This window comes from Candidatus Acidiferrales bacterium (genome assembly GCA_036514995.1).
In the GTDB taxonomy this organism is placed as follows: domain Bacteria; phylum Acidobacteriota; class Terriglobia; order Acidiferrales; family DATBWB01; genus DATBWB01.
Genome location: DATBWB010000066.1, coordinates 1 through 48,339, shown reverse-complemented (window position 1 = coordinate 48,339; position 48,339 = coordinate 1). Strand labels below are relative to the sequence as shown.

The following is a 48,339-nucleotide window of genomic DNA, read 5'->3' as shown; positions in this document are numbered from 1 at the left end:
ATGAAGCCCTGGTTCTTCTCGAGAATCGTTGTCCCGGCTTTGCACTCATCACTCAGAATGTGGATGGGCTGCACGATCTTGCCGGGAGCCGCCATGTCATCAAGCTCCACGGCGATATCTGGACGCTGCGTTGCCAGCGCTGTGGCGCGGTCAAATCGGACCGCCGGGTGCCTTTGCCGGAAATTCCTCCTCGGTGTTCCTGCGGCGAGCTCTTGCGACCTGGCGTCGTTTGGTTCGGGGAGGCCTTGCCGCCTGCAGCTTGGCAGGCTGCTGTGCAAGCGGCTGAATCTTGCGCGGTCTTCTTGGTGGTTGGCACTTCGGCCGCGGTTTACCCCGCAGCCGGGCTTCCCATGGTGGCCAAAAACCGGGGCGCGAAGCTCATCGAGATTAATTTTGAGCCAACCGCCCTGACCCCTCTCGCTGACTACAGTTTCGTCGGAAAAGCGGACGAGATATTGCCGCAACTGGTGAGTTGATTCGATGCGTATCGGCTACTTCGACTGTTCTTCGGGCGTGGCTGGCGACATGATCTTGGGTGCGCTGGTGGATGCCGGGGTTCTCCTGGCCGATCTGGAAAAATCGCTGCTGGCCTTGCCCGTTCGAGGTTGGCGGCTGTCTGCTGAACCTGTCCATCGTGGCGATCTCCGGGCAACCCTCGTTCGCGTCCAGGCGGAGGCCAGCCCGCCCCCGCGTTCGCTCGCTGCTATCGTGGAACTCATCAGCAAAGCAAGCCTTCCCGCTGCGGTCCAACGACAGGCCGAGTGCATTTTTCGCCGGCTCGGCGAAGCTGAAGCCAAAGTCCACGGTCTCCCAATCGAGAAAGTCCACTTTCACGAAGTCGGTGCCCTCGACGCCATCGTGGACGTGGTTGGCGCATGCATCGGGTTTTCGCTGCTCGGCATCGAGAAGTTTGCCGCGTCTCAGCTCAACTTGGGAGGTGGCCGGGCGGAAACCGCTCACGGAACTTTGCCCATTCCTGCGCCGGCGACGCTTGAGCTGCTTCGGGAAGCGCCCGTTTATTCAAGCGGCGAAGTCGGTGAGTTGGTCACCCCGACGGGCGCTGCCATTCTTTCGACGCTCTGCTCCCATTTCGGCGCCTTGCCGCCGATGAAGCTCTGGCGTGTCGGCCACGGCGCCGGCTCCCGAGAAATCATGGGGCAGCCAAACGTTCTCCGCCTGCTTCTTGGGGAGGCAACGACGCTCTCCATCGAACCACCCGTGCGCGTCATCGAGGCCACCGTGGATGACATGAGTCCCCAGATCTATGCCTATTTTGCTGAGCAGGCGATGAGCGCCGGCGCGCTCGACGTTTTCTCTGTCCCCGCACAGATGAAAAAAAATCGTCCCGGCCAACTCATTCAGGTTGTCGCCCGGCCTGAGGATGCCTCCCGGCTCTGCGAGTTGGTCTTCGCGCAGACGACAACCATCGGCGTGCGCATCTACGAAGCGCAACGCCAGACCTTGGAGCGCGAATGGGTTTCCGTGGAAACCCGCTGGGGTCCGGTGCGCATGAAATTGGCCCGACGGAATGGCCAATTGCTGAACGCCGCGCCCGAATATGAAGATTGCGAAAAGATTGCGCGCGAACGCGGCGTGCCCTTAAAGGAGATCCTCGCCGAAGCTAGCTTTGTGTTTCGCAGCCAGAAGAAGGAGTGACGGGCTTTGAGCCCGTCATGCATATCGGGCTGAAGCTCGATAGTCCTAAAGACCGGTCCTGAGTCATGGAAAAGTTCTACCTCACCACGCCCATCTACTACGTCAATGCACGGCCGCACCTCGGTCACACCTACACGACCGTCGTGGCCGATACGATTGCGCGCTACAAGCGCATGCGCGGCTACGACGTCGTGTTTCTCACCGGTACCGACGAGCACGGGCAGAAAGTGGAGCGGTCGGCCAGAGCGGCGGGCCTCGACCCGCAACGCTTTGCCGATCAGATTTCAGCCGAATACCGTCGCCTGTGGGAAGAGCTCGATCTGAAGCATGACCGCTTCATCCGCACCACCGAGCTGCGGCACGAGCGCGCTGTCCATCGGTTGCTGCATCTCGCGAAGGACAACGGATACATTTACAAAGGCAGCTACCAGGGCCAGTACTGTGTCTTTGACGAACTCTACGTGGACGACCCCACGCCCGACGCGCCCTGTCCGGAGTGCGGCCGGCCCACCGAACACATCCGCGAGGAGAACTACTTCTTCAAGCTCTCAGCGTTTCAAGATCGTCTGCTCGATCACTACGAGAAACATCCCGAGTTCGTCCAGCCCGAAACGCGGCGGAACGAGGTGATTGCCTTTGTCCGCGGCGGCCTCCGCGACCTCTCTGTCAGCCGCACCACGCTCAAGTGGGGGATCCCCTGGCCGGGCGACGAGAAGCACGTCTTTTACGTTTGGTACGACGCGCTCACCAGCTATATGAGCGGCATCGGTTATGGCGACGACGAGCTGCAGTGGGAGAAATACTGGCCCGCCGACCTGCACCTGATTGGCAAGGAGATCTTGCGTTTCCACGCCGTCTATTGGCCGGCATTCCTGATGGCTGCGGGCGAGCCCCTGCCGAAAACGATCTTCGCGCACGGTTGGTGGCTTTTCGAGCAGCAGAAGATGTCGAAGTCGCGCGGCAATATCCAATTGCCGCAGCCCATCGCCCGCGTGTTGGGCGTGGACGCGCTGCGGTACTTCCTCCTGCGCGAAATGGTCTTCGGCCAGGACGGCAACTTCAGCCGCGAGGCGCTCATCAATCGCTACAATAGCGACCTCGCCAATGGACTGGGCAATCTTGCTAGCCGTACCCTCACGATGATAGACCGATACTTCGCCGGAGAAGTGCCAGCGCCCACTGGCACGAAGACCCCTCGCGATGAGACGGTCGAGGCGAGAGCAGTCCGCGACATTGGAACTTGCTTGATTCAGTACGACCAGTTGGCCTTCTCACCGGCCCTGGTGACGGTCTGGGGATTGATCGCGGAGGTTGACAAATACCTCGTTCTTCAGCAGCCCTGGGCCTTGGCGGAAGACCCCTCCCAACGCGACCGGCTCGCCACCGTGCTTTACACCGCCGCGGAAGCGCTGCGGATTGTCACTCTGCTGGCACATCCGGTTATGCCCCACGCAACAGCGAAGATCTGGCAACAGCTTGGGCTTCAGGCAAGTCCGGCCGATGAGCAACTGACTTCTGGGGTAACGATGGAAAACTGGGGGAAGCTGCGCCCGGGGACGCGCATCGGCAAGCCTGAACCGATCTTCCCCCGGGTGAAGAAGGACGATGCTTTGGATCAAATTGAGCAGCTCGAACAGGAGTTGCTGAGACCACCGAGTGTCCGTGGCCCGGCCGCGCCGGGCAAGGAGGCGAAAAGCAACGTGATTACGATTGAAGATTTTGCCAAGGTGGAGATGCGTGTCGGCGAGGTGAAATCTGTCGAGCGCGTCGCTGGTGCCGACAAGCTTTTGAAGCTGTTGGTGGACATCGGCGAAGAAGTGCGTCAGGTGGTGGCTGGCATCGCCGAAGTGTACAAGCCCGAAGACCTACTGGGCCGCAAGGTGGTCGTGGTGACAAACCTCCAGCCACGCAAGCTCCGCGGCGTCGAGTCCAACGGCATGGTCCTGGCCGCCACGGTGGGCGAGCAGGGGAAGCCGGTCCTGGTCGGCTTTTTGGAGGACGTGCCCAACGGCGCTCGCTTGAAGTAGGGGACACTGGCATGCATCTTGTGGACTCCCATGCCCATTTGGACTTCCCGGAATTCGACGCCGATCGCGAGGCCGTGATCGCCCGGGCACGAGACGCCGGCGTGGAACTCCTGCTCAGCATTGGAAGCGGTGCTGGACCGGATCGCCTCGATGCTGCCATCCCCTTTGCCCAACGTTATCCTTGGATTTACGCTTCCGTGGGCGTCCATCCTCATGACGCGGCCCGTATCTCTGCCGCGCACGACGATGCCTTGCGCAAGCTTGGCTCGGATTCGCGTGTGATCGCATGGGGCGAAATCGGTCTCGATTATCACTATCCGCAGCCGCCGCCGGAGGTTCAGCAGCGAGTTTTCCGCCGGCAACTCGACTTGGCTGCCGAAGCAAAGCTCCCCGTCATAATCCACTGCCGCCAGGCCTGGGGGGATTGCCTTCGTATCCTGGCCGAGCAGTGGGCCCCGACTAACCTCGGCGGCATTCTTCACTGCTTCAGCGGCACTCTGGACGATGCTCGCCGGGCTATCGGGTTTGGTTTTCTGGTATCATTTGCAGGCAACGTCACGTATCCGAAGGCTGCGGTGCTGCGTTCCGTTGCCGCGCAGTTGCCGCCCGATTGCTTGCTCGCGGAAACCGATTGCCCGTACTTGGCCCCCCAGCGCTTCCGGGGAAAGCGAAATGAGCCGGCTCACGTGGCTGAGGTGGTGCGAGCGCTGGCGGCGCTGCATCAAGCACCCGAGGACGCATTGGCCGCGGCCCTCCTTGAGAATTTCCGGAATCTCTTCCGCCTGCCTGTGGCGGCCTCCGGGGCGACGGGTAAGCTGGTAGAATCGTGACTGCTCAAGAAATTTTTGAACTGGTGCGCGACGACCTTCGCATGGTCGAGGGCGAATTCGCTGCCCAGAGCGATGCCGCCGTCGAACCGGTGGCTTCCATTGGTCGCTACCTGCTGGATGGCGGCGGAAAGCGGCTTCGTCCCGCCCTTCTGTTGCTGGCGGCCAAGTGCAGCGGCTATGAGGGACAATCCGCCATCAAGCTTGGCACCGTCGTCGAACTCATTCACACTGCCACCCTCATTCATGACGACGTCATCGATGGTGCTGATACCCGCCGCGGCCGCGCTTCTACCAACTCCCGGTGGGGAAATCATTTGAGCGTCCTTGCTGGCGACTGGCTCTACATGCAATCCTTCCAAATTGCCCTTGCCGAACGCAACTTTAAGATCCTGGACATCCTCATCGGCCTCACCCAAACCATGGTGGAAGGCGAGTTGCTTCAGCTCGCCCGCCTCGGCAAAATGGATTTGACCGAGGAGGACGCCCTCGACCTTGTCTACCGCAAAACCGCCTGTTTGTTTGGCGGCTGCGCCAAACTCGGAGCGGTCCTTGCCCGCCAGGAGAGTCTTGAGTTTCCCCTCTCCGAGTATGGGCGTCAGGCCGGGATGGCGTTTCAACTGGTGGACGATGTCTTGGACTTTACTTCTTCCGCTGCCAAGCTCGGTAAGCCCGTAGCCAGCGACCTCAAGGAAGGGAAGGTGACGCTGCCTCTCATCTACGCCCTGGAAACCGTCCATGGTAGCGGCCGCAAGAAGGTGGAAAGCGTCCTTCAGGACAAAGGCTTTCTCCGCGTGCACCCGGAGGAAATCGTGGCCCTCGTTCGTGAAACGGGCGCGCTCGAACGCACCCTTGCCCGCGCTCATCTCTACGCTGACAATGCTCGGCGGTGCCTGGACGTGGCCCCGGATTCTATCTATCGCCAGGCGCTCGCTGCCGTGCCTCAGTTCATTTTGGAGCGCGAGTACTGATTCGCCTGCCGCTCGCAAGCCGATGCCCCGCGAAATCGAAATCAAGCTGCTCGTCCGTGACTTGGATGGGATACGCCTCAGCCTCCTTCGCGCTGGGTTTCGACCCTCCCATCGATCCTTTGAAGACAACCTTGTATTCGATACGCCGGATCGGAAACTTCGCCGAAAAGCACAGCTCTTGCGCCTGCGGGAATACCGCCGAAGGGCCGTTCTGACCTTCAAGAGCCGGTTGGCCGGGAGCCGTCGCTACAAGGTGCGCGCCGAGGAGGAATTACTGCTCTCCAGCCGCGAAACGATGCGGATTATCCTCGAGCGCTTGGGCTACCGCATCGCCTTCCGATATCAGAAATACCGAACCCCTTTTCGTTCCACCCGCGAACCGGATCTATGCCTCTATCTGGACGAAACTCCGATCGGAGTCTTCCTCGAGTTGGAGGGTCGCCCGGCGGCCATTGGGCGTGTAGCCCGTCGCCTGGGCTTTCGGCCCGCGGATTATGTCACCCTGACCTACGCTGACCTCTACGCTCAGGTCTGCCGGCGGGAAGGGAAGCGTCCCTCCCACATGCTTTTCGAGCCCGGCCCCTGACGCCATTTGCGAACCCCCCGCAAAAAACCGAACTCCTTTCTTGACAAAGCTGCGGCGCACAGCGTATCAGGGCAGCGGGGAAGCGAAGATGAATTTCCACCGATGGACCTGACCTGGAGGCAGCCATGATTCACGCCACCGAACTGTTGCGTGCCAAGGTTTACGATGCCCAGGGCAACTTTGTTGGCCGGGTGAACGAGCTTTTTGTCAACCCGAGCGAGCAGTCCGACCGCATCGCTCGTTTCGGCATTGACCGCGGCAAGTATCAGCGCTTGCTTGCCCGGTACGAGCAGGTCGCCTTCGCCGCTCCGGGAACCCTCCGCCTCAACGTTCCTGAATTGGCCTTGGAAACCTTTTCCCCGAATGAAGGCTGGCTCGCCGTTCGCAAGGATCTTCTCGATCAGCAGATCATTGACATCAACGGGCGGAAAGTGGTTCGCGTGAACGATGTCGTCTTGAGTGAGCAGAAGACGAATGGCAGCATCGAACTCCGCCTTACTCAGGTGGACGTTGGCCTCACCGGCGCGCTTGGCCGGCTGCTCCAGGGAATGCTTGCCCCATCAACCATCCGAAAGATCCAGGAGCGAATGCCCGTTCGCGTCATTCCCTGGGACTATGTCAACCTGATTGAGACTGATCCAAAACGTCGCGTAAAGCTCAAGATTTCCCACGCCCGGCTTGCCCAACTCCACCCGGCTGACATTGCTGACATCATCGAGGAGTTGGCGCCCGCTGACCGGGGAGCGGTGGTCGAGGCTCTCGATGAGGAGACCGCTGCCGAAGCCCTCTCTGAGGTTGAGCCCCGGGTTCAAGCCCGCATTTTGGAGACGCTCGACCGCCAAAAAGCAGGCGATATCCTCGAAGAAATGGAGGCCGACGAAGCCGCTGACATGTTGGCCGGGCTGCCGGCCGAAACCTCTAACATCCTGCTGAAAGAGCTTTCCCAAGAAGACGCTCAGGAAGTGCGCGAGCTTTTGCAGTTTGAGGAATCTTCTGCCGGCGGCTTGATGACAACCAGCTTTGTGGCTGTGCCGGAGGAGCTGACTGTTGCCGATGCCGTCGCGCGCATTCGGGAAAGCCAGGTGGAAACCGACGCCCTGGACACGCTCTTCCTCATCGATTCCACTCACCGTCTTTTTGGCGCTGTGCCGGTCGCTCGCATGCTCTTGGCGGCCCCGGAGACCGTGATGAGTTCTCTCCGGCAGGAGCAGCTCATCTTTGCCGAACCGCAAATGGATCGAAAAGAGGTCATCACGCTGTTCAATAAGTACAACCTGCACATGCTCCCCATCGTGGACGAGGCAGCCCGGCTCGTGGGTGTGGTGACGGTGGACGATGTGCTCAGCATGCTGATTCGAACGGGATGAAGTGGCCGTTTCCAAGCGCGCGTTGGAATGGCTGGGGGCGGGCGTGGACCACCCGTCGCCGCCAGCTTGCCGTTCTCTTTGCTGTCATCGGACCGGGCATGATTACCGCGAACGTGGACAACGACGCCGGCGGTATCTACACCTACTCCCTCGCTGGCGCGCAGTTCGGCTACAAGCTGCTTTGGCTGATGATTCCTATGACGCTCGCCCTCATCGTCGTCCAGGAGATGGCCGCTCGCATGGGAGCGGTGACCGGCAAAGGGCTTTCCGATCTCATCCGCGAAGAGTTTGGCTTCCGCGCTACCTTCCTCATGATGCTGGCCATGTTGGCCGCCAATTTGGGCAATATCTTGGCTGAATTCGCCGGCATCGCCTCCAGCCTCGAGATTTTCGGCGTCAGCAAATACTTTTCTGTACCGCTGTCAGCTATTCTGGTTTGGGTGCTGGTGGTGAAAGGCACTTACAAGTCGGTGGAGAAGGTTTTTCTCATTGCTTGCACGGTCTATTTTTCCTACATCGTTTCCGGTTTTCTTGCTCGTCCTGACTGGGGAACTGCGATCAAGGCTACCCTCGTTCCCCAGATTGAGTGGAATACCTCCTATCTCGTGATGACGATCGGCGTGGTCGGTACCACCATCGCACCCTGGATGCAGTTCTACCTCCAGTCTGCCGTGGTGGAGAAAACCATCCCCTTGAGAAGGTATCGCGCCCTCAAACTCGATGTCATCTTTGGCTGCGTCATCACGGATCTGGTGGCGTTCTTTATTGTGGTCTGTTGCGCAGCCACGCTGTTTGCTACTGGCCACCACCAGATCGCCGACGCGGCTGAAGCGGCCGTTGCCCTCAAACCCCTGGCAGGAAGATACGCTACCGTTCTTTTCGCTTTCGGTCTCTTCAATGCCTCCATCTTCGCTGCCTCCATCCTTCCTCTTTCCACCGCCTTCTTTGTCTGCGAAGGCCTGGGATTTGAGGCCGGCGTGGACAAGCGCTTCAATGAAGCTCCGGTGTTCTACTGGCTTTACACCGCGCTCATTGTCGTGGGTGCTGGCCTCATCTTGCTCCCGGGTGCCCCGTTGGTTCGTATTCTGGTGCTTTCGCAGGTCGCCAACGGTATCGTCCTGCCCTATTTGCTCATCTTCATGCTGCTCCTCGTTAACCGCAGCGATTTGATGGGAATCCACACAAACTCTCGCTCGTTTAACGTCGTTGCTTGGCTCACCTGCGTCTTGCTGATTGCCATGACGCTTGCTCTGGTCTATTTCACGTTGCGCCCGGGCGCCCCGTAAGCGGTTGCGGCCCGCTTTCCTTGTTATTCTTATAGGGATGTGCTAATTTTCATCGAGGTCGGAATGTACGCTCGTGAACTCCGCAACGGCACTCTTCAAACCGGGTAGCGCAGCAGCGCATCTCCTCAGCCGAATCAATCTCAATGCCCTGCCGAAGCACATCGCCATCATCATGGACGGCAATGGCCGCTGGGCGCGGCGGCGCGGTCTGCCGCGCGTCGCTGGCCACCGTGCCGGCATCCGCGCTACCCGTGAGGTGGTCGAGACTTGCAGCCGCTTGAACGTTTCCGTTCTCACTCTTTTTGCCTTTTCTATGGAAAACTGGAAACGCCCCAGGGCGGAAGTAAATTTCCTCATGCAGCTCTTGCGGACCTATATCCGCAAAGAGTTGCCCATGCTGGTGCAAAACAACGTCCGGCTCCAGTCCATTGGCCGCGCCCACCAGCTTCCTGGCCCGGTGCGCCAGGATCTTGAAAAAGCGATTCGGACCACCGAGCAAAACAGCGGCCTTTGTCTCAACGTTGCTCTCAATTATGGTGCCCGGGCCGAGCTCGTCGACGCCTTCCATTCCATTGTTCGTGCCATCAAGTGCAATGGCCTCGAAGAAAAATCCATTGATGAAGAGCTGATTTCGCGCCACCTTTACACCGCCGGAATGCCCGATCCTGACCTGCTCATCCGCACCAGCGGCGAACTGCGCGTCAGCAATTTCCTGCTTTGGCAAATTGCCTATTCCGAGATCTGGGTTACGCCAACCCTTTGGCCTGACTTCACCAAGCGAGAGTTGCTGGAAGCCATCCTTGACTACCAACGCCGCGATCGTCGTTACGGCGGCCTCTCTGACTCTGATTCGGCCGTCGGTCGTATTGCCTTGCATTCCGGCCTCTCCCGCGGTCGCCATTGAGCGAAAACGCCCTATAGCCATTCTGCCGGCTTCTATCGCCCCTCCCTTCGTGTTACCTTTCCTTCATGACTGGCCTCCGTATTGCCTCGGCTGCCGTCCTCATCCCGCTTGTTCTCGTCTTCGTGTTCCTGGTCCCCACGTGGCTTTTCGGGCTGGCCGTCGCGTTCGTCACTCTGCTGGCGTTGCGCGAATACTTCCAACTCGCTCGTCTCTCCGGTATGAGCACCCTGGACGGGCCCGGCTACTTCTTCGCATTGGTCTTGATCGCGTCGCAAGCCCTTCTGCCTTTTGGTACCGCCCTCTTCATTTCGGGCGCCGGAATGGCCCGGCAATCTCATGTTCGGCTGGAGACTGGCTTCTCTCCCGTCCTGGTCCTGTTAGCGTTTGTGGTCGGCGCCTCCGCGTGGGCGTTTGCCTTGCAAGTTCCGCTCGCGCAATTTCTCCCGGGCCTGGCGACCACTGGCCTTGGGCTTCTCTGGATTGGGCTGCCGCTATCCCTGCTAGTTTCTCTTCGAGCCGTCTCCCCGTATTTTGGGCCGCGGCTGCTCTTTTTTCTCTTGGCGGTGATTTGGGTGGGGGACTCCGCCGCCTATTTCGTGGGTCGAGCGGTGGGCCGCCATAAGCTCAGCCCGCGGATCAGCCCGGGCAAAACGGTCGAGGGAGCGGTCGCCAGTCTCCTCGGCTCGCTCCTCGTTGCCGCACTTCTTGCCCTTTGGCAGCATGCCATTCCCCTAGGCCTCTTGCTCGCTGCCGCCCTTCTGACAAACCTGGCAGCACAATTGTCCGATCTGATCGAATCTGCTTTCAAGCGAGGGGCTGGCGCCAAAGATTCCGGGCAGTTGATTCCGGGTCATGGCGGCGTTCTCGACCGCATAGACAGCCTTCTGCTGGCAATTCCGGTTCTGTGGTACTATTCGATGTTGGTCGTCAGTAAATATTTTTGATTATCCCGGTCCTCGATGAAGCGGCTCGCCATTCTCGGCTCTACCGGCTCGATTGGTCGGCAATGTCTTGAAGTGGTAGAGAGCATGCCCGGCCGGTTCGAGGTGGTAGGCCTTTCTGCTGGTGAGAACGTCGCTCTGATGAGCGAGCAGATTCGCCGGCACCGCCCGCGGTGCGTTGCTGTCGCCAGCGACCGGGCGGCCAATGCTCTTCGCGAGGGGCTCTTGGGAAATGGCAGCGGCACCTTGCCTGAGATTCTTTGCGGCGGAGAGGGCATCACTGCGGTTGCAACCTTGCCTGAAGTAGATTTGGTCGTTTCCTCAACCGTGGGCGTGGCCGCCTTGCCTGCCACCTACGAGGCGGTTCTTCGGGGCAAGAAGTTGGCCCTGGCTAACAAAGAAGTTCTGGTGGCTGCCGGCAAGCTCGTTACCAAAGCGGCTGTCCGGGCAGGAGCAGAAATTCTGCCGATCGATAGCGAACACAATGCTATTCACCAGTGCTTGCGGGCCGGCCAATCCTCCGAAGTCCGGCGGCTTGTCCTGACTGCTTCGGGTGGCCCCTTTCGGAAGGCTTCCCTCAGCCAGCTACAACACGCCACCCCGGAGCAAGCGCTCAATCATCCCAACTGGCGCATGGGACAGCGCATCACAATAGATTCTGCCACACTGATGAACAAGGGCCTGGAAATCATTGAAGCCCATTGGCTTTTCGGTTTCTCGCCGGATCAGATCGAGGTGGTCATTCACCCCCAGTCTAAGATTCATTCCATGGTGGAATTCGTGGATGGCTCGGTTGTGGCGCAGCTCGGCCCGGCGGACATGCGCTTGCCCATTCAATACGCCTTGACCTATCCCGAGCGCGTTCCGACCGCCGCCCTGCCCATCGATTGGGTGAAGGTGCGAAAGCTGGAATTCAGCCGCCCAAGCAACCGCAAGTTCCGCTGTTTGGGGCTGGCCCGAAAGGCCCTGGCGGCTGGGGGCATTCTCCCGGCTGCCATGAATGCAGCCGATGAAGTCGCCGTGCGCGCGTTTTTGGAGCGTCGGATTTCCTTTTTGGCGATTGCCGAGGTCATCGAGCGAGTGCTGGCCCGCATTCCTAACAGCGAGCCGGGCTCCGTGGATGACGTTCTTGTGGCGGATCGGGAGGCGCGTCGCCTGGCGAGCGAGGAAGTGGCTCGTTGCCAGGCCTAGGTGGTGCGATGGGAAATGTTTTGTCTTACGTAGCTGGGGTCTTCCTCGTTCTCGGGTTAATGATCCTGGTTCATGAGCTTGGCCACTTCCTCGCTGCTCGCATTTTCGGCGTTCGGGTGGATGTCTTCTCCTTTGGAATTGGCCCCCGGCTCTTTGGTTATCGCCGAGGGCCAACTGACTATCGCGTGAGTCTCCTGCCGCTCGGCGGCTACGTCAGGCTGGCCGGCTCGGACCCTTCCGAGGAACGCAGCGGCGCGCCGGAAGAGTACCTCTCGCGGCCGAGGTGGCGGCGAGCGATCATCGCCAGCGCTGGCCCTGTCATGAATGTCATGGCGGCGATTGTTCTCATGACCGGGGTATTTCACGCTGGTTTTCCCCGTCCGGCTTTTCTCGATCAGCCGGCCCGCATCGGGGCCGTAGACAAGGACTCCCCCGCAGCCAAGGCAGCTATCCAGCCGGGAGATTTGATCGTGCGCCTGGAGAATTGGCAGAACCCCCGATGGGAGAAGATAAACTTTGAGGTATTGAGCAGTGCCTGGCGACCACTCTCCATAACCATCCGACGTGGGGAGCAAGAACTGCAAACCAGTATCCAACCCGTCGCCCAGGGCAGGGAACAGATCGGCTACGCGGGCTGGCTGCCTTCGGAACCAGCAATCATTGGCAGCGTGGAACCGGGCAAGCCTGCTGACCGCGCCGGTCTCCGCCCGGGTGACGAGATCATCGCCCTCGATGGCGATCGAGTCTGGTCGCGTGATCTCTTGTCCCGGTTGCAACAGATCGGCGACCGGGAAACCACGCTGACCGTCCTTCGCGCGGGTCAGAATCTCGATTCTCGCGTTCGTCCTGCCTTCATGGAGCGAGGCGGCCAGAAGGTTTGGGCGATCGGTGTCAGCCTGCCCCAGCCGATAACCTTGAGGTCTCTCCCGCTGCACTTGGCGTTTGTTGAATCGTTGGACTGGAACTATCGCAACTGCGGGATGATCTTCGACGTCGTCATTAGGCTTTTTGAGCGGCGTTTGTCGCTCCGCGCACTGGGTGGCCCGATTGACATCACCCGCCAGTCGGGTGAAGCTGCCCAGCGTGGTTTGCTCGATCTCGTCTATTTCATGGCGCTCATCAGCTTGAATCTCGCCGTCCTGAATATCCTGCCGATCCCCATCCTCGACGGCGGCCACATCCTCGTGCTTGCCGTCGAGGGAACGATCCGCCGAGATTTGAGCCTTCGCTTGAAGGAGCGAATCGTGCAACTGGGTTTGGTCTTTCTCATCCTCATATTCGGCATCGTCATGTATAATGACATCCTCAAGCTCACACGCTAGGTTTGAAGGACTTTCATGAGGCATCCAGTACTCGCGCCCCGTCGCAAAACTCGTTCTGTCAAAGTGGGGAATTACGTTGTCGGCGGGGACGCCCCGGTGGTCGTTCAATCCATGACCAAGACGGACACCCGCGACGTCGAGGCTACTCTTCGTCAGATCGAACAGCTCGAACAGGTTGGCTGTGAGATCATCCGTCTGGCGGTGCCTGACGCCGAGGCCGCCGCTGCCCTCGCCGAGATTCGCAAGCGTACCAAGGCTACTTTGGTTGCCGACATCCATTTTCAATACCGTCTTGCCCTGGCCGCGCTCGACGCCGGCATTGACAAGCTTCGGTTGAATCCGGGCAACATCGGCGATGCCGAGAAAGTTCGCCAGGTGGTTCGCAAGGCTCAAACCTGCGGTGTGCCCATCCGCATCGGGGTGAACGCCGGTTCACTCGAGCGTCATCTCCTCGAAAAATACGGCTATCCCACGCCGGAAGCAATGGTGGAGAGCGCCCTCGAGCACGTTCGCATTCTCGAGGAGCTCGGCTTCCACGACACCATCATTTCCCTGAAAGCCTCCAGCGTGAATATGACCGTGGCTGCTTACCGGCTCTTGGCCGCGCAGGTGGATTACCCCTTCCACCTGGGCATCACCGAAGCCGGAACGGCCTTTTCCGGAACCATCAAGTCAGCCATCGGCCTGGGCATCCTCCTGGCCGAGGGCATTGGCGACACTATTCGCGTTTCGCTGGCTGCCGATTCCACGGAAGAAGTCCGCGTCGCCTATGACTTGCTCAAGGCCCTTGAAATCCGCGCCCGCGGCCCCATGATCATCGCTTGCCCCACCTGTGGCCGGCTGGAAGTTGACCTGTTTAAGATCGTCGGAGAGATCGAGCGCAGCGTGGCACACGTCAAAGAGCCCATCCAGGTTGCGGTGATGGGCTGCGCCGTGAACGGCCCGGGTGAAGCGCGCACCGCCCACCTGGGCGTTGCCTGCGGTCGTGGAAATGGCGTGATTTATCGCGACGGGAAAGCCATCCGGCGTGTGAGCGAAGAGGAAATCGTTCCCGAGTTGCTGAAGGAAATCGAGCGGTACGTCGCCGACTACGCCGCTGCCCTGGCCCCCGTAGCCGGGGACGACTAGAAGAGTAATCAAAGAGCCTCGCGGCAGACCCCATCCCGAGGCTTCGGGGTTCGTCGCTTAGTGGTGGTTTGGAGTACCTTCCCGCAGATTACCGCCGATGATCTCGCCGAAAAAAGCTCTCTGCCCGCTCGATATCCTTGAGGATTTGCGCCTTTAAGGCCTCAGGGGAAGGAAATTTTCTCTCATCGCGCAGCCGGGCATGGAAGCGGACCTCGATGTGGTCCACTCCAATCGTTTGCCTTTTTCCCAGCAGATGGGTTTCGATCTGCAATCCATCCCCGCCAAAGGTGGGCCGATAGCCGACATTGGTCAAAGAAGGTCTCGGCGAGCGCCGGCCAGCGAGTAACGTCTCCGTCACGTACACACCCCGCGCCGGCAGCAACTCCTGATCCGCAGTCAGGTTCAATGTGGGCACCGTAAGTTTGCGCCCGACTCCGTGACCGGGATTGACCGTGCCCGTTAGCGCAAAGGGCCGGCCGAGCAGCCGCGCCGCCGGCGCCACCTCGCCCGCCTGAATCAATCCTCGAATGCGCGTCGAGGAGACAATTTCGCCTCGCACTTCGACCGGGGACACCACTTCCAGTCGAAATCCAAAACGAGCTGACATCTCTTCTAACGTGGCGACACCCCCCGCTTGGCCATGGCCGAACCGGAAATTGGCTCCGACGTAGATCTCGCGGCTCGAAAGCGATCCGCACAGCACCCGGCGAACAAAATCCTCCGGGGAAAGCAAGGAAAGTTCCCGCGTAAAAGCCAGAACAATCAAAACACGAATTCCAGCTTCGGCCAGCAAAGCTTGCTTTTGGAAAGCAGTCAGAATCAGCCGCGGCGACTGTTCCGCCCGCAGGATGCGGCTGGGATGAGGATCAAAGGTAATCGCCACCGGCGTGCCCCGCAACCGCCGCGCCCGAGCAACCACCTCCCGGATAATCTTTTGGTGGCCGAGATGTACACCATCAAAATTGCCGATGGTGACCACCGGCGCCGGCCAGTTGCTGTCCCATTGCTCCAGGCTGTGGAGGACACGCAGGCCCGCCATCACGCTTCCGTCTCCAACTCGAGGGTATCAAACGCCATCCGTACGTGGCCCGGCAGCCGGGCGTTGGTGGCTTGGTGCGGCAGGTCATGGCAGATATGAGTGAAATACGCCCGCTTTGGCTGGATCTTGCTGACCAACCCCAGCGAGTTTTCCACGGTCGAGTGCGTTGGATGCGGCACGTCCCGCAGCGCATCCAAAATCAAAATATCCAGATCCTCCAAGAGGGAGAACGATTCTGCCGGAATCTCGCTGAAATCGGTCAGGTACGCCATCCTCCCGGCGCGAAACCCCAGCACCGCCATGTTTCCGTGCCACAGTGGCACCGGCTTGAATTCTACGCCGAAAAGGTTCAGCGGACCGCTGATTTCCCGCATCTGCACGCTCGGTAGCGTGCTCGCCGTCGGCTCGGGCGAGAGAACGTACGAGAAGACCCGGCGAAGAATGTCGAGCGTAGCTCGGTCGGCGTAGAGAGGAATTTCTTCGCCTTGCTTGATGTTGAATGGACGCACGTCATCCATCCCCAGAATATGGTCGGCATGGCCATGGGTGTAGAGCACGGCGTCCAGCCGATCCAGGCCGGCTCGCAACGCCTGAAACCGAAAGTCAGGGGAGGTGTCAATGACAACCGCGCGGCCGTCATAGCGCACCAGCAGAGAAGGCCGGGTGCGTTGATCCCGCGGATCCGCTGACTGGCAAACTCCACAGTGGCAACCGATCGTCGGTACGCCCATGGAGGTGCCGGAGCCCAGGATGGTGAGACGTAGGCGAGGCATGGCTAGTGCCGTTTCAACGATCTGAGCCCGAACTCAAGACGGTTCCGCATGCAACCTTGTTTCCCCCTCCAGCCGGCAGAATGTTTTGGAACGGCGCTAGCTTTGGGTCTTGCCTCGTTCTCTCACTGCCTGCGCGGTCGCCTGCGCCACATTCAGGTAGGCCAACTTCAATTCCGCTTTCACCTCCCCCAGCATCGTCGCCTCATCCTGGGTCAGGTTGCCGCTGGTCTTTTCCGCCAGCACTTCCAACAGGTCAATCACGTGCCGGGCTCCTTCAAGATCCACAATCGCGTGGCCGGTTTCCGGATCGGCAAAGGCCCCCAGGAGCGCCAGGGCTGAACGGTAGAAGGAACCGACCAGCGCAGAAAAATCTGCCGCTGAACTCGTCCCGGGCGGCGATTCGAACTCCAAGGATGCTTTTGGAGCAGTCCCCTTGGGAACCTCTTGCCGGGGCGGAGTTGACGCCGGCCTGGCCTCGGGTTTCGCTTCGCCAGTTGTTGACTCTGCTCCCCTGGCCGCTTCTTCTTCCAAGATGTCCTTGCGTCGTTCACCCTCCGAGGTGAAGTGGCGGCGGTCAACAACCTTGAACCTTTCCTCTTTCGGTTTGGGTTGGTCGGCCATCGCTAACCTACCTTTCCTGTCGCAGGCATCGCAGCCGAATTGCCGGTTGCCGCCCATTCCTGGTATATGGCAAGGTCCAGGTCGGCAAAGATGGAGTCTGTCGCCTCGATCTCAGCCAGCCGCTCGCTCGCTGCGCCCGAGAGCTGCTTGCACTCCCGGTATCCGGCAAGCATGTTGAAAATCTCCAGGAACCAATCGCGGTGTGTCCGGAAGCGCTTCTCGGCGTAGTCCCGGGCGCTGCCGGTCGAAATCAAGAATTGCCAGTCGGACGATTCCAGCAGCAAGAGCTCTCGGCAAAGCTGTTGCAGGAGGCGACGCTCCGTCGGATCAACTTTGCCCACCCCGGAACTGATCAATTCCAGCAGCGCTGCCTCGGCCGGATAGATATCTCGCCACGTCCATTCCGTGTCCGCGTTCCACCACATCTCATGCCCCCCGCCTCTGCCCCAGGAACCCTCTGGCAAGTCAATCCGCGCGTCAGGTGGATAGAGGTCGAAATAGCCCCCCAGCGAGATCGTCTCGATCTCGGATTGCAGCGCCAGTTCCTCCAGAACGTGTTCTAAGAACTCCGGTCCCTCAAACCACCAATGGCCGAACAGCTCGGCATCAAAGGCGGCCACCAAAATTCCCGGCCGGCCCGTGCGCGCCCACTCCGCTCGGAGGATATTTTGCGTTAGCGAGACAAAATGGCGGGCGTGATCCCTGGTTCTCTCCACCGCTCGTGTCCGCGAGTAGGGTTGTTTTCCGCCGAGGTCGATCTTGGGATGAGTCACCTGCCAGTAACGCAGCCCCGTTGGCCAGCGTTTCTTGTGGAAGTCCAAATAGTTGGCGTCCCCGGGATAGCCGTGTTCGCCGCTCCATACCTGGACCCCCGTCTGCGGATCACGCACAAACACTGCTACCTGGGCGGCAGCCCGCCGCGGCGGGCCGACAAAGTAGGGCCGGTAAGGGCTTCTTTCCGGCGGGCGATCAAAACGAGGCGGTTGCGCCAGCTTCTCGTAGGGGGAGAACTGGACCGTCCGATCCAGCAAGTGTGTATCGCAGACAAAATACTGGAGGCCGTTGGCGGCCAGGATCTCCTCCACACCGGCCCGCGCTCGTTTCAATAGGGGCGGCGCTTCCCCATGAGGCGGTTCCCACCTCCCCGCCGGCCGATAGCCGCATTCCGGCAGCCAAATACCGCGCGGCTTCCGCCCAAACATTTTTTGATGCGTCGCGACCGCCAACCGTACCTGGGCGTTGATGGATGCGTCGGTGCCGAGAAGCGGCACATAGCCATGCGTGGCGGCGCAGGTCATCAGCTCAAGCTGCCCGCCTTCGGCAAGACGGCTGAAAGCGGCCACCAGGTTCGAACCGAAGCCTTCGACGAACCGCCGCTCCACGTCCCGGTAGTGAAGCTCCCACTGACGTGCCTGCTCCAGGCATTCCCCTTCGCCGAGAGCGAGAAATTCGTTCTGATCGCGCCGCGCCGCAGCCGCTTTCACCTCCAGGTATTGCGGAAAGCTTTCGAGGAAGGTCGGGTGGAGAAGTTGTTCCAGCAGGACCGGCGTGAGGTTGATCGAAAAGCGCGCCTTGAGGCCCCGGCGATCGGCGGCCTCGATCATCCCCAGAAGGGGCACGTAGGTTTCCGCCGCTGCCTCGTGCAGCCAGTCCAGCCCGTGCGGCCATACTCCGTGGTGGATCAAATAGGGCAGGTGGGAGTGCAAAACAATACTGATGTAGCCCTTCGCCATCGCTGATTTTTGAGTCGCATCCACCAAACTTTTTTCAGTCTACCATCCCGCCGTAAATCAAACAAGCGAACCTCAACCCCGGGGAGAATTGGCGTATAATAAACGTTTTTGAAACCCTGCTCCTTGTTCCATGTTTGGCTGGACATGGCTTTGAGCCTGAGAGACGGCGCATGCCCGAGGTCGCAACCGAAATCGTTCCTCGCAACTTGGTTCTCGATCTTCACCGCAAGATGCTGACCGTGCACTATATCGAAGAGCGGCTGAAGATTTTCGCCAAGCACGGAAAGTGCTCCTTCCAGGCTTCGACCCGCGGCCACGAAAAGCTGCAGATTGGCATGACCCTCCTGCTCCGCCCTGGATATGATTGGTTCTTTACCTACTATCGCGAGAAAGCCATTGCGCTGGGCTTGGGAATGTCCATCGGCGATATCTTCCTCGCGATGTTGAGCCGCGAAGGCGATCCAAGCTCGAACGGCCGGAATATGCCGGAACATTTTTCTTCGCAAGCATTGCGTCTGGTTGCCCAGACGGCTTGCACCGGCACCCAATATCTGCCCGCGGTCGGCATGGCCAAGGCCGTCAAAAGAGACGGCTCCGACGCCGTTGTTTACGTCTCCTCCGGGGAAGGTGCCACCAGCGAAGGTGAGTTCTTTGAAGCTTTGAACTGGGCTGCCCGGGAAAAGTTGCCTGTGCTCTTTGTGGTGCAGAACAACGGCTATGCCATCAGCGTTCCCCAGGCCCGGCAGACGATTGCTGAGATTCATCGCATCGCCCGCGGTTTCGGCATGCCCACCTTTGACCTCGACGGCACCTGGTTTGAGCCCATGTACCAGACCCTGCCGCCGGTCATCGACCGCATTCGCGCCGGCCACGGCCCCGCTCTTTTGGAAGGCCAGGTGGTGCGTCTCGACCCGCATTCTTCCTCCGACGACCAGAAGAAATATCGCACCGAGCAAGAACTCTTGGGACTTCGCGAGCGCGACCCGATCTTCCAGACGGAAGCCTATCTCGTCAAGCGCAGGATTTTGACGCCGGAACAGATCGCCGAGATTCGGGAGCAAGTCGAAGCGGAAGTCAATCGCGCTGCCGGCGAGGCCGATGCCGCCCCGGCGCCGGACTCTTCGACTGTCTTGGCCCATATTTACTCAACTGACCCGCCTTTCTTCGATGAGCATCCCCCGGCCTATCTCTCCGACCGGCTCGTCACCATGGTGGACGCTTTGAACCATGGGTTGCAGGAAGAACTGGCCCGAGACCCGAAGATCGTCATGTGGGGCGAAGACATCGCCGACCCCAAGGGCGGCGTCTTTGGCGTCACCCGCGGATTGAGCACCGCTTTCCCCAACCATGTGGAAAACTCGCCCCTCGCCGAAGCCAGCATCGTCGGCGTGGCTCAGGGAATGGCCATGGGTGGCTATAAGCCGATTGTCGAAATCCAGTTCAGCGATTATTCTTGGCCTGCCTTCATGCAAATGCGCAATGAGATCGCCACCGTGCGCTGGCGCAGCCAGGGGGCCTGGTCCACTCCGATGGTCGTGCGCATGACCGTCGGCGGTTACATCAAGGGTGGTCCCTTTCACTCCACCACTGTCGAGGCCGCCTACTCTCATATTCCCGGCTGGTACGTTGTCTATCCCTCCTGTGCCGAGGACGCCAAGGGCCTCCTCAAGACCGCCGCTCGCTGCCAGGACCCCGTCATTTTTCTGGAACACAAGGGCCTCTATCGCCGCATTCAGGCCAAGACCCCAGAGCCGGACGCGAGCTACACCATTCCCTTTGGCAAAGGCAAGATCCGCCGTGAGGGTTCTGACCTCACCATCGTCACCTGGGGAAGTACCGTCTATCTTGCCCTCGATTTGGCTCGCCAGTTGGAAGCCGAGGGAAAATCCCTCGAGGTCATAGACCTGCGCACCCTTGTCCCCATGGATGATGACCTGGTCTTCTCCAGCATTCGCAAGACCAATCGCGTCCTGGTTGCCCACGAAGATTCTCTAACCATGGGGTTCGGCGCCGAGGTCGCCGCGCGCATTGCCGAGCACGCCTTCGCCGATCTGGATGCTCCGGTCATGCGGGTGGGCGCCAAAGATTCCTTCGTCCCCGCAGCCCCGAATCTCGAGGCGGCTGTGCTCCCTTCGCTCGATGATTTAAGATCGGCTGTTGAGAAACTTCTGGCTTACTGAAACGCCCCTCTCGCGCCGGAGGGTTCCTGAATCCCCGGGGAGGGCCCGCACTGCGATGGAACAACGAACTTTCGAAGACCTGGTCGCTCTTATGGCCCGGCTCCGTTCCCCCGACGGGTGCCCCTGGGACCGCGAGCAAACCTACGATTCTCTCAAGAGCTACGTCATCGAAGAGGCCTATGAGGTGGTGGACGCTGTCGAGGGCCGCGATTTTGACAAGCTGCCCCGGGAGCTCGGTGATCTCCTCCTTCAAGTCGTCTTCTACGCTCAGATGGCCAGCGAAGAAGGCAAGTTCGATGTCCACGATGTCATCCGCCATCTCTCGGACAAACTCATCCGCCGCCACCCCCACGTCTTCGGAGACCTTCGTGTGGCTGGCTCCGACGAAGTCCTGAAAAACTGGGAAAGGCTCAAAGCTGAAGAGCGAGCCTCGGCTCACGCCGAGGCCGCCCCGGAAGGAGCGCCGTCTTTGCTCCGGGACATTCCCAAGGCCCTTCCCGCATTGCTCGAAGCCTACCAGATGACTCGCCGGGCCAGCCGCGTCGGCTTCGATTGGAAGACCATTGACGAGTTGCTCGGCAAGCTCCGGGAGGAGGTCAAGGAATTGCGCGATGCCTTGGCCAAAAAGGAGCGCGCTAAGATCGAAGAGGAATCCGGCGACCTGCTTTTCGTCGCCGTCAACCTTGCCCGATTCCTGGAGCTCGATCCGGAAGTGGCCCTGCGACGCGCAAATCGCAAGTTCCGGGAACGCTTTGAAGCTGTCGAAAAGCGCCTCGCCGAACAAGGCAAGGTCCCCGACCCTGCTCACCGTGACGAGATGGAGCACTATTGGAACAAGGCCAAGGAGAAGGCGTCGGATTGAAAGGCATCGAGATGTCTTTCCTCACAATCTCGTTTGTCATCGTGAGCCCCGACTTTGTCGGGGCCAGGAATCTCAGTCGCCATGGATTGCTGGCACCTTTCCCGACCCCTTATGCGGATTAACAGCCTCACCCTCCGTGAACTGCGCGTGCCTTTGCTCTCCTTTTTTGAGACCAGCTTTGGACGCACCACCCAACGCCGCATCTTCCTGGTAGAAGCCGATGTCAATGGCGTGCCTGGCTGGGCCGAGGTCACCGCCGGCGAGAATCCATTCTATAACCCGGAAACCATAGATACCTCCTGGCTGGTCATCGAACAATTCGCCTGGCCCGCCGTCAAGGGTAGGGAATTCTCCGCGGCTGCCGAAGTCGCCGCCTCCCTCGCGCACATTCGGGGACACCGCATGGCCCGCGCCGCCATCGAAAACGCTTGCTGGGACGCCGAGGCGAAAGGGAAGGGAATTCCCCTCTGGAAACTGATCGGTGGCACCCGCAGCGCTATCCCCTGCGGCGTCTCCATCGGCATTCAGGACACCATCGAGATCCTCCTTGCCAAGATCGAAGAAGAACTCTCCGCTGGTTATCAGCGCATGAAAATCAAGATCAAACCGGGCTGGGACGTCCAAACCGTTGCCCTGGTCCGTGAGCGCTTCCCCCACATCAAGCTGATGGTGGACGCTAACGCCGCCTACCAACTCTCCGACGCCGAACACATCAAGCGCTTGGATGATTACTTCCTGATGATGATCGAGCAGCCTCTCGCCTGGGACGACATTTACGACCACGCCCGGCTTCAGAAGCAGCTCCAGACCCCCATCTGCCTCGACGAATCCATTGAAAACGTCGGCCACGCTCGGGCGGCTATCGAGTTGGGCGCCTGTCAAATCATCAACATCAAACTGGGCCGCGTCGGCGGCTTCACTTCGGCGCGGGCCATCCACGATCTCTGTCAGGAGCGCGGCATTCCCGTCTGGTGTGGCGGCATGCTCGAATCGGGCATCGGCCGGGCCCATAACATCGCTCTGGCTACCCTGCCCAATTTTCGGCTCCCCGGCGACACCAGCGCCAGCAGACGCTATTGGGCCGAGGACGTGATCGATCCTGAGGTCGAGGTCACCCCGCAAGGCGTCATTCTCGTGCCCATCGGGCCGGGCATCGGCTTCCAGCCCCGGCTGGATCGCATCGAGAAACTTACGGTTCGGAAGGAAGTCCTGCGTTGACCACACCCGCCCGCCTCAGAATCCCCGCCTCCCGGACCAAACTCATTCTGCTTCTGGCGTTGATGGTGCTCATTTGGTCCGCCAACTTCATCATCGCCAAGGTCGCCCTTCGTCATTTCCCTCCATTTACCTTGGCCGTCTTCCGCACCACTTTGGCAACCGCCTTCGTCCTTCTCTTCTTCTTGCCGGTGGCCCGCCGCCAACCTCGCTTCCGCCGTTCGGATTGGCGCAAGTTCATTGAACTCGGGATCTATGGCGTCGTTTTCAACCAAACCTTCTTCGTCTTGGGCTTGAGCCATACCAGCGTCGCCCACTCTTCACTCATCATTTCGCTCTCGCCCGTCTTGGTCTTGATCATCGCCCGCCTCCGTGGCCTCGAGGAGTTCACTGGTGCCAAAGTGGTTGGCGTAGCCATGTCCTTTATTGGGGTGGCTATCCTCAGCTCGGAGCACGGCGTCTCTCTCCACAGCCCAACCCTCATGGGTGATCTACTCACTCTGAGCGGCTCGGCCGCCTTCGCCTATTACACCGTTGCCGGGAAAGAAGTCGCCGACCGATATAGCTCGTTGGCCATGAACACCTATTGCTACCTTGTTGCTGCCACCCTCATCCTGCCCTTTACCCTCTGGCAGGGGCTCCAACTCGACTGGGGTGCGGTCGGCACCACAGGCTGGCTCAGTCTTATCTATATGGCGCTCTTTTCTTCGGCCGTAGCCTATCTCATCTATTACTGGGCCTTGCGGCGGATCTCGGCGACCCGCGCCGCTACCCTTAGCTACCTCCAGCCCGTCTTGGCTACCTTGCTGGGGGTGCTTTTCCTTGCCGAGCACCTCGCCCCCCGGCTGCTCGTCGGAGGGGCGATCGTATTGGTGGGTGTGTACCTCGCCGAGCGCTGAAAATCATTAGCTATGCAAAAGATACTATATTATCTATAAGAAATGAAGCCTGCACAACCGCCCGCGTTGACCCTCTGCCGGGCATGTGCTAGCTTCCGCATCTTGCTAAGGTGAGCAAGGTCCCGAATAAACAGTCAGAACGAGGGTCATTCCTTCAATCAACAGATGCTATGACCGGCGATCCTTCCAAGCGGCGCATTGCGGTTATCCCCGGAGACGGCATCGGCGTGGACGTCACGCGAGAAGCGGTCAAGGTTCTCGAAGCGGTGTCGCGTGTTGGCGGCAAGAAACTCGAGCTGGTTCATTTTGATTGGGGAGCGGAGCGTTATCTTCGCGACGGCGTCAGCCTCCCCACCGGCGCCCTTGAGACACTGCGCCGGGAATGTGATGCCATCCTTGTCGGCGCCCTCGGCGACCCGCGCATCCCTTCCATGAAGCACGCCGCTGATATCCTCCTCGGAATGCGTTTCCAGCTCGATCTCTACGTCAATTTTCGCCCGGTCAAACTCCTCGACAAACGCCTGACGCCCTTGGCTGGCCGCGACGAGAGCGACATTGACTTCGTTGTTTTCCGTGAAAACACCGAGGGGCTCTACGTGGGTATGGGCGGAAATTTCAAGAAGGGCACCGCCGATGAGGTGGCCATCCAGGAAGATGTCAATACCCGCAAGGGGGTCGAGCGCATCCTGCGCTACGCTTTTGAATACGCCCGGCGAAAGGGCAACCGGCGACTCTGCATGTCCGATAAGGCCAATGTCCTCACTTACGGGCATGATCTCTGGCAACGGATCTTTGCCCTGCTGCAAAAGGAATATCCCGACGTTCCTTCAAACCACCTCTATGTCGACGCGCTGACCATGCAGATCGTGCGCAATCCCGCTCAGTTTGATGTCATCGTCACTTGCAACATGTTCGGTGACATCATCACTGACCTCGGTGCCGCCATCGCCGGCGGCCTGGGCCTGGCCCCCTCCGGAAACATCAACCCCGAAGGCATTTCGATGTTTGAGCCTGTCCACGGCTCTGCGCCCAAATACGCTGGCTCGAATACCGCTGATCCGCTGGGTTCCATCCTTACTGCCGCTTTGATGCTCGACCACATCGGTTGGGCAGCGGAAGCGCGCGCCATAGAGAGCGCCGTTCAGGACTCAATCCGGCAAAACCAAACCACGCGCGATCTGGGCGGGAGTCTCGGTACCAGTGAGGTGGGCGACTGGATTTCGAACGCCATATCTCGTATGACCATCCGCGCCTAAGAAACGGCTCTGGACCGCTGAGGCACCAGCAGCCGGATCAGCAGCAACCCCGCCACGAAGCCACCTATGTGCGCCCACCATGCCGTTCCACCCGCCACCGGCACTGCCAGTGATGCCCAACCGCTCAGAAGTTGAATCACAAACCAGTAGCCGATCATGATCACCGCCGGCATTCGCACCGTCCATAGGAAGAAGAACGGCACCAAGGTGAGCACCCGCGACCCAGGGAAGAGAACAAAGTAGGCCCCCAAAATTCCTGCGATCGCTCCACTTGCTCCAACCGTGGGGACAGTGGATCGCAAGTTCAGGATCACATGCACCAGCGCCGCGGCAATCCCGCTCATCAAGTAAAACATTAAGTATCGCACCGATCCCAGCCGGTCCTCTACGTTGTCACCAAATATCCAGAGAAACCACATGTTGCCGATCAGGTGCATCCACCCGCCGTGCAAGAACATGCTCGTGAAAAGAGGAAGAATCGCCTCCGCAGCCGAAACCGTTGGATCGAATGGCGCCGCCACCATCCGCCACGGCACCACCCCAAACTCGAACGCCAGTCGCTGCAAACCCCGCGTCGGCAGACTCATCTCGTACAGAAAGACCACCACGTTCGCCACAATCATCAATACCGTGACCACCGGGAAGCGGTACCGTGGCGCGCTGTCACTCAACGGAATCATTCGAGCTTCCTCATCCTAGTCCCTGCCCCCGCGCCCTCAGCCCCGCTGCCTCAATAGCCAGTCCGGCCATTTTACGCCCCTCCATCGCCCTGCTCGCATCAGTTCTTCCACCGCCTCTTTGGATGCGATGCCGCCCCGAGCGCCTCGAGCGGTGCAATTGAGAGCCGCCGCCGCTGAGGCAAACTCGACTGCCCTTTCTGCCGACCAGCCTTGCACCAGGGCATAGGCGAATCCCCCGTGAAATACGTCACCGGCGCCGGTCGTGTCGGCGCACTCGACTTCAAAAGCCGGGCAGTACCAGAAGCGCCGACCGTCGTAACCCACAGCGCCGTCCGCCCCGAGAGTGCATGCGGTAAAGCGTTGCTCATAGGTTTCCTGTATTTTGCGCAACGCCCCCAGCGGATCAGCAATCCCGGTCAGCCTGGAGGGGAAACTGGAAGAGCTGACCAGATAGTCGACGCGCTCCAGAAGCGCCTCCACTTTCGGATAAAGGTTGTCAACATCCGCCGTCACGGGGATTCCTTGTTCGCGCGCCCATCCCGCTGCCCGGGCCGCCGCCTCCGTGTCGTGGCCGTCCACGTGTACCAGCCGCCCGGAGCAAATTACTTCCCGCGAAAGCTCGTCGGGAGGAATCTCCAACCTCGGATCTCGCCGCCAGAGTATGGTTCGCTCACCCGATCTGCCGTCCACGACGATGTAGGCGCTTTGCGATGGGCAGCCCGGAACCACCCTGAGCTCGGAGATCTCAACGCCCGCTTCGAGCAGGCTCGTCCTCTGCAGCCGGCCTAACTCGTCGTCGCCGATGCGACCCACGTAGCGCGTCCTCAACCCCCACCGTTGGCAGGCAACCAAGGCGGTGGCCACTTGGCCCCCGGGAAAAACTTCGGCGCGTTCAAATTCGATCTTCGAGCTGAATGCGGGATAATGCGGCACCTCGATGATCACGTCCATGGCATTGAGCCCGATGCCGACAATGTCCCACGCGGTGGCTGCTCTCATCCCGCTGCACTCTAACGAAAAAGAACCCTTCTTGCCATACGAAAGGAGGAGCGGGGGGCGTCTGATAATTTTTCTCGCGCCCCTCGGACTGGTTAACATAATCTTGCTTAGGTTGCATTTGCTTCCTGAAAGTTCATGTGATAAGTAGAAACGTTGTGCTGGCGGCTGTCGCCCATGTCGACGCGCCGACTTCCTTCATGTCGCTCCAAGAAGCAGAGGTGATTGTGCTCCGAACCTACCCCCTCGGCGAGGCGGACCGCATTGCCGTGCTCTTCTCGCGTGGCTTCGGCAAGCTCCGCGGCGTGGCGCGCGGCGCCCGCCGCCCCAAGAGTCGCTTTGGTTCGACGCTCGAACCGCTCTCTCGTTCCCGTGTCTGGTTCTACGAGCGCGAGACGCGAGAGCTGGTGCGGCTGAGCCAGGCCGAGCTCATTGAATCCTTCGTCGAGCTACAAAACGACTACTCCCTGAACCTCGCCCTTTCCTACCTTGCCGAGGTCTCTGACGCTCTGCTCCCCGACCGCGAGGTGTCCGACCCTGAATACCGCTTGCTGTTGATGGTCCTTGCTGCCATGAAACAGACGCGCCAGCCTTGGTTGCCGCTCACCTACTTCCGCCTCTGGATGACACGCCTGGCCGGTTGGCTTCCCAACTTCGACCTGTGCGGCCGCTGTCGAGCCTCGCTTCGCTCTTCGCCAGCCTTTGCCCACCCCGTTCGGGGAAAGATCGCCTGCATCAGGTGCCGCGTGCCCGGAATGCGTTCCCTGCGGGCCCTCTCCCTTGATCGGGCGCGCGAGATGCTGGGCCATCCGCTGGCCAAGCTCGACTGGCGCGGTTGGACGCGTACCACTAGCTCCGACCTCGACGCTTTCCTCGACGATGTCATTGAACACCACATCGAGCGCAAGCTTCGCACCCGCGCCCTGATAAGTGCCTTGGAGAATTCTTGAGACCCACCCCCTCAAAGTCCGCCAGGCCTCGCACGAACCGTGCCCGCGTCTTGCCCCCCAAAAACTTTCAAGATCTCATTCTTGCTCTTTCTCGCTATTGGGCCGAGCGCAACTGCGTACTCCAGCAACCCTACGATGTCGAGGTGGGCGCGGGCACCATGCATCCGGAGACCTTCCTTCGCGTCCTTGGCCCCTGGCCGTATCGCGTTGCCTACGTCCAGCCCTCTCGTCGTCCGACCGACGGGCGCTACGGCGAGAATCCCCATCGCCTCTACAAGCACATGCAACTTCAAGTAATACTTAAACCTCCCCCGTCCGAGATTCAGGATGTCTATTTGGAAAGTCTCGCCTCCCTCGGCATCGATTTCCGCCAGCATGATCTCCGCTTCGAGGAAGACAACTGGGAATCGCCCACGCTCGGCGCCTGGGGAATCGGATGGCAGGTGATGCTGGACGGTTTGGAGATCACGCAATTCACCTACTTCCAGCAGTGCGGGGGAATGGATCTCAATCCCGTTTCGGTCGAATTGACTTACGGCCTCGAGCGCATTGCCGCTTTTTTCCAGGGTGTAGATAGCGTGTACGATTTGCGCTGGAGCGATCAAGTGTCCTACGGGGAGGTGCGCCAGGCCGAAGAGCTCCACTTTTCTCTCTACAGCTTCGAAGCGGCCGATACCGACGCCGCGCGGAAGATGTTTGAGCTGGCCGAGGGCGAGGCCAAACGGTTGCTCGAGGGGTTCCCGGCGGAGCCCGGCGCCCGGCAACGCTTCCCGCTGCTGGCCGCTTACGACCTTTGCCTCAAGTGCTCGCATCTCTTCAATCTGCTCGATGCCCGGCGTGCCATTTCCACTACCGAGCGCGCCGCGCTGATCGGCCGCGTTCGAGATATCGCCTGCCGGGTGGCCCGTTTTTACCTCGTGCAGCAAGCTGCTCAACAACCCGTCCAGCAACCGGTGCTGCCAAAAGAGCAGCAAAAGGTCGGCGCGCCGACAACCGCCCGCCCTTCTCCCGAGGTGGCCGGATGAAGCGACCAGCCCCTGCTTCCCGCCGCTATGGCGACTTTCTCCTCGAAATTGGTTGTGAGGAGATCCCCGCGCGCATGCTTCCCCGCGCCGTGGCGAGCTTCAGGGAACTCTTGCAAGAAGCCCTCTCTGCCCACGGTTTGCTCGATTCCGCGCCGGTCGAGCTCTTTGCCACGCCTCGCCGGCTCGCCGCCCGTTGCCGCCATCTCGCCCTTCGTGAGCCCGACCGCCGGGAAGAGCTCATCGGCCCGCCCCGCCATCTCGCCTTCGATGCCCGCGGCAAGCCAACCCGCGCGGCAGAAAGTTTCTCCGCCAAACATGGCTTCCCGGTCGCAAACCTGCAAGTGGTCGAGACCCCCAAGGGTGAGTACATCGCCGCCGTCCGCCTCGCTCCAGGCCAACCGGCGGCTCGCGTCCTTGCCGAAATCCTCCCTGCTTTGATTGCCAGAATTGACTTTCCCCGGTCGATGGTCTGGGCTGAGCAATCCGGTCCACGCTTCATTCGGCCCGTCCGCTGGCTCCTGGCGCTCCTCGATGGAAGACCCCTGCTCTTTTCTTTCGGCAATGTTCCTGCCGGTGCCGTTACCTTCGGCCATCGCTTCCTTGCCTCCTCGCCCATCCAGGTAAAGAGTTCGGATGAGTTCCTGACTCGGTTGCGCCGGAGCTTTGTCCTTATCGACCCCGGCGAACGACAAGCGCGCATCGAAGAGAGACTTCAAGGGTTACTTGAAGCTCGTGGTCTCCGGTTGCGCCCTGATGCCGCCTTGCTCGAAGAGATCCTCTACCTCAACGAGTTTCCTACGCCGATTCTCGGAAATTTTGACCCCAAGTTTCTTGCTTTACCGGAAGAGATCCTGATCACCGTGATGCGAGATCACCAAAAGTACTTTGCCGTGACCGATCGCCGTGGCCGCCTGGCCCCTCACTTCGTGGCTGTGATTAACCTCGACCGCGATCGCGGCCGGATCGCCAAAAATCACGAGCGTGTCCTGCGCGCGCGTTTTGACGACGCCGGCTTCTTCTGGCAATCGGACCAGCGGCCAACCCTGGCCGCGCGGGTGGCCATTCTTGACCACATGACATTCGAGTCGCGGCTTGGCAGCTATGGCGACAAGATGCATCGCATGCGGGGACTGGCGCGCTGGATGGGCCACACCCTGCTTGCCGCCGGACATCCCTCCGTCTCGCTTGAAGCTATCGATCGCGCTGCCTTGCTCGCCAAGTGTGACTTGACTACGCAAATGGTCGGGGAATTCCCTGAACTCCAAGGGCAGGTGGGAGGACTTTACGCCCGAGCGCAGGGCGAATCTGAAGAGGTCGCCTTGGCCATCGACGACCACTATCTACCCGCCAGTCCTGACGACCCTTGCCCTCGCACGCTGACCGGAGCAATCGTTTCCTTGGCCGACAAAATGGACACGGTGGTGGGCCTTTTCGGCGCCGGGCTGGAGCCCACGGGCTCAAGCGACCCATTTGCTCTCCGCCGCCAGGCGCAGGCGTCCTTGAGGGTGCTGCTCGACAAGAGGCTGCACCTCGCCCTGCCTGAGCTGAGCGCCTTTGCGTTGAGCCAACTGGAAGCGCAGGGATCGCTCCCTCGCCCGCAAGAAGAAGCCCTCGTGGCCGTCCTCAAGTTCTTCGAAGAACGGGCGCGCTACATCTTTCGCGACGTTCGTGGGTTCGCCTACGATGAAGTCAACGCCGTCCTTCGGGCTGGTCTCGCAGACGTGGTGGACGCCGATGCTCGTCTGGAGGCGTTGCGTGACATTCGCCCGACCGAAGACTTTGAGCCCCTGGCGGTCGCCTTCAAACGCATCCGGAACATCCTGGACAAGGCAGAGTCGGCCGAGAATTGGCAGTTGCCGGAGATCAACCGCGAGTGGCTCAGCGAGACGGCGGAGAGGGAACTCTATACAGCGTTCCTGAGACTGCGCGATCGGGTCGTGCCCCTCAAGCAGTCTAGGCGCTACCGCCAGGCGCTCGAACTGATCGCCAGCCTGCGGCCGGCGGTGGATCGCTTTTTTGACACGGTGCTTGTTATGTCGCCGGATGCAAATCTTCAAAAGAATCGGCTCACCCTGCTGGCTGCGCTGCTGCGCGAGTTTTCGACGATAGCCGATTTTTCCGAAATCGTTCCAGCCACCAAAGAGCCGGCGGCAACCAGATGAAGTTTTACTTTAAGTATTGAACGGGCCAGGAGGCCAGCATGGAAGGCTTCATCTATTTCTTCGCGGAAGGCAAAGCCGAAGGCAATGGCGAAATGAAGGACCTGTTGGGCGGCAAAGGCGCCGGCATCGCTGAGATGACCAACGCCGGCCTGCCCGTGCCGCCGGGCTTCACCATCGCTACGTCGGCGTGCCGACATTACATCGAACACGGCGCCCGGATCCCAAGCGGCCTCGAGCAAGAGATAGCGCAAGCCGTTGCCCGCCTGGAGCGTGTCCAGGGTCAGAAGTTGGGCGGAGCAGACAATCCGCTGCTTGTGTCCGTACGCTCGGGGGCCAAGTTTTCCATGCCCGGCATGATGGACACCATCCTCAACCTCGGTCTGAATGACGCGAGCGTCGAGGGCCTTGCCCGCCGCGCCTCCAATCGCCGCTTTGCCCTGGATTGTTATCGGCGCCTCATCCAAATGTTTGGCAATGTGGTGCTCGATATCGAGAAAAGTGCGTTTGTGGCGATCTTCGACCGCGTGAAGCGGAGGCGTCGCGCTAGAACCGACACGGAACTGTCCGCCGAAGGTCTCGAGCAGGTCATCGCTGCCTACCGGAAATTGATCCGCACCAGGACGGGTCAGGACTTCCCTCAGAATGCTTTGAACCAGCTACGCATGGCTCGCGACGCCGTCTTCCGCTCCTGGAACAACGACCGCGCCGTGACCTACCGCCGGCTCTACAACATTCCTGACGGCCTCGGCACAGCGGTGAACGTTCAAGCAATGGTCTTCGGCAATTTGGGCGACCGCTCCGGCACGGGCGTCGGATTCACACGCAATCCCGCCACCGGCGCCAAAGAATTCTATGGCGAGTTCTTGCTCAATGCCCAGGGAGAAGACGTCGTCGCCGGCATTCGCACCCCCCTCCCCATCAGCGACCTCAAGAAAATCATGCCCGAAGTCTTCGACCAGCTCCACCGCATTACTTCCCGGCTGGAACAGCATTATCGCGACGTGCAGGATTTTGAGTTCACCATCCAGGATGGCAGGCTTTACATGCTTCAGACACGCACCGGTAAGCGCACCGGGCAGGCCGCTGTCAAGATTGCCGTAGATTTTGTCCACGAGGGCTTGCTTGAGCCCCAGGAAGCCCTTTTGCGGGTCGAACCCGATCAGTTGAACCAACTCCTCCATCCCGTCATTGATCTCTCGCAGAAACTCAATAGGCTCGCCAAGGGCCTGCCCGCCTCACCGGGGGCTGCCGTCGGCCAGATCGTCTTCACTGCTAACGAGGCGGCCGCTCGCGGAAAGCAAGCGCCCGTGATCCTGGTTCGGGCGGAGACCGTGCCGGATGACATCCACGGCATGGAGGCGGCGGTTGGCATCCTCACCGCTCGGGGTGGCATGACCTCCCACGCTGCGGTGGTGGCGCGTGGCATGGGCAAGCCCTGTGTAGCGGGCTGTGAGGCCCTCCACATTGACGAAAGGAATCGCCGGTTGACTTTAGCCGGCAGAAGCCTCGTTGGAGGCGACTGGATTTCGCTCGATGGCGGCACCGGGGAGGTATTCCTTGGCCGCGCCCGAACCATCGAGCCGGACGCCTCCAGCGGCGACTTCGCCGAGTTCATCAAGTGGGCCGATGCTGCGCGCCAGCTCCGCGTCCGAGCCAACGCTGATATCCCACGCGATGCCCTAGCGGCTCGCCGCTTTGGCGCCGAGGGCATCGGGCTCTGCCGGACCGAGCACATGTTCTTTGCCCAGCACCGCCTGCCTCACATGCAGGCCATGATTTTGGCCGATACGGATGAGGGACGCCGCCGCGCGCTCAAGCGATTGCTCCCCATGCAGAGGAAGGATTTTGTCGAACTCCTGCGTACCATGAGTCCCTACCCCGTCACTATCCGGCTCTTGGATCCTCCTCTCCACGAATTCCTGCCCAAGCGGGAAAACCTCATGGTGGAGATTGCGCAACTGGAAGCCAAGCGCAAGAAAAGCCCGAAGCTGCCTCGCCTTAAAAAGCTCCTTCGCCGCGTCGAGGAGTTGCACGAGTTCAACCCCATGCTTGGTTTGCGCGGCTGCCGGTTGGGCATTCTTTACCCGGAGATTTCGGCCATGCAGGCGCGTGCCATCTTCGAGGCAGCAGTCCTGCTGGCCAAACAAGGAGTTAAAGTAATACCTGAGGTAATGATTCCGCTCGTCGGCTACGCGAAGGAACTCCAACTTCAACGACAGATCGTGGTCAAGGTAGCGGAAGAGGTCTTCAGAGAGAAGGGAATGCGAGTTGACTATTTGGTCGGGACGATGATTGAGTTGCCTCGCGCCGCTCTTGCCGCCGCTGAGATTGCCCAAGTGGCCGAATTCTTTTCCTTCGGCACGAATGATCTCACTCAAATGACGTTGGGCCTCTCACGTGACGACAGCCCACGCATCATCCGCGAATATGTTCGCATGAACATCTACGAGAAAGATCCTTTTGCCACGCTCGATCAGAGTGGCGTCGGCCAACTGGTGGAGATGGGCACCAGGCAGGGCCGGGCGGCCCGCCCCAAGCTGAAGGTAGGTATCTGCGGTGAGCACGGTGGCGACCCGGCTTCAGTGGAATTTTGCCATCGGGTCGGCCTCGACTACGTGAGCTGCTCGCCCTACCGTGTGCCGATTGCCCGTTTGGCGGCCGCCCAAGCGGCCGTCAGAGATAAGTTCAAAGATCGCCAGCCATCCACCAGCACTGCTTAGCAGAAAGGCAGCCGCCTGTATCAATCTGCTCGCTGTGCTTCGGGAACAGGAAAGACCACTTGCCGGCCGGCTCCAACGTGACCTCACCGGGCGGCGCCGCGCGGCCTTCAAGCCCTAAGTTGGCATGCGCAGGAAGAGATAGAGACCGCCAAACAGAAAGATCAGGTCGGCGGACCAGGCGCCCAGCAACGCTGGTAACTGGCCCACAGCTCCCATCGCCTCAAACAACCCTGAAATAGACCAGTAGAAGATCGCCAGGAGCAATCCGAGAGCAACGCCGCCGAGGGCCCCCCGCCGTCCGGCGCTAAACGAGAAGGGAACCCCGAGGAGCACGATGATGACGGTGAGGATCGGAAAGGCAAACTTCTTGTGCCATTGCACCGTCAGCCTCGTTGTGTCAAACCCCGCTTGCTTCAAATCGTTGATGTAGTTCTCGAGTTGCCACCAATTCATCTGCGACGACTCCCGAACCTCTTTCTTGAAGTAGGCCGGTGGCTCGGCGAGTTCGCTGAAGGTGTCCCCCGAAAAATTTCGGTAGGAGCGAACCTCCGCGCCTTCGAAATCGCGCACCCAGCCGCGCTCCATGATCCAAGCCTCCATCCCTGCTTCCCAGTGGGCGCGGCTGGCATAGATTCTCCGCGCCAACTGAAACGTCCTTGGGTCCAGTTCGTATACATTGAGATCACCGAACAGATTTGCGTCCGGGTCAAACAGCCGGTAGTTGTAAATACGGTTGCCTTGGCCGAAGATCCAGCGCCGTTCCGGCCGCAGATAGGTTTGCGGCGGACGACCTTTGATCAGGTTCCGCAGCCCATCTTGGCGCCGGTTGGCGTAGGGGAGGTAAGTTCCGTCCAGGGCGAAAAGGCCCGCAGCCAGCGCCCCGCAACACAACAAAATCGGGACCGACACGCGGTACAGGCTTATTCCGCTCGACCGCATCGCTGTTATCTCATTGCTTCGCATTAGCCCGCCAAAACTTACCAGCATGGCTACCATCGCGCTCAAGGGGGTAGCGAGGTAAACCCATCGGGGTGTCAGATAAAGCAGGTAGCTGGCCACGACGACCCAGGAGATCTGGTGCTTGCCGATATCGTCGAGCAATTCGAAGAAAGTGAAGGTGTTGAAAAGAACCACAAACCCGAGGAGAAGAATCACAAAGGGGTAGAGAAACGACTGGACAATATAAAGGTCAATGAGCCACGGAAATCCCACTGCCGGTTGGTACGCGGCGAGCGAACTGCCCCGCGCGGCCGCTAGGGCGCGCCTCCGCCGCAAACGGCGCAGAAACCGGCGTACGCTCAGCCATTTCTCCTCCAGCTCCTCCCACCAACTTTCCTCCCGCGGGACGCGCTCCATGCCTGCCAGCCCCAGCAATGCCACCAGCGTAAAAGCAGCGTTTGCCAACCACACTCCCCACGCCGGCGGAATCTGCCCCTGGCGTGCAGCCCCGACGCCCAGGATAAAGATCAGGTAATAGACCGAAATCAGCAACAGCGTAAGAACAAAACCAAGTGCTCGGCCTGCTTTGTGCGCGTGCGCCCCCAGCGGCAGCGCTACCAACGCGAACACCAGGCAGGCCCCCGGAAAGGCAAAGCGCCGGTAGAGTTCGACGCTCGCCGCACGCCACGCGGCTCCCCGCCGCTGGTGCCAAAGTTCCTGCAGTCCGAATTCGGGCAAGCGCCTGGCTCGCTGGCCGGCTGTTGTACCGCTGCCCACGCTGATGGCTAGGTCGCTGATGCTAAAGGTTGAGATCTGGTACCGTTCCGGTTCCCGGTCCGAATATTCGTGGCTAGCCCCGCCAGCGAGATGCAGTTGTAACCTCCCTGTTGTTGGTTCGTTGACAACCACCGCCTGTTCCGCTAACGTAATCCGCGAGGGGTCGCGAGCGGAAGTATCCGCCAAAAAAATTCCTTTCCAGTGTGTCCCGCCACGCTCGACATCCTGAAGGTAGAGAATGAAACTGGGGAAGCGCTCCTCGAAGACGCGGGGTTGAATCTCATAGCCTGCCTGGCTAGCCCGAAATTTCGCTTCCAGGTCGCTGAATCTCCGAGCTGCCGCCGGGCCAAGCCATATCGTCATGGCGAGCGTCAACAGCGCACCAGCCGTACCGAAAGCCATGACCGGGCTGAGCATCCGGCGAACGCTGGTACCCGTCGCCCGCAGGGCCACCAGTTCGCCGTCGCTCGACATTCGCCCGAGCGAGATCAAGATCCCCACCAGCACCGACATCGGAAGCGCAAAGGTCAGAACCCCGGGCAGGGTGCAGGCGACGAGCACGCCCATGTCTTCGAGCGGGGCCGACTGCCGCACCACCAGTTCCATCAACCGCACCAGTTGGGGAATGAGGAGGACAAACGTGAATACCATCAGCCCGATCACCCCGTGCGCTACCGCTTCACGCATGCTATGGCGAAAGAGAAGTCTCATGGGTTCTTGCCGCTGACAGCCAGATTCTACCAGAGCCCGGCAGCGCAACAAACGAAACAACCGGCCGGTTGCCTGCCCCGCGCTCCTCAACGGTGGTTGGAGCTTCGATGAAACCTATCTGGCTCGCCCTTCTCTGGCACATGCACCAACCCTCGTATCGCGATCCGGCCTCAGGTCGGTATTTGCTTCCCTGGGTCCGCCTCCACGCGCTCAAAGATTATCTGGGTATGGTCCTCAGTTTGGAACCTTTCCCGAACGTCCACGTCACGTTCAATTTAGTCCCCTCCCTCATCGAGCAGCTCGAACATTATGCTTCCGGTGATTTTATGGACGACTCCGATAAGCTCGCATTTGATGACCCGAGGGACATGACAGAAGAGGGGAAACAGCGGCTTCTCCTCTGGGCGTTTCAGGTCAACGAACGGCTTCTTCGGCGCTGGCCTCGCTATGGAGAGCTTTCACGTCGCGCTCGTGGCAAGCCGGAGAGGGTACGCACTGGCGGGGCTGCGCTTCCCCCGTTTTCCCAGGAAGATTGGACCGATCTGCAGGTTCTCTGGCAGTTGGCGTGGATGGACGAAATCTACCTGGAAAGCGATCCCCTGATCGCGCCTCTCTCTCGCCGGGGCCGGGGCTTTACGGAAGCCGACAAGCAAACTCTGAAAATGAAGCAAGCTGAGATATTGCATCGTGTGCTGCCTGCTTACCGCGCCGCGGCAGAACGCAGCCAGGTGGAGATCTCCACCTCGCCCTTCTACCATCCCATCCTCCCCCTTCTGTGCGACTCAAATGCCGCCCGCGAGTCCAATCCCTCGTCTCCCCTGCCCGCTAGGCGCTTCCGTCACCCGGAAGACGCACAAGAGCAGCTACTACGTGCCCAGCGGCTCCACGAGCGGGTGTTCGGCCGCCGGCCCGCCGGCCTCTGGCCTTCGGAAGGCAGCGTCTCGGAAGAAACGCTCGCCATCATTGCCCAGACCGGCTTCGAGTGGGCAGCCAGCGACGAGGGTGTGCTAGGCCGAAGCTTGGCGCTCGACTTCCACCGGGACGCAGCCGGCGCGCCGGTCGAGCCCCAGAAGCTCTATTCACCCTACCGCTTTGCCCATGGAAAGCACACCTTGAATTTGGTCTTTCGCGATCACTATCTTTCGGACCTGGTCGGCTTCGTCTATAGCCGCATGGAGCCGAAAGCGGCTGCTCGCGACCTCCTCGAGCGAGTGCGCCGCGCCGGCCAGTCGGTGGGAGACCGCTCCGCCCTCGTTAGCATCATTCTCGATGGTGAAAATGCCTGGGAATACTATCCGCGCAACGGCCGGGAGTTTCTGGACGAGTTCTACCGCCTCCTTGAACATGACCGGCAAATTCGCGCTGTAACGGTTTCCGAGGCGCTGGCTCAATTCCCGGAAAAGCCGCTGCTCGATAGAATCGTCCCCGGTTCGTGGATCAACGCCAACTTCAACATCTGGATGGGCCACGCCGATGATATTCGTGCTTGGGACCTTTTGAACGACGCCCGCGACCTCTATTCGCGCGCCTCCCAGAAAGTCGGACTAGAGCCCGAACGGCAAAGAGCCGCCCAGGATGCCCTGCTCGCCGCCGAAGGCAGCGATTGGTGCTGGTGGTACGGCCCGGAACACGCCACCAGCCAGGCCAATATTTTTGATCAACTCTACCGTCAATCTCTGAGCGAGGTTTACCACCAGCTCGGGGAAGTAGTCCCCAAGGCCCTCGGCCAGCCGGTTTCCACCGCTCCCATCCGCGCCCTCCTGGTGCTCCCCTCGGCTTACATCTCGCCGAAGATAGATGGCCGCGTCACCAGCTACTTCGAATGGTTGGGGGCCGGTCTCTATAGCGCCGACCAGCGCTCGGCGGCGATGCATGGTCGGCGTTCTTGTCTTCAGACGCTTTATTACGGCTTCGACTCTACCCAGCTTTACTTGCGGCTGGATTTCTCTTCCCAAGGGGAGTGCCGGCTCGACGACTGCTCGCTTCGCCTCAGCATACAGGGCGCCCGAGAAACTGAAGTATTGCTCAACATCCGGATGCGCCGGATCGCCTCTGCCGGCCTTCGCCGTGAAACAGGATGCGTTTTCGAACCGGTCCAAGCAGACCAGCTCGAGGCTGCCCTGGACAAGGTGCTCGAAGTGGCGCTCAACCGTGAACTCGTTGGCAACCCTGCTGAAGGGATTCTTCGTATGGGCGTGTCACTCTGGCATTCCGGGCTGCCCCTGGACGCCCTCCCCGCCGCGGGCGCCATCGAAGTGTCGCTTGGCTCGGAAGCCTTTGCCTGGCCAAGCCTGTGAGAAGGTTTAGTTCGAAGACCTCAGCGCCGCTGCCCCGCCATCGCGCGGCTGAACGCGGAAAAGCCGCACCGCCACGTCTGCCGGTCCAAGCCCAACCGCAATCATCGTCATGAGCGAATTGCTTTTCGTCCGAATGAGGGCAAGATCGTTCGAGCCACGATCTACCACAAGCAGCACCCCTTCACCCGGTGCCAGTGCCATCGCCACCGGCTCCTCCCCCACCGGAATGCTGCTGATCCATTGCCGGTTGCCGACATCGAGGACGATCACCCGATTGGCGGCGGGGTCGGCAACGTAAAGCGTGTTCTTTGATCCCAGCAGGCCCCTCAGCGGTCGCGAACCCACCAGCATCTGATCCGCCACCTCGTTCGTCCAGGTATTGATCGCTGCCACGGTGTGAGAGCCGGCGTTCAGGACGTAGGCTTCCCCGCCATCGGCCTTGAGCACCAGATCAGCCGGTTCCTTGCCAACGCGAACGTGGGTCAAAAGGGCGCCGTGCACAAGGTCCACCACCGAAACTCGATTATCCGCTTCGTTGGCCACAAATACTTTGCTTCCGTCATGCAGGATGGCCAGCGCGCCGGGCTTTTTCCCCACCCGGACAGCCCCCAACTTCTTGCCGGTTGCCGCCTCCACCCAGGCAATCCCGTCCTCGCCCGCCAAGCTCACCACCACAAGTTTTCCGTCGGCACTCACTCGCAGTTGCCGCGGCTCTTTCCCTATGGGAACCGTCCCCACCACTCGTCGTGATCGGGCATCGATACGTGTCAAAGAATCGGAGCTGCTGTTGGCGACAAAGGCGTGGTTGCCGTCAGGCGAAAATTCAAGCCAGGCGGGAACGCGTCCCACGCTGATGCGGGCGATTTCGCGCAGGCTCCCAATGTCGAGAATAGCAATTTGATCGGCCGCGGAACACAGTATCCACAACTCGTTTCGCTTGGGATGAAGGCGGAGCTGGGAGGGACCGCGCGGCGTCGGCAAATCCGCCCGCACCCGCAGCCATTGTAGGTCCACTACGGTCACACTGTTGCTGTCCCGGTTGGCCACGAAGGCATAGATCCGTTGGCTCGATTCCAGGATGAGGGGGGCTTTTTCCTGCAGTAACAGAATGGCTGTCCAGACCCCCAGCAGCAGAGTTAGAACGAGGAAGCGAGGATTCAGTTTCACTGGCCGTTGGCCGCCCGGCCGATGACCTTGGCAATCTGGCGGATCTCAACCATCAATTGTTCGAACTGCTCCGGCGGGAGGGACTGCATGCCATCGGACAGCGCCTTGTCGGGCTGGTGGTGGACTTCGATGAGAAGCCCGTCGGCGCCCACTGCCACTGCCGCCCGGGAGAGGGGAATGACCTTGTCGCGCCTCCCGGTGCCGTGGCTCGGATCCACCAGGATCGGCAGGTGGCTCACTCGCTTCACCGCTGGCACCACCGAGAGATCGAGCGTGTTGCGGGTGTGGTCGGCAAAGGTCCGGACTCCGCGCTCGCAAAGGATTACGTGGTAGTTGCCCTCGGCCATCACGTATTCGGCCGCCATCAGAAACTCATCCAGTGTGGCCGACATGCCGCGCTTGAGCAGGACCGGCTTCCTCGCTTTGCCGGCTCGCTTCAAAAGCGAGAAGTTCTGCATGTTGCGCGCCCCAATCTGGATCACGTCGGCGTACTCTTCGACCAGGTCGAGCGACTCGTTATCCACTGCCTCGGTGACGATCCCCAACCCATGCGCCTGGCGCACCTCCGCCAAAATTTTCAACCCCTCCTCACCCAGCCCTTGGAAGCTGTACGGGGAAGTGCGAGGCTTGTAGGCGCCGCCTCGAAACAGCTTTACCCCGGCGGCTTTCACCGCCTTGGCAATGGCCATGGCCTGCTCCCGGCTTTCGATGGCACAAGGGCCGGCAATCACAGCAATGCCGGGGCCGCCAATCTGCGCCTCGCCGATTTCGATCACCGTGTTTTCCGCTTTGATCTCCCGGCTGACCAGCTTGTAGGGCTTGCTGACCGGGATGCACTCCACCACCCCGGGCATCGCCTCGATATTCCCGAGGTCCACGGCCCCGGGGTTGCCGGTGATCCCGATCGCCGTCCGGGTAGCGCCGGGGATCGGGTGTGCGTGGTAGCCCAGGTGCTCGATCGCCTCGCAGACCGCGCGCACCTCCGCCTCGCTGGCGTGGGCTTGCATGACGACTAACATGGCGTCGGCTTCACCTGTGCCCGCAGGTTCCGCTGCGGTGGTTTGAGTCTAGCCCAATCCACTTGGCGGAAGCAACCGGCTCTCCTTGACCGCTCGTTTCACCCTCTGTTAGCATAGCGATTTTGAACTTGTCCTTGGAAAACTTGCTGGGGGATACGCTCAACGAAGAGGAGTGAACAGTAAGGTCAAAATCGGAATCCACACTTCAATCGCTGGCAAGCTCGAAAACGCGATTGAAACCGCGCACCAACTCGGCTGTGACACCTTTCAGATTTTTTCTTCCAGTCCGCGGCTTTGGGACGCGCGCCAGCTCAACACCGTCGAAGCGCAAACCTTTCGCCATCGCCGCGCCGAGCGGGGACTCTCTCCCCTCGTTATCCATGACAATTATCTCATCAACCTTGCCTCCCCCAGCGCCCTTATCCGCTCCCGCTCCATCCACGCCTTCCACCATGAGCTGCGCCGGGCGCTGGCTCTCGGGGCAGACTATCTGGTCGCCCACCCGGGCAGTCCTCTGGGGGGCGACCGCAAACAGGCCATCCGCGACGTGGCCCAGTCGCTGCGGGAAGCGGTTCGCACCCTCGCCCTCGACGGCCTCCAAATTTTAATCGAAAACACCGCCGGCCAGGGCGACTCGCTGGGCGCGCGGCTCGAAGAGCTGCGAGATATTTTGGACGCGGCTGCCGATTTGCCCGTCGGCGTTTGTTGGGACACGGCCCACGCCTTCGCCAGCGGTTACGATATTCGCACCCCGGAAGGCGTGGAAACGACCCTCTGGGAAACCGAACGTCTGATTGGGCTGACTCGCGTTCCCGTCATCCACGCCAATGACTCCAAGGCGCCGCTCGGTTCCCGCGTTGACCGGCACCAACATATCGGCCGCGGCAAGATCGGTCTCGAAGCCTTCCGTCGCCTGTTGAACCACCCGGCTCTCGAAGGAAAAGCTTTTATTCTGGAAACACCGATTGACCGCAAGGGCGACGACCGCCGCAACGTTCGCGCGCTCAAAAAGCTGGCCGGACAGACATATAGGACACAATCACAGAGGAGCCGTACACGACGTGGCTGAGTATGATCCCCAGACCATCGAGTTGAAGTGGGAGAAAGCTTGGGAGGAACAACATCTTTTTGAAGCCAGGCCCGATCCTTCCCGACGGAAATACTACCTGCTGGAGATGCTGCCCTATCCCTCCGGTGTTCTGCATATGGGTCACGTGCGCAACTATTCGATTGGCGATGCGGTGGCGCGCTTCAAGCGCTCGAGCGGCTTCAACGTCCTCCACCCCATCGGGTGGGATTCCTTTGGTCTTCCGGCGGAAAACGCGGCCATCCAAAACAAGGTTCATCCTCGCGTCTGGACGGCCGCCAACATCAGCCACATGCGCAGCCAGTGCCAACGTTTTGGCTTCAGCTACGACTGGGAACGGGAAATCTCCAGTTGCGAGCCCGAGTACTACCGTTGGAACCAATGGTTCTTCTTGCGCATGCTGGAGCGGGGTTTGGCCTATCGCAAACGCAGCCGCGTGAACTGGTGCCCTCAGTGCCATACTGTGCTCGCCAACGAGCAGGTGGTGGACGGCTGTTGCTGGCGTCATGAAGAGACCCCGGTCGAGCAAAAGGAGCTCGAGCAATGGTTCTTGAAGATCATGGCTTACGCTGATCAGTTGCTCGAGGATAGCAAGCAACTCGAGGGCGGCTGGCCTGAACGCGTCCTGACGATGCAGCGCCACTGGATTGGCAAATCGCACGGCGCGCGCGTTCACTTCAAAATCGCCAAGTCCGAAGACATCGTGGAGGTTTTCACCACCCGTATCGACACCATCTATGGCGCGAACGCCGTTGTGTTGGCACCCGAACACCCGATGGTCGAGAGACTCCTTGCTGGCGTCGCTGGCGCCGCGCGCATGATGCAACAAGTCGAGCGGATGCGCCAGCAAGCCGGTCGCGCCGCCATCACTGGCCACTTCGAGAAAGAAGGGCTGTTTACCGGAAAGTTTACCGCGAATCCCTTCTCCGGCGACCTCTTGCCCCTTTGGATAGGCAACTTTGTGCTGATGGAGTACGGCACCGGCGCAGTCATGTCCGTTCCCGGCCACGATCAGCGCGATTTCGAGTTCGCGAAAAAATATCATCTGCCGGTTCGTTTAGTCGTCCAGCCGATGGATGGCGTCTTGAACGCGGAAACCATGCAGCAAGCCTTTGAAGCTTATGGCCGCACCGTAAACTCCGGCCCGTACTCCGGCCTGCCCTCGGAGCGGGCGATTGCTCGCATGACAGCGGATGCGGTGGCGCGCGGCTTTGCCAAGGCGGAGACCATTTATCGCCTCAAGGATTGGGGCATTTCCCGCCAGCGTTACTGGGGAACTCCCATCCCGGTTATCTACTGCGGCGAATGTGGCGTGGTGCCCGTGCCCGACAAAGATTTGCCCGTCCTCCTGCCGGAAGTGGTTGAGATCACCGGCAGCGGGCACTCCCCCCTGGCCGAGTCGCAGGAATTTGTGAATGTTGCCTGCCCCAACTGCCGTCGGCCAGCCAAGCGCGAAACCGATACGATGGACACCTTCTTCGATTCCTCCTGGTATTTCTATCGTTACACCGACGCCAAAATCTCCACCGCGCCGGTCAATCGCGATGCCGTCAGTTACTGGTTTCCCATTGACCAGTACATCGGCGGCATCGAACACGCCATCCTTCACCTGATCTACGCCCGTTTCTTTACCAAAGTCATGCGTGACCTGGGGCTTATCCGGCTCGATGAGCCCGTCTCGCGCCTCTTTTCGCAGGGCATGGTTCTCCACAAGGGCGTCAAAATGTCAAAGTCGCGCGGCAACGTTGTCGACCCGGATGACATGGTCAAGCAATACGGCGCCGACACAACCCGTCTCTACGTCCTCTTTGCTGCCCCCCCGGAAAAGGAATTCGAGTGGAGTGAGCAGGGAATCGAAGGCGCTCACCGCTTTCTTCACCGTCTTTTCCGGATCGTTGCCAAGCATGCGCCGGCCTTGCGCCAGGTAACTGCCGACGACCCCGCCACCCTGGTCACCGAGCGCATCTCGGCCCGTGAGCGGAAACTGCTGCGCAAGGCCCACCAGACCATCCGCCGCATTTCTCGCGACTTTGAGGGCCGCTGGCACTTCAATACCTCGATTGCCGCCATCATGGAATTGGTAAACGAGCTTTACGCCGCCGAGCCGCTCGATCACGAAATAGCGCCGGGCATCTTGAAGCAGGTGATGGATATCACTGCCATCCTTATCTCTCCCTTTGCTCCACACCTGGGAGAAGAGTTGTGGGAAATGCTGGGGCATGCTGGCGGCCTGGCCGCCGTACCCTGGCCCAAACACGATGCCGAACTTGCTCAGGAGGAGCAATTCGAGATCGTGATTCAGATCAACGGCCGGCTCCGCGGAAAGATTCTGGTACCGGGCGACCTGGCAGAGGACGAGTTGATCGAGCGGGCCCTGAACGATCCGCGCATCTCCCGCCTTATGGAAGGCAGGCGACCGCTGAAAACGATTGTGGTCCCGAACAAGCTCGTGAATATGGTCCTCGCTTGACTGCTGCTATGCAGATGGGTTTTCTTGAGCTCGAGGTCTGGGAACAGAACTATCTGTCGGAAGCTTTGTCCGAACATCAACTTCGGTTCGACGGGCGGGCGTTAGGGCCTGACAATCTGGCTTCGTTTCAGGACTGCGATGTGCTCTCGGTGTTCATCTCGTCCCGCATCACCAACCAGGCGATGGCGCAAATGCCCCGGCTGAAGCTCATCTCCACCCGTTCCACCGGCGTCGACCACATAGACATCGCCGCGTGCCACCAGCGCGGTATCAGTGTCGCCAACGTGCCGGCATACGGCGAGTACACGGTGGCCGAGCATACCTTCGCCCTCATCCTGTCGCTGTCGCGTTTTGTTCACAAATCTTATCTTCACGCCCGGCAGGGCCGGTGGGATCTAGCCAAGCTCACCGGCTTTGATCTTCAGGGCAAGACCATCGGCGTGATCGGAGCGGGAAAAATCGGCTTGCACGTGATCAAGATAGCCCGAGGCTTTAGCATGCGGGTGCTTGCCTGCGACCTTCGCCAGGATCGCTTCCTTGCCGATCTTCTCGGTTTCCGCTATGCCGCGCTCGACGAGTTGCTTCGGGAGAGCGACATCGTTTCGCTGCACATACCCTACTCGCCGGAGAATCACCATCTCATCGACCGGGCCCGGCTCGCTCAGATGAAGCGAGGCGCGCTCCTCATCAACACCGCCCGCGGTAGCCTGGTGGACACCGCCGCTCTGGTCGAAGCTCTCGAATCAGGCCAACTTGGCGGTGCTGGGCTGGACGTCCTCGAAGGCGAAGATTTGATTCGCGAGGAGAAGCAGCTCCTGCACTCTGAGCAGAGCGTTGAAACCCTGCGCACCCTCCTTCGCCACCACGTCCTCGTCGGCCGCGATGATGTCGTCTATACCCCTCACAACGCCTTCAACAGCAGGGAGGCATTGCAGCGTATTCTGGTGACGACCGTGGAGAACATCCAAGCCTGGGCTCGTGGTGTATCCTTGAATCGGGTGGTGTAGCCATCATGGAGTCTCGGGACGCTTTCCGCAAAGGGTTCCGCGTCGCCTGGTCCGAGCGTCGCATCGTCGCTGTGGAAATCGCCTGGCGCTGGGGATTCTGGGCTGCGGTCAGCGTGCTTGCGTTGGCCACCCTTGCTCTCTGGCTTGACTCGGTCCCGCTCAGTTCTGCTGACATCCGCAATCTTCGGGCGGGTCCGCCCTGGCTGGTCGCCGCAACCCTGGTAAGCATTCTCTCAACCGCCGCTGCTCACGCCAAAACGGCCTTAGCCCTCAGCTTGCTGGGCTCTTTCCTGATGTGGTGGATTGTCGGTTCGGCCGTCAGGGCCCGCATCGGGACATGGCTTGTCGGCTATCTGGCAAGCACCGCCCGGCGGTCAACGGCAGGAGACTTCGGAGTGATGCTTGCCTATCACGCTGCCTGGTTTCTGGTGACTGGCCTGTGCCTTTTCATTGCCGACAGCATCCTTGGCCGGGCGGTTTTTCGTCCGGGAAGCCACCGCTTTTTTAGCCAGGCCTCATTTCTGAGCGGCTCGGTCGGCATCGCTGCTATTCTCCTTTTCTGGCAATTTTTTTCCTGGCTCTTGTCTCTCGGCCGCTCCTATGCCATTTGCGAGCAAACCGATCTTCTCGCCGGGCTCGGTCTCAGCCTGTCGCATCTTGGCGAATCGCTGGTCGCTTTTCTTGCCTTCGCCACCACCTTTTTCCTTCTGCGATGCGCAACCTTTCTCATCGGATCGCTCCTGGTAGTTCTCCTGAGCTTTCTGCCTGACTGGGACAGGGGCAGAGCGGTCTTGATGGCACTGCCGCTGGCAGCGCTGTTCATTTCGATCCCGTGTCGCTTTTTGGCTACTGCCCAGAGCGCGGGCTATCTGGCGCTGACAAGACAAGAACCGGCTCCGGCCGGGGCCGCGCCGGGGGAGCTGCCGTCATGAGCATCCCCGGCGGCATTGTCGTTCTCGATTTCGGTTCGCAGTACACACAATTGATCGCCCGCCGCATACGCGAGCAAGGCGTCTATTCCGTCATCCTGCCGTGCACCGTATCGCTCGAAGAGATTCGGGCCTTTGCGCCTTGCGGGCTTGTGTTGTCTGGCGGGCCGGGTTCGGTGTACGACCCCGGCGCTCCCGTTTGTGACCGCGGAATCTTCGGGTTGCGCCTCCCCATCCTCGGCATCTGCTACGGCTTGCAGTGGCTGGCCCACACTCTGGGCGGCAAAGTGGAGCGCGCGGAGCGGCGAGAATACGGCCCGGCACAGCTCGAGATTTGCGGTTCCTCTCTGCTCCTCGCCGGTCTCCCCAAAAGGCTCCGCATTTGGGCCAGCCATGGCGATCACGTCGCCAGTCTCCCGCCGGGATCCCGCGTTGTCGCCGCCACCGAGAGTGCCGTCGCCGTCATGGAAAATCCCGCCCAACAGATCTACGCTGTCCAGTTTCACCCCGAGGTCCAGCACACCGACCGCGGCGCGGACATCCTCCACAATTTTGTTTTTGCCATCTGTCATGCCAGCCCGACTTGGGACAGGCGTTACTTTGTCCAGCACACTGTCGAAAGTGTTCGGCAGCGGGTGGGGAAGGGCAAAGCGATTTGCGGGCTGAGCGGAGGGGTAGATTCCACGGTCGCGGCCACGCTGGTTCACCGCGCCATCGGCAACCAGTTGACCTGCCTCTTTGTGGACAACGGCCTTCTCCGGGAGGGAGAGTTCGCCGCCATGCTTCCTCGCCTCGGGCGTCTGGGTTTGCAGGTGATTGGCGTGGACGCCTCCGCCCGATTTCTCGCGCGCCTCGCCGGGGTGGTGGAGCCTGAGGAAAAGCGCCTTCGCATCGGCCATGAGTTCATTGCGGTATTTGAAGAGGAGGCCGGCAAACTGGGCCAAGTGGATTTTTTGGTGCAGGGGACACTCTATCCAGATGTCATCGAATCGCAATCGGTTCGCGGCCCCTCCGCCACCATCAAGACGCACCACAATGTCGGCGGCCTGCCCGACGTGATGCAACTGGCGCTCATTGAGCCCTTGCGCGACCTCTTCAAGGACGAAGTCCGGGCCGTCGGCCGCGAACTGGGCCTTGATGCGGCTATTCTCGGCCGGCATCCTTTCCCCGGTCCCGGCTTGGCGGTCCGCATCCTGGGCGAGGTGACGCCGGAGCGGCTTCAGATCTTGCGGAAAGCCGATCAGATTTTTACCGATGAGATCCGGCAAGCTGGCTGGTACGAGAAATTGTGGCAAGCTTTTGCCGTCCTGTTGCCGGTGCGAAGTGTCGGCGTGATGGGTGACTCGCGCACCTACGCTTATACTCTGGCCCTTCGCGCCGTGCACTCCGAGGATGGCATGACGGCCGACTGGGCGAGACTGCCGGGCGAGCTATTGGAGCGAATCTCCAGCCGCATCGTGAACGAAGTCCAGGGTGTGAACCGTGTTGTATTGGACATCAGTTCGAAGCCACCCAGTACCATCGAATGGGAATAAGAACCCCCTCCCTATGCCATTCCTGAGAAGTCGGAAAAAGGGGTTGCCGGTCGGCCGAAACCATGAAAAAGCTTTGAATCTTGAAACCGGAATCACCCAAGGCGCGTCGTACCAGTGACGAGGGAGGGGACTGGGTGAGTGAGCCTGTCGCTTCACCTCGCAGCGAGTCTCCGGATGCAGAAGCCGAACTGGTCCGACGCAGCCAGGCCGGGGAGTGGGAAGCATTCGGGCAACTGGTTCGCCGCCACCAGAGCCGAGTCTTTTCCATTGTGCGTCGCCTCTTGCGCCGGCGCGAAGATGTGGAAGACGTGGCCCAGCAGGCCTTCGCCAAGGCCTACTTCTCCCTGCGCCGTTTTGACTTCCGCTCGGCATTTGGCACCTGGCTGTATCGCATCGCTGTCAATGAATCCTATGACTGGCTGCGCAAGAAGCGAGTGCGGCGCCTCGTGTATGAAGCCGACCTTAACGACGACCAGCTCCGGCGGTTGGAGCAGATTGCCGAGGAAGAGCGCGGCGAGCCGGCTCCGTCGCGCCGGGCCGAGGCCTCCGACCTTGTGGCTCGGCTCCTGGATCGCATCTCCCCTCAGGATCGTCTGCTCTTGATCCTGAAGGAAGTGGAAGGTTTTTCGGTGGAAGAAATCGCCGAAATAACGGATATGAATCCGAACACGGTAAAGGTCCGAATGTTTCGCGCCCGCGAGCGCCTGGCCAAGGCGCTCGAGCGCATGGGGCGCAGGAAGGAGGGGCGTGAGCATGAAGTGTAGGGAGTTTCATCAGCATCTTGAGGATTGGCTCGAAGAGAAGGCTGGCGGCGAACTAGTGGCGCTCCTGGAGAACCACCGCGCGACTTGCCCGGCTTGCCGCGCTTTGGTCCATCGCGCCCGCAAGGCGTCGCGGATGCTGCGCCTTTTGGCTGTTGATTCGCCTGAGCCGGCCCCTGGCTTTTACACTCGCTTGCGCGCCCAAATCCGGGAACAGGAAGAACAGGAGCGACGCTGGGGCCCGATGGAAGCATGGGCGCGGCGGCTGGCGTGGGGATTGTCGGTTGCCATTTTGATCCTGGCAATCTATTTGAACACGACCG

At 60.4% G+C, this 48,339-nt stretch carries 39 protein-coding genes; 30 read left to right on the top strand and 9 right to left on the bottom strand.

All coding sequences use genetic code 11. From position 1 onward, the window contains the following. From VIH17_05110 to ispG, 13 genes are all read left to right on the top strand, one after another. The coding region (locus VIH17_05110) for a Sir2 family NAD-dependent protein deacetylase (protein ID HEY4682613.1) at positions 1-476 on the top strand (476 nt) is incomplete at its 5' end. 4 nt (positions 477-480) lie between these two features. Next, positions 481-1,656 carry a nickel pincer cofactor biosynthesis protein LarC gene (gene larC / locus VIH17_05105; GenBank protein ID HEY4682612.1) on the top strand — a complete coding sequence of 392 codons (1,176 nt, stop codon included), beginning with the start codon at positions 481-483 and terminating at the stop codon, positions 1,654-1,656. A gap of 65 nt (positions 1,657-1,721) precedes the next feature. After that, complete coding sequence (gene metG, locus VIH17_05100) at positions 1,722-3,683, top strand: methionine--tRNA ligase (protein ID HEY4682611.1); 1,962 nt, start codon at positions 1,722-1,724, stop codon at positions 3,681-3,683. Between the two features lie 11 nt (positions 3,684-3,694). Further along, positions 3,695-4,513 (top strand): TatD family hydrolase, encoded by an 819-nt coding sequence (locus tag VIH17_05095; protein ID HEY4682610.1) that lies wholly within the window; start codon positions 3,695-3,697, stop codon positions 4,511-4,513. Then, positions 4,510-5,481, top strand: a complete 972-nt coding sequence (locus tag VIH17_05090; GenBank protein HEY4682609.1) for a polyprenyl synthetase family protein — start codon at positions 4,510-4,512, stop codon at positions 5,479-5,481. Before VIH17_05095 ends, VIH17_05090 begins: the two co-directional genes overlap by 4 nt. 22 nt (positions 5,482-5,503) lie before the next feature. Further along, a complete protein-coding gene (locus VIH17_05085) occupies positions 5,504-6,067 on the top strand; it encodes a class IV adenylate cyclase (GenBank protein ID HEY4682608.1) in 564 nt (187 codons plus the stop codon). Positions 6,068-6,192: 125 nt separating this feature from the next. After that, the gene (locus VIH17_05080; GenBank protein ID HEY4682607.1) at positions 6,193-7,434 is read left to right on the top strand and encodes a CBS domain-containing protein; all 1,242 of its coding nucleotides are present in this window, start codon (positions 6,193-6,195) and stop codon (positions 7,432-7,434) included. Then, positions 7,431-8,720 carry an Nramp family divalent metal transporter gene (locus VIH17_05075; GenBank protein HEY4682606.1) on the top strand — a complete coding sequence of 430 codons (1,290 nt, stop codon included), beginning with the start codon at positions 7,431-7,433 and terminating at the stop codon, positions 8,718-8,720. Before VIH17_05080 ends, VIH17_05075 begins: the two co-directional genes overlap by 4 nt. 73 nt (positions 8,721-8,793) lie before the next feature. Beyond that, on the top strand, positions 8,794-9,624 hold the full coding sequence (locus tag VIH17_05070) for an isoprenyl transferase (GenBank protein HEY4682605.1): 831 nt from the start codon (positions 8,794-8,796) through the stop codon (positions 9,622-9,624). 65 nt (positions 9,625-9,689) lie between these two features. Continuing rightward, entirely contained in the window at positions 9,690-10,568 is an 879-nt protein-coding gene (locus VIH17_05065) for a phosphatidate cytidylyltransferase (GenBank protein ID HEY4682604.1), read from the top strand. A gap of 15 nt (positions 10,569-10,583) precedes the next feature. After that, entirely contained in the window at positions 10,584-11,756 is a 1,173-nt protein-coding gene (locus tag VIH17_05060) for a 1-deoxy-D-xylulose-5-phosphate reductoisomerase (GenBank protein ID HEY4682603.1), read from the top strand. A gap of 8 nt (positions 11,757-11,764) precedes the next feature. Beyond that, a complete protein-coding gene (gene rseP / locus VIH17_05055) occupies positions 11,765-13,078 on the top strand; it encodes an RIP metalloprotease RseP (protein ID HEY4682602.1) in 1,314 nt (437 codons plus the stop codon). A gap of 15 nt (positions 13,079-13,093) precedes the next feature. After that, a complete protein-coding gene (gene ispG / locus VIH17_05050) occupies positions 13,094-14,206 on the top strand; it encodes a flavodoxin-dependent (E)-4-hydroxy-3-methylbut-2-enyl-diphosphate synthase (protein ID HEY4682601.1) in 1,113 nt (370 codons plus the stop codon). An 88-nt stretch (positions 14,207-14,294) separates the two neighbouring features. On the opposite strand, the gene VIH17_05045 is transcribed toward ispG, so the two are convergent. From VIH17_05045 to VIH17_05030, 4 genes are all read right to left on the bottom strand, one after another. After that, the gene (locus tag VIH17_05045) at positions 14,295-15,245 is read right to left on the bottom strand and encodes a bifunctional riboflavin kinase/FAD synthetase (GenBank protein HEY4682600.1); all 951 of its coding nucleotides are present in this window, start codon (positions 15,243-15,245) and stop codon (positions 14,295-14,297) included. Then, positions 15,245-16,018, bottom strand: a complete 774-nt coding sequence (locus VIH17_05040; GenBank protein ID HEY4682599.1) for an MBL fold metallo-hydrolase — start codon at positions 16,016-16,018, stop codon at positions 15,245-15,247. The genes VIH17_05045 and VIH17_05040 overlap by 1 nt, the downstream gene beginning before the upstream one ends. Before the next feature lie 96 nt (positions 16,019-16,114). Continuing rightward, positions 16,115-16,639: a DUF1844 domain-containing protein gene (locus tag VIH17_05035; GenBank protein HEY4682598.1), complete on the bottom strand. Its 525-nt coding sequence runs from the start codon at positions 16,637-16,639 to the stop codon at positions 16,115-16,117. A gap of 2 nt (positions 16,640-16,641) precedes the next feature. Next, complete coding sequence (locus VIH17_05030; protein ID HEY4682597.1) at positions 16,642-18,372, bottom strand: 1,4-alpha-glucan branching protein domain-containing protein; 1,731 nt, start codon at positions 18,370-18,372, stop codon at positions 16,642-16,644. Between the two features lie 170 nt (positions 18,373-18,542). Here VIH17_05030 and VIH17_05025 point away from each other — a divergent pair, with 170 nt between their 5' ends. The 5 genes from VIH17_05025 to VIH17_05005 all read left to right on the top strand — a co-directional run bounded on the left by VIH17_05025 (position 18,543) and on the right by VIH17_05005 (position 24,784). Next, a complete protein-coding gene (locus VIH17_05025; GenBank protein ID HEY4682596.1) occupies positions 18,543-20,552 on the top strand; it encodes a dehydrogenase E1 component subunit alpha/beta in 2,010 nt (669 codons plus the stop codon). Positions 20,553-20,607: 55 nt separating this feature from the next. Beyond that, positions 20,608-21,414 (top strand): nucleoside triphosphate pyrophosphohydrolase, encoded by an 807-nt coding sequence (gene mazG, locus VIH17_05020; GenBank protein ID HEY4682595.1) that lies wholly within the window; start codon positions 20,608-20,610, stop codon positions 21,412-21,414. A gap of 81 nt (positions 21,415-21,495) precedes the next feature. Then, positions 21,496-22,632: an o-succinylbenzoate synthase gene (gene menC / locus VIH17_05015; GenBank protein HEY4682594.1), complete on the top strand. Its 1,137-nt coding sequence runs from the start codon at positions 21,496-21,498 to the stop codon at positions 22,630-22,632. After that, entirely contained in the window at positions 22,629-23,528 is a 900-nt protein-coding gene (locus VIH17_05010; protein HEY4682593.1) for a DMT family transporter, read from the top strand. The genes menC and VIH17_05010 overlap by 4 nt, the downstream gene beginning before the upstream one ends. Positions 23,529-23,698: 170 nt before the next feature. Beyond that, the gene (locus VIH17_05005) at positions 23,699-24,784 is read left to right on the top strand and encodes a 3-isopropylmalate dehydrogenase (GenBank protein HEY4682592.1); all 1,086 of its coding nucleotides are present in this window, start codon (positions 23,699-23,701) and stop codon (positions 24,782-24,784) included. Here the strand turns inward: VIH17_05005 and VIH17_05000 are convergent. Together VIH17_05000 and VIH17_04995 are read right to left on the bottom strand one after the other, a co-directional pair. Continuing rightward, positions 24,781-25,464 carry a rhomboid family intramembrane serine protease gene (locus VIH17_05000; GenBank protein ID HEY4682591.1) on the bottom strand — a complete coding sequence of 228 codons (684 nt, stop codon included), beginning with the start codon at positions 25,462-25,464 and terminating at the stop codon, positions 24,781-24,783. The genes VIH17_05005 and VIH17_05000 overlap by 4 nt on opposite strands. A gap of 36 nt (positions 25,465-25,500) precedes the next feature. Next, positions 25,501-26,463 (bottom strand): carbohydrate kinase family protein, encoded by a 963-nt coding sequence (locus VIH17_04995; GenBank protein HEY4682590.1) that lies wholly within the window; start codon positions 26,461-26,463, stop codon positions 25,501-25,503. Positions 26,464-26,600: 137 nt separating this feature from the next. Between VIH17_04995 and recO the strand changes: the two genes are divergently transcribed. From recO to ppdK, 4 genes are read left to right on the top strand one after another with little or no spacing between them, the layout of a single operon-like run. Further along, on the top strand, positions 26,601-27,410 hold the full coding sequence (gene recO / locus VIH17_04990) for a DNA repair protein RecO (GenBank protein ID HEY4682589.1): 810 nt from the start codon (positions 26,601-26,603) through the stop codon (positions 27,408-27,410). After that, positions 27,407-28,435 carry a glycine--tRNA ligase subunit alpha gene (locus tag VIH17_04985; protein HEY4682588.1) on the top strand — a complete coding sequence of 343 codons (1,029 nt, stop codon included), beginning with the start codon at positions 27,407-27,409 and terminating at the stop codon, positions 28,433-28,435. The genes recO and VIH17_04985 overlap by 4 nt, the downstream gene beginning before the upstream one ends. Beyond that, positions 28,432-30,597 carry a glycine--tRNA ligase subunit beta gene (gene glyS, locus VIH17_04980; GenBank protein HEY4682587.1) on the top strand — a complete coding sequence of 722 codons (2,166 nt, stop codon included), beginning with the start codon at positions 28,432-28,434 and terminating at the stop codon, positions 30,595-30,597. The genes VIH17_04985 and glyS overlap by 4 nt, the downstream gene beginning before the upstream one ends. A 38-nt stretch (positions 30,598-30,635) precedes the next feature. Continuing rightward, positions 30,636-33,317, top strand: coding sequence for a pyruvate, phosphate dikinase (ppdK, locus tag VIH17_04975; protein ID HEY4682586.1), 2,682 nt, complete (start codon positions 30,636-30,638; stop codon positions 33,315-33,317). A 114-nt stretch (positions 33,318-33,431) separates the two neighbouring features. Here ppdK and VIH17_04970 read toward each other — a convergent pair whose 3' ends face one another. Beyond that, entirely contained in the window at positions 33,432-35,744 is a 2,313-nt protein-coding gene (locus VIH17_04970) for an LptF/LptG family permease (GenBank protein ID HEY4682585.1), read from the bottom strand. Between the two features lie 107 nt (positions 35,745-35,851). Here VIH17_04970 and VIH17_04965 point away from each other — a divergent pair, with 107 nt between their 5' ends. Continuing rightward, positions 35,852-38,041 (top strand): glycoside hydrolase family 57 protein, encoded by a 2,190-nt coding sequence (locus VIH17_04965; protein ID HEY4682584.1) that lies wholly within the window; start codon positions 35,852-35,854, stop codon positions 38,039-38,041. Between the two features lie 6 nt (positions 38,042-38,047). Here the strand turns inward: VIH17_04965 and VIH17_04960 are convergent, their stop codons facing one another. Together VIH17_04960 and aroF are read right to left on the bottom strand one after the other, a co-directional pair. Further along, positions 38,048-39,208 (bottom strand): beta-propeller fold lactonase family protein, encoded by a 1,161-nt coding sequence (locus VIH17_04960; GenBank protein ID HEY4682583.1) that lies wholly within the window; start codon positions 39,206-39,208, stop codon positions 38,048-38,050. Continuing rightward, positions 39,205-40,227 (bottom strand): 3-deoxy-7-phosphoheptulonate synthase, encoded by a 1,023-nt coding sequence (gene aroF, locus VIH17_04955; protein HEY4682582.1) that lies wholly within the window; start codon positions 40,225-40,227, stop codon positions 39,205-39,207. The genes VIH17_04960 and aroF overlap by 4 nt, the downstream gene beginning before the upstream one ends. Before the next feature lie 172 nt (positions 40,228-40,399). Between aroF and VIH17_04950 the strand changes: the two genes are divergently transcribed. The 7 genes from VIH17_04950 to VIH17_04920 all read left to right on the top strand — a co-directional run. Next, complete coding sequence (locus tag VIH17_04950) at positions 40,400-41,296, top strand: deoxyribonuclease IV (GenBank protein ID HEY4682581.1); 897 nt, start codon at positions 40,400-40,402, stop codon at positions 41,294-41,296. Further along, positions 41,289-43,784: a leucine--tRNA ligase gene (gene leuS / locus VIH17_04945; protein ID HEY4682580.1), complete on the top strand. Its 2,496-nt coding sequence runs from the start codon at positions 41,289-41,291 to the stop codon at positions 43,782-43,784. The genes VIH17_04950 and leuS overlap by 8 nt, the downstream gene beginning before the upstream one ends. Positions 43,785-43,798: 14 nt before the next feature. Continuing rightward, a complete protein-coding gene (locus VIH17_04940) occupies positions 43,799-44,791 on the top strand; it encodes an NAD(P)-dependent oxidoreductase (GenBank protein ID HEY4682579.1) in 993 nt (330 codons plus the stop codon). Positions 44,792-44,796: 5 nt separating this feature from the next. After that, positions 44,797-45,723, top strand: coding sequence for a hypothetical protein (locus VIH17_04935; GenBank protein HEY4682578.1), 927 nt, complete (start codon positions 44,797-44,799; stop codon positions 45,721-45,723). Next, positions 45,720-47,255, top strand: coding sequence for a glutamine-hydrolyzing GMP synthase (guaA, locus tag VIH17_04930; protein ID HEY4682577.1), 1,536 nt, complete (start codon positions 45,720-45,722; stop codon positions 47,253-47,255). Before VIH17_04935 ends, guaA begins: the two co-directional genes overlap by 4 nt. 134 nt (positions 47,256-47,389) lie before the next feature. Next, a complete protein-coding gene (locus VIH17_04925) occupies positions 47,390-48,019 on the top strand; it encodes a sigma-70 family RNA polymerase sigma factor (GenBank protein ID HEY4682576.1) in 630 nt (209 codons plus the stop codon). Further along, on the top strand, positions 48,009-48,339 hold a 331-nt coding region (locus VIH17_04920), incomplete at its 3' end, for a hypothetical protein (protein HEY4682575.1). The genes VIH17_04925 and VIH17_04920, both read left to right, overlap by 11 nt.

Coding starts and splice junctions, on each gene's coding strand:
- larC (HEY4682612.1), top strand. CDS start 481: ATGCGTATCGGCTACTTCGACTGTTCTTCGGGCGTGGCTGGCGACATG.
- metG (HEY4682611.1), top strand. CDS start 1,722: ATGGAAAAGTTCTACCTCACCACGCCCATCTACTACGTCAATGCACGG.
- VIH17_05095 (HEY4682610.1), top strand. CDS start 3,695: ATGCATCTTGTGGACTCCCATGCCCATTTGGACTTCCCGGAATTCGAC.
- VIH17_05085 (HEY4682608.1), top strand. CDS start 5,504: ATGCCCCGCGAAATCGAAATCAAGCTGCTCGTCCGTGACTTGGATGGG.
- VIH17_05080 (HEY4682607.1), top strand. CDS start 6,193: ATGATTCACGCCACCGAACTGTTGCGTGCCAAGGTTTACGATGCCCAG.
- VIH17_05075 (HEY4682606.1), top strand. CDS start 7,431: ATGAAGTGGCCGTTTCCAAGCGCGCGTTGGAATGGCTGGGGGCGGGCG.
- VIH17_05065 (HEY4682604.1), top strand. CDS start 9,690: ATGACTGGCCTCCGTATTGCCTCGGCTGCCGTCCTCATCCCGCTTGTT.
- VIH17_05060 (HEY4682603.1), top strand. CDS start 10,584: ATGAAGCGGCTCGCCATTCTCGGCTCTACCGGCTCGATTGGTCGGCAA.
- rseP (HEY4682602.1), top strand. CDS start 11,765: ATGGGAAATGTTTTGTCTTACGTAGCTGGGGTCTTCCTCGTTCTCGGG.
- ispG (HEY4682601.1), top strand. CDS start 13,094: ATGAGGCATCCAGTACTCGCGCCCCGTCGCAAAACTCGTTCTGTCAAA.
- VIH17_05045 (HEY4682600.1), bottom strand. CDS start 15,245: ATGGCGGGCCTGCGTGTCCTCCACAGCCTGGAGCAATGGGACAGCAAC.
- VIH17_05040 (HEY4682599.1), bottom strand. CDS start 16,018: ATGCCTCGCCTACGTCTCACCATCCTGGGCTCCGGCACCTCCATGGGC.
- VIH17_05035 (HEY4682598.1), bottom strand. CDS start 16,639: ATGGCCGACCAACCCAAACCGAAAGAGGAAAGGTTCAAGGTTGTTGAC.
- VIH17_05030 (HEY4682597.1), bottom strand. CDS start 18,372: ATGGCGAAGGGCTACATCAGTATTGTTTTGCACTCCCACCTGCCCTAT.
- VIH17_05025 (HEY4682596.1), top strand. CDS start 18,543: ATGCCCGAGGTCGCAACCGAAATCGTTCCTCGCAACTTGGTTCTCGAT.
- mazG (HEY4682595.1), top strand. CDS start 20,608: ATGGAACAACGAACTTTCGAAGACCTGGTCGCTCTTATGGCCCGGCTC.
- menC (HEY4682594.1), top strand. CDS start 21,496: ATGGATTGCTGGCACCTTTCCCGACCCCTTATGCGGATTAACAGCCTC.
- VIH17_05005 (HEY4682592.1), top strand. CDS start 23,699: ATGACCGGCGATCCTTCCAAGCGGCGCATTGCGGTTATCCCCGGAGAC.
- VIH17_05000 (HEY4682591.1), bottom strand. CDS start 25,464: ATGATTCCGTTGAGTGACAGCGCGCCACGGTACCGCTTCCCGGTGGTC.
- VIH17_04995 (HEY4682590.1), bottom strand. CDS start 26,463: ATGAGAGCAGCCACCGCGTGGGACATTGTCGGCATCGGGCTCAATGCC.
- glyS (HEY4682587.1), top strand. CDS start 28,432: ATGAAGCGACCAGCCCCTGCTTCCCGCCGCTATGGCGACTTTCTCCTC.
- ppdK (HEY4682586.1), top strand. CDS start 30,636: ATGGAAGGCTTCATCTATTTCTTCGCGGAAGGCAAAGCCGAAGGCAAT.
- VIH17_04970 (HEY4682585.1), bottom strand. CDS start 35,744: ATGAGACTTCTCTTTCGCCATAGCATGCGTGAAGCGGTAGCGCACGGG.
- VIH17_04965 (HEY4682584.1), top strand. CDS start 35,852: ATGAAACCTATCTGGCTCGCCCTTCTCTGGCACATGCACCAACCCTCG.
- aroF (HEY4682582.1), bottom strand. CDS start 40,227: ATGTTAGTCGTCATGCAAGCCCACGCCAGCGAGGCGGAGGTGCGCGCG.
- VIH17_04940 (HEY4682579.1), top strand. CDS start 43,799: ATGGGTTTTCTTGAGCTCGAGGTCTGGGAACAGAACTATCTGTCGGAA.
- VIH17_04935 (HEY4682578.1), top strand. CDS start 44,797: ATGGAGTCTCGGGACGCTTTCCGCAAAGGGTTCCGCGTCGCCTGGTCC.
- guaA (HEY4682577.1), top strand. CDS start 45,720: ATGAGCATCCCCGGCGGCATTGTCGTTCTCGATTTCGGTTCGCAGTAC.